Below are 53,805 nucleotides of genomic sequence, written 5' to 3'. Positions count from 1 at the left end.
CGGCGGGTTCTCGACGGGGATGCGCCAGCGCCTCGCGCTGGCGATGGCGCTCGTCGGCGACCCCGACCTGTTGATCCTCGACGAACCCACCTCCGGGCTGGACCCCAACGGCGCCCGCGAACTCCGTGACATCGTCGAGGAGGAGGCCGAAAGCGGCACGACCGTCTTCTTCTCGTCGCACATCCTCGGCCAGGTCGAGGCCGTCTGCGACCGTGTCGGAATCATCCGCGAGGGCGAGCTCGTCGCCGTCGACAGCATCGAGGGCCTCCGTGACGCCGTCGGCAGCGGGTCGACGCTCGTCGTCGAGGTCGACGAGGTGCCCGACGACGCCGCCCACCGCCTGAAGAGCCTCGACGGCATCGAGAACGTCTCCGTCAACGGGCGGTCCCTCCGGGTCGGGTGTAGCGACGACGCCAAGACCACCGTCATCGACGAACTCGAAGGGATGGGCGCGACCGTCGAGGACTTCTCGACGGAGGAGGCGCCGCTGGAGGACCTCTTCGCCGCCTACACGGAGGGTGAAGCATGAGCATCGCCGCCGTCGCAAAGAAGGACTTCCGGGACGCCATCCGTTCGCGGCTGATGATAGCTGTCGCGGTGATGTTCGTCGCCTTCACGGGCGGCGGCGTCGCGCTCGGCAACGCCGTCGGCCTCGAGAGCGGGACCGTCGTCGCGCTCATCCTGACGGTCATGCTCGGCGGGACGGCCATCTTCGTCCCGCTCGTCTCGCTCGGTATCGCCTATCGCGCTATCGCCGGCGAACGGGCCAGCGGGAGCCTGAAACTGCTGCTCTCGCTGCCGAACTCCCGGCTCGACGTCGTCATCGGGAAGTTCATCGGCCGCTCGGCGGTCGTCAGCGTCGCCGTCGTCATCGGGTTCATCTCGATGCTCGTCGCGGCCGCCGCGAGTTTCGACGGGGACATCCAGCCCGAAACCATCCTGATGTTCATGCTCGCGGCGCTACTCCTGGCCATCGTCTTCGTCAGCATCGCGGTCAGCATCTCGGCGTTCGCCGAGTCGACCTTCGCGGCCGCAATCGGCGGGTTCGGCTTCTTCGTCCTGTTCCAGTTCGCCTGGCAGGGCGTCATCTTCCTCCTCCGGTACGTCGCCAACGGCTTCGAGACGCCCGACTTCGGTCTCGGGACCGAGCCACCGGAGTGGGTCGAGGTGCTGACCATCGTGAACCCGATGAACGGCTGGCGGCAGTCCACCAGGTGGCTCCTCCGCCGCGTCTCCGACCAGCAGGAGACCGCCCAGACCAGCGTCGACGCCTTCTACCTCGAACCCTGGTTCGGGTTCGTCGTGCTGGCGCTGTGGATTGTGCTGCCGCTCGTCGTCGGCTACCTCCGCTTCGAGTCGTCGGACCTCTGAGACCCCCTCGGGTCCCGTCCGTCCGCCGTCCGTCGCCCGTCGAACCACCGTCTGACACCAGTTTCACACCACTCCTGTCCTGCGGTTTTACTTCCGGTATGCATGGCGGGGTTTTATGATAGCTCCACCCCCATCGTCGGATGCACACGCTCCTTCCCCTTTGGACCCGACGACTCCGAGCGGCCGCGCCGTCGGAAGGCATACGGCGGCCCCGCGAGTAGTCCGGGCATGCTCGAACTCGCGGACGTACTCGCGGCGCGCGAGCGGGTCGCCGAGACCGCACGCGTGACGCCGCTGGAGTACTCGAACACGTACTCGACGTGGTCGGGCGCGAACGTCCACCTGAAACTGGAGAACTTCCAGCGGACGGGGTCGTTCAAGATACGCGGCGCGACGAACAAGATAGCGCAGTTGACCGACGACGAGAAGGAGAGCGGCGTCGTGACTGCCAGCGCGGGCAACCACGCCCAGGGGGTCGCGCTGGCGGCCTCGCGGGCCGGCGTCGACGCCACCATCGTCATGCCGGAGTACGCGCCCATCTCGAAGATCAACGCGACCCGCTCGTACGGTGGCGACGTCGTCCTCCACGGCGTCGACTACGACGCCGCGGCCGAACGCGCCCACGAAATCGAGCGCGAGACGGGTGCGACCTACGTCCACGCCTTCGACGACCCGGCGGTGATGGCCGGCCAGGGCACCATCGGTCTCGAGATCGTCGAGCAGTGTCCCGACGTCGACACCGTGGTCGTCCCCATCGGTGGTGGCGGCCTCATCTCCGGCATCGCCACGGCGGTGAAGGCGAAGACCGACGCCCGCGTCGTCGGCGTCCAGGCCGAGGGCGCCTCCAGCGTCGCCGAGTCGCTCCGGAAGGGGACCGTCGTCGAGCGGGAGTCCGTCGACACCATCGCCGACGGCATCGCCACGCGCAGCGTCGGCGAGTTGACCTTCGAGGTCATCAGGGAGCGCGTCGACGAGGTGGTCACCGTCACCGACGCCGAGATAGCCAACGCCGTGACGGCGCTCCTGGAACGCTCGAAGACGCTCGTCGAGGGGGCCGGTGCCGTCCCGCTCGCGGCCGTCCTGCAGGACCGCTTCGAGTACGAGGAGGGCGAGACCATCGTGCCCGCACTGTGCGGCGGCAACATCGACCTCAACGTCCTCACGAACGTCGTCCGCCGCGGTCTCGTCGAACGGGGCCGGTTCCTCCGGGTTCGGACCGTCCTAAAGGACCGCCCCGGCGCCCTCCAGGACCTCGTCGACCTGCTGGCGGAGAACCGGACCAACATCTACGCCATCGAGCACGACCGCGCCTCCAAGGACATCGCCGTCAACGCCGCCGAGGTCGAACTCGACCTGGAGACCCGCGGCGACGAACACGTCGCCGAACTGCTGGACGCCCTCGAATCGGCGGGCTACGAGGTCGACGTCCTGGTCTGACCGCGGTCAGGTGGAGAGCGCGACCGCCCCCGTTCCGTGCCTGGATGCCGCTCGCGGAGGGGTGGCTGTCGGTCACACGCCGGGTCGGGGCTTTTAGAGTCAGTCTCCCGGTAATCGTCCCATGGAACTCGTGGAAGCCACCGGCGGCGACATCGACGCGCTCGTCGACCGCTGGCAGGCCCTCGCGCGGTCGATGGAATCGCACGACCCGCTGAACGAACTCGCCGACGGGGACGTCGACGACGTCTCCGAGGAGGGGTTCCGCGCCCACCTCGAGACGACCAGGTCACGGACTACCTCGTCGTCCACGAGGGCGAGACGGTCGGCTTCGTCACGCTCCGGGAGGGGCACCACCCATCCCGGCGGCACTCCCACTACCTCCGCATCGTGAACATCGCCATCGACGAGGCACACCGGAACCGTGGCCACGGTACGGCGGTCGTCGAGCGGGTGAAAGCGCTCGCCCGCGACCGTGGCTGTGACCACCTCAAGGTCTCCTGCGAGTGGAACAACGATGCCGCCCGGCGGTTCTATCGCAATACGGGGTTCCGACCGAAGCAGGTCGACCACGCACAGCCGCTGGAGTGAGCCGGAGGTAACGCTGTCACGCACCGCCCGCCGTCGGCTCCGTTCCCGCCGAGCGGAACCGCAGCAGGAACCCGGAAGCGGGGTGCTGGACCGTCCGGGGAGCGGTCCCGGCGGCCTCAGAGCCAGTCGACGAACGTTCCCTCGACGAGCGTCCCCTCCTGGTTGTCGATGTACTCCGCCTGCATCCCCCAGATGGCCTCGCCCAGCGGCTCGCCACGGCCGACCCGTTCGGCCACGAGGTCGTGTTTCCACGACGCCGGCGTGACGCGGCGGTCGACCCGCTCGCGGAGCGGCTGGATGTAGCGGTTGGCCTCCTCGGCGTCGAGGCCTCGGAGTTCGAGACCGTCGCGGGCCAGCTCGAACAGTTCGGCGTACAGCTCCTCGGTGTCGGTCGTCTCGGTGCCGTCGGCGGTGAACCACCGCATCTCGGCGTCGAGGCCGTCCCGGACGGCCGCGTAGAAGTTCTCCCGGGCGTCGGCCCACGGCAGGTCGTAGATGGGGTGCTCCCGGCGGGGCAGGCTCTCCAAGAGGCCGCCGAAGACCGCCAAGAGCGCGACGGTGTCCCGGACCGTCGGCTGGGCGGGCAGCGGCCGGAACTCGATGCGGGCGTTGGCGCTCTCCCGCGTCGCGCCGTCGAAGACCGGGCGGACCCACCGCCAGAAACTGCCGTGCTTGTGCCGGAAGTGCGCGAAGCGGTCGTCGAAGCGGCCCCGGTCGTCGACCAGTGCCGGGACCACCGTCTCGTCGTCGGCGACGCGCTGGATCGCCTCGTCGACGTCGTCGATGTCCTCCGGGAATGTCACCTTCTCGGAGTCCGCCGGGTTGAGCACCGACTCGAAGACGGGGACCCGGTTCTCCATGTAGCCGTCGGCGAGCACCGTCTCGGCGTCGGCCTCGTAGAGGTCCGGCGGGAAAAAGGGCGAGTTGACCGATATCGCGAGGAGGGGCCCGGCGACTCGGAGGGCGTACCGGAAGTTCTCCGGCAGGTCGTGGGCGTGGGCCGTCTGGTAGTGCGGCTGGATGGAGGTGATGAGCGCCTCCGGCATCACGGTGTCGGCGTCCAGCGAGACGTGCGGCGCCTCCAGTTGCAGTTCCGCCGCGTAGTCCGTGTTCGCCATCGCGTGATACCGGACCGAGTTCGTCATGTTCGTGGCGATGCGGACGCCGTCGGTCTCGACGCTGTCGGTGAGGTACTCCGAGGCCGTCTCGCCGATGGGCGGCACCGTCCACATGCCATCGCTGACGAGCGTCATCCCTTCGCGGGCGACCTCCCGCTGTGCGGCGTCGAGTTTGGCCTGCACCTCCGCCTCCTGGGCGCGGATGCCGTACCGCGACAGCGGCTGTGGCGTCGTCGAGAGTTCGGCGTTGTGGAGCCCCAGTTCCTTCTCGAAGCCGATGTACTCCAGCAGCCGCCGGGGGACTCTCATCAGCGCGTCGGTCTCGGCGTCGACCGCGTAGAACTCGTACTCGAGACCGACGATTGCCTGCGGGTTGTCGAAGGTCCCGTCGTCGATTTCCTCGCGCAGGACCTCGAGTTCGTCTGCCACCCGCGACGCGAACTCCTCGTCGTCGACCGCCAGTGCCTCGGTGACCTGCGCCGCGAGTTCTGAGGCGGACATACCTGCCCCTGGAACGGCGAGCCGTTTCAAACGTGCGGCTCGGAGGAAAACAACCCCTCCGTTTCGGATGGAGATACCGACGGGTACGACCTACCGGAGGTCCCGGACCCGACGGACGAGTCGCGTCGACAGCGACGGCTCCTCGCCGAGGAACCGCGCCTTCGACCGGCTCCGGAGGTACAGCGCGCTCACGAGGACGTTCAGGACCGGTACCATCGACAGCGTCGCCCAGAAGGGCGGACCCTGCCCCCAGTCGCTGTGGCTCCGCAGGTACGTCGCGTCCCGGTAGGTGGCGTAGGGGAGGACGAGGAGGTTCACGAGGAAGTACGGTATCGTCAGCGCCGACAGGAGGCCGCCGACGGGGGTCCCGGCGGCGCCGAGCGCGACGAGGCCGAGGACGGCGGCGTTGAACACCAGTCCCCCCGCGACGCCCAGCGACCAGTCGCCGGCCCCTCGCGGTCGCTCCCGCGGGACGAACGCCCGCCAGCGTCCGTCGGCGCGTTCCAGCGGGAGCCGTCGGCCGTAGAGGTCGGCGAAGCCGTCGGCCGGAACGTTCGCCGCGGCGAGCAGGCGACCCAGCCGCGATTCGGGGTCGACACCACCGTCGTCGGGCCACTCGAAGTAGTCGGTCACCGCCCGCCCGTCGGCCGTCTCCAGCGTCAGCGCCAGCACCGAGTCCGTCGTGGCGTCGAGCGGGGACGACGCCGGCACCTCGCCGGCCGGCACCGTCTCGGCGTCGACGACGAGGCCACTCCTCGGACCCTCGGGCGGCGGGTCGTCGGCCGACAGTTCCCCCTCGAGATCGAGGAACGCGTCGGCCGCTCGCTCGGCGTCGGCGCCGCTGTCGGCGGAACGCTCGACGGTCCGTTCGGCCTCGCGCTCGTCGTCGGCCACGACGGAGCCTTCGGGCGCCGGCCGATTAAAGCTCCGGCGGCCTGCTGGCGACGGTCGACTCACCCCAGCCCGAACATCCGGAGGAGCACGTAGAGACAGCCGGTGCTGATGGCCAGCCCGAAGACGATCAGAAGCGGCACCCGGTAGGTCAGCGTCGAGGCGAGTTCCTCCTCGGACATATCGGAGACGATGAAGCGGTCGCTGCCCCCGTCGCGGCGGACGACGAGGCGGTCCTCGTTGTCCCCCGACTCGTCGTCGCGCTGTTCGGCGCCGCCGAGGACGTACACCTCCTCGCCCGGCGGGATGACCGCCTCGACGTACCGCCGCTTGTCGTCGGCCGGGCCCGCCGAGGACACCTCCTCGAGGAACTCCCGAACGTCGGGCGGCGGCGAGTGGTCCTCCTCGACGGTGACGGTCGTCGAGTGCTCGTCGGAGATCTCGAACGTCGTCGACCGCTCGGGCTCGACCCGGATGCGGCCGGTCCCGTCGTCGAGGAAGAAGGGAGCGATCCAGGTGTCGGAGTCGACGGTCCGCCAGTCGGAGCCGTCCGACCCGCTCTCGTGGTGCTCCCGGATACGGTAGTGGGCGTAGACGCACTCGCCGTCGGTGAACGGCCGGTGAAAGACCGTCTCGTCGGGGTCGGCGGTACCGGTCAGCTCCGTTCGGCCGGCCGCGACCGACCGGACCTTCTCGGTGGCCGTGTCCTGGATGAGCCGGCTGGCCCGGTACTCGTCGAACCCCTGGTATATCAGGAAGAGCGCGAGCGCGAAGAACAGGAGCAGGAAGGCCAACTCGCCGAGCCCGACCTGCAGCGGCAGGCCGACGGCTGCCGACACTGACGCGAGCGGTCCCCCGGACCCCGCGGGTACGGTCACGAGTCCGAACCCGGCGCCGAATCCGGGCCCGACCCGGTGGCCGAGTCGGACGTGCCGGGCGAACCGGAACCGGAAGCCGAACCCGACGAACTCGGGGAGCCCGACCCGGAAGCCGAACCCGAGTCCGACCCGGAGAACGCCGCCCCGACGTCGACGTCGGCTGTCTCCTCCTCGCTGGCGGTGAACAGTTCCTCCTCCTCGAAGCCGAACTGCGTCGCCATGACGACGTAGGGGAACTGCTCGATGCGGGTGTTGTACTGCGTGACGGCCTCGTTGTAGAACTCCCGGCGGTCGGCGACCTGGTTCTCGATGTCGCTGATGCGCTCCTGGAACTGCATCAGGTTCTCCTGGGAGCGGAGTTCGGGGTAGTCCTCGACGCGGGCGCGGAACGACGCCATCGCGTTCCGGACGGCCTTGTCGGCGCTGGCCTCCTCGGACGGCGTCGAGGCGCGTTCGGCCTTCTCGCGGGCCTCCGTCAACTGCGTGAGAACCTCCTCCTCGTAGTCCATCATCTCCTGTGCCGCGTCGATGAGTTTCGTCAGTTCGTCCTGGCGCTGCTTCAACAGCACGTCGATGTTCTGGCGGGCCTGGTCGACCCGTTCGCGCAGCCGCACGAGCTGGTTGTAGAGGCTGACGACGTACCCCACCACGAGTGCCAGCAGAACGAGCACCACGAACCCACCGATGATTTCCAGTACCATCGGGAGCCACTGCAGCGAGCGACGACATAAATCACCCGCACCGTTCAGCCGACCGACCGGAAGAAACCGGGCGTCGAGCGCCGCCTCAGTCGTCCTGTGCGCGCTCGAAGGGCCGCGGCGGCAGGCGCAGTTCCTCGAGGTCCGGCATGTGCTTGACGTTGTAGACGACCGATAGCTCGTCGGTCAGCGGCTTGCCGACGCAGGAGAGCCGGATGCCGCGCTCGACCATCTCGTCGGGGAGGATGTGGTCGACGGGCGTCGACAGTTCGCCCTCGGTGACGACGACGGCGCAGTTCGCGCAGGCGCCGCCGCGGCAGGCGTAGGGCCACGCGAAGCCGCGGTTCTCGGCCGCTTCGAGGAGCGTCTCCGCCGGTTCGACGAGAAAGCGGCCGTAGTCCGTCGAGTCCAGCCCCGCGTCGGCCGCCCGCTCGAAGAGGTCCTCGTCGTCCAGCGACCAGCCGTAGTCGTCGAACACCTCGTAGTTCAGGTACTCGACCTCGGTCCGCTCGGGTTCGTCGGGCCCCGGGTCGGCGGCCGGGTCCTCGACGTCGGCGTCCTCGAGCGGTTCGGCCCGCCCCGAGAGGACCGCCTCGTAGGCCGCCTTGACCCGCTGGAACTCCTCGACCGAACCGCCCTGGTCGGGGTGCGCTTCCTTGGCGCGTCGCCTGTACGCCCGTTTTATCTCGTCGTCGTCGGCGTCGGGGTCGACACGCAGTACGTCGAACGGGGAACCCACGCCTACAGGTAGCCGAATCGAACACAAAAGCCTTCGTTCAGCGGCGAGCGCCGCGGGCCGTCAGGCCGGCCGGAGCCCGTAGACGCGGCCCGGTTCCTCGACGACCGTCTCCTCGTCGTCGGCCCAGTAGCCCGAGAGGTCGGCCCGTTCCGCGTAGAAGATGCGGCCGTCGTGGGGGACCGCCTCGCTGGTGGCGTGGCCGATGCCCTCGACCGTCCACCGGACCGCGCCAGTGTCCTTCTCCAGACAGTAGAGTCGCGCGTCGTAGGAGCCGACGAGCACGCACTCGGGGGTGACGTTCAGCGACCCGATGACGTGGCCGTGGACGTTCCGCGACCACAGTCGCTCGCCGGAGTCGGCGTCCAGCGCGTGGACGTTGCGGTCGTCGCTGCCGACGTAGACGACGCCGGCGTCGGGGTCGATGCCCGGGTTCGACATCGTTATCGCGCCGGTCTCGAAGGACCACTCCAGGCTGCCGTCCTCGAGGTCGAGGCGGCGGAAGTGACCGTCCCACGACCCGACGAAGGCGCCGCCCTCGTAGGTCGGGATGGTGCCCTTGATTTCGGCGCCCGTCTCGAAGGACCACGCGAACTCCAGCGAGGGGAACTCCCAGCAGTAACAGACGCCGTCGTTGGAGCCGATTATCATCCGCTCGGTCGCGGGGTCGATTGCGGGCGAGGGGTGGGGCATCCCCCACGGGCGGTCGTCGTACCACAGCGGCCGGCCCGTCCCCGCGTCCAGTGCCCACATCGTCCCCGAGGGGTCCATCCCCGGGTAGTTGTACTCGGCGACGAAGTACAGCACCCCGTCCCAGTAGGCGGGGCTGGAGCCGATGGCGATGGCGCCGCCGAGTTGCCACCGGGTGGTCTTCCAGACGTACTCGCCCGTCTCGACGTCCAGCGCGTACATCGCGCCGTCGTAGCCGCCGACGTAGGCCGTCCCGTCGACGACCGTCGGCGTCCCGTGGAAGCCGAGGCTGTCGCCGGCACCCGTCCGAACCGTCCAGCGGTTCTCGCCGTCGGGCGCGAACGCGTGGACGCGGCCCGTGTCGTCCGGGACAATCAGCGTCTCGCCGTCCGGCGTCGGCCGCGGGCTGGACTTCGCCGCCGTGTGTCCGAGTTCGTTTATCGGCGCCGACCACTCCACCTCGACGGCGTCGGGCACCGACGCCTCGGGGAAGTAGCCGAGCCGTCGCGTCCCCCGGCGGAACATCGTCAGTTCGTCGCCGACCGGGTACGTCTCGTCGTAGGGGCGAATCTCGGGGTCGAAGGCGGCCTGGTTCCGGTCGTAGCCGTCGTCGACGAGGCTCGTACAGCCCGCGAGACCGACCAGGCCGGCGGCGCCGAGACTCGAAAGCAGGCGGCGCCGGCCGAAGCGGGGGCCGGCCGGTCGGTCCTCTCGACGTCCGGGCGGTGACATCGCCGTCGGCTTCGGCCCCCGCCGACATATGCCTCGCGGTCGACGTACGGCCCCGAAACTGACCGAAACGGCCCCGCTCGGTGGGTTGATACGAGCCGGCGCGAAACGCACCCGGCGTGGCAGGGGAGACGCCGACCCGGACCGACGCCGTACTCGAGAGCCGCCGCGCCCGCTGGAGCCTGCTCGTGGGCGCGAGCGTCATCTCGATGGCGCTCGCCGCCTACGAGATCGTGCCGGCGAGCGTCACGCCGCTGATTACGTCATCGCTGGGCGTCGGCGACGCCGGGGCCGGCCTCGTCGTCGGCGTGATGTTCGGGACGGTCGTGGTCGCCAGCCTCCCGGTCGGGGTCGTCCTCGACCGGACGAACTCCAGACACGCCGTCGCGGCCGCCATCGGCCTGCTGTTCCTCGCGGGGGCGTGGGGCTGGCAGGCCGCGACCGCCGGCGCCTACCGGTCGCTGATCGCCTCCCGCGTCGTCGGCGGCGTCGCCTACGTCGTCGTCTGGAACGCCGGCATCGACATCGTCGGCCGGTCGTTCGGTCCGGAGAGACGCGGGACCGCGGTGGCGACGTTCACCGCCAGCGGTCCCATCGGCTTCGCGGTCGGACAGGCGGGCGGCCCGCTCGTCGCCGACGCCTTCGGCTGGCCCGCTATCTTCCCGGCGTTCACCGGCGCCGCCCTCGTCGGGCTGGTGCTCTTCTGGCCCGCCAGTCGCGGCAACGGCCGCGCCAGCGGCACCTCGGCGCCGAGCGCGGCGGAGTTGGCCAGCGTCGTCACCGACCGCCGGGTCTGGACCGTCGGCCTGCTGGGCTTCATCGGCTACTCGCTGTACCTGTTCGTCAACAGCTGGACGCCGTCGTACCTCACCGACCAGCTGGAGCTGTCCCTGGCGCTCAGCGGGGCCCTCGTGGCCGCCTTCCCCGCCGTCGGCGTGCTCTCGCGGGTCAGCGGCGGCCTCCTCTCCGATACGCTGTTCGACGGTCGGCGCAAGCCGGTCGTCCTCGTGTCCTTCCTCGTGGCGGCCCCAGTCGTCGGCACCTTCACCGCGCTCCGGACGGTTCCGCTGGTCGTCGCCGCACTGCTCGTCGCCGGCTTTGCGGTCCAGCTCTGTCTCGGCATCGTGTTCGCCTACGTCCGCGAACTTGTCGATCCCGCGGTCGCCGCCACCGCCGTCGCCTTCCTGACGAGCGTCGGCAGCGCGGGCGCCTTCCTCGCGCCCATCGCGGCCGGCGGCCTCATCTCCGCCGTCGGCTACCGGGCGACCTTCGCACTCGCGGGCGGCCTCGGCGCGGTCGGCGTCCTGCTGGCGTGGTACGCGCCCGAGCCGGACGGCGTGTAGGCCCGTTCAGTAGGCCTCGATGCCGGCCTCGATTCGGTCCAGTCCCTCCTCGAGGCGGTCCATCGAGTTGGCGAAGGAGAGCCGGAGCCGACCCTCGCCGGCCGTCCCGAAGCCGCTGCCGGGCGCCAGCACCACCCCGTGCTCGGTCAGGAGGTACTTCGCGAACGGCAGCGAATCCGCCTCGACGTCGGGGTCGAGGAAGGCGTAGAAGGCGCCCTCGGGGCGCGGCGCCGACAGGCCGTCGATGTCGGCGATGCGGTCGGCGACGTAGTCGCGGCGCCGCTCGAAGGCGTCGTACATCTCCTCGAAGGGTTCCTGCGGCCCCGTGAGCGCCTCGATGGCGGCGTGCTGTGCGACGCTGGAGGCACACGCCGTCGTCGACTCGCGGACCTTCACGGCCTCGTCGATCACCGACCGGTCGCCGGCCAGCCAGCCGAGGCGCCAGCCCGTCATCGCGTAGGTCTTCGAGCACGACCCGACCGTGAGGACGTGCCCGGGGTGGCCGGTCAGCGCCGCGATGCCCCGCGGGTCGCGGTCGTAGGTCAGCCCCGCGTACACCTCGTCGGCGACGACGTAGGCGTCGTGCTCGTCGGCCGCCTCGACGACCGCCCGTATCGCGTCGGGGTCGAACACCCGCCCCGTCGGGTTCGAGGGCGTCGTCAGCACGACCGCGGCCGTCTCGGGCCCCATCCGGTCGGTGAGGCGGTCGGCGTCGAGGGCGTACCCCGACTCGGCCGGCATCGGCACCTCGACCGGGCGGCCGTCCGCCAGGAACGCCTGCGTCTCGTAGTTGGGCCAGGCCGGCCCCGGGTACAGCAGTTCCTCGCCCGGGCCCACCACCGACAGCGTCGCCAGGTGCAGCGCCTCCATCCCGCCGACGGTGACGGCTATCTCGTCGATACCGTGCTCGACCCCGTAGTCGTCGGCCATCGCGTCGCGGATGGCCCGCCGCGTCTCCGGCAGCCCCGCGTTCGGCGTGTAGTGGGTCGCCCCGTCGCGGGCCGCCTCGGCGGCCGCCGCGACGACGTGTTCGGGCGTGTCGAAGTCCGGTTCACCCACCTCCAGTCGGACCAGGTCGCGGTCGGTCGCCTCCGCGAGGTCGAACATCACGCGTATCTTCGACCGTTCGGCTCGCCGGACGCGGTCGGTCGGCTCGTGCATGCGTTCCCTACGACGGGGAGGGTAAAGGCTCCCCTGCCGGGGGCGCACGCGAGAGCCGGCGCGGGAGGGGGTATTTGATCCTCCGGACCCTCGGCGGCGGTATGGACGTCAGCCGACGCCGACTGCTCGCTCTGGCGGCCGCCGCGACCGCGAGCGGGGTTGCCGGGTGTGGGGGCCAGGAGACGCCCGACGCGACCCCGGCCGGGACGGGGACGGACGCGAGCCGGGACGGGGCAGGAGGAGAGGGGACGCCGACCGCGGACGCCGACGGCCTGCCCGCGGCCGTCGCCCTCGAGACGCTCGTCGACGGCCTGCGGGCGCCGCTGGACGTCGCCTTCGCGCCGGACGCCGACCGCCGCTACGTCGCCGAACAGCAGGGCGTCGTTCACGTTCACGGCCCGGACGGCCTCCGCGAGGCGCCGTTGCTCGACTTGCGCGAGACGGTGACCGCCGGCGGCGAGAAGGGGCTGCTCGGCATCGCGCTGCACCCCGGTTTCGCCGAAAACCGCCGGCTGTTCGTCCGCTACAGCGCGCCGCGCCGCGACGGAACGCCCCCGGACTACAGCCACACGTTCGTCCTCGCGGAGTTCCGCGTCGGCGACGACGGCCGGCGAGTCGACCCCGACACCGAGCGGACCGTCCTCGAGATTCCACAGCCACAGGGCAACCACAACGCCGGCGACCTCGCGTTCGGTCCCGACGGCCACCTCTACGTCGCGGTGGGCGACGGCGGGGCCGGCGGCGACCAGGGGAGGGGCCACGTCGAGGACTGGTACGGCGCCGTCGGCGGCGGCAACGGCCAGGACGTCACCGAGAACCTGCTGGGGAGCATCCTCCGCATCGATGTCGACGGCGAGGAACCCTACGCCGTCCCCGAGGACAACCCGCTCGTCGGCCGCGAGGGTCTGGACGAGCAGTACGCCTGGGGGCTGCGGAACCCCTACCGGATGGCCTTCGACGACGGTCGCCTGTTCGTCGGCGACGTGGGACAGAACCGCTTCGAGGAGGTCGACATCGTCGAGAAGGGCGGCAACTACGGCTGGAACGTCAGGGAGGCGAGCCACTGCTACGGCGCCGAGACCTGCCCCGAGCGGACGCCCGACGACGTTCGCGGCGGCGAACCGCTCGTCGACCCCGTCGTCGAGTACCCCCACTCGGGGGCGGCGGTCAGCGGCGTCTCGGTCATCGGCGGACAGGTCTACCGGGGGGCGGCGCTCCCGGCACTCGCCGGCCGGTACGTCTTCGGTGACCTCCGGGCCGACGGGCGGCTCTTCGTCGCCACGCCGCCCGACGACGGCGACCGGTGGCCGACCGCGGTCCTGCCGGTGGCCGACGGCGACGCGGGCGATCTCGGTCGACTCCTCTCGGTCGGCCGGGACCCAGAGGGAGAGGTGTACGTCCTCACAGTGGGCGAGAGCGACGGCGGCCTCCACCGGGTCGTGCCCGCGGGGTGAACCGAGGGCAGTTCAGCGGACGACCGTGACCGGGACGGGGATCCGGTCGACGACCCGCTCGGCGACGCTGCCGACGAAGAACCGCTCGATGAGGTCCTGGCTGTGGCTCCCGAGGACGACGTGGTCGATGCCGTGTTCGTCGACGTAGGCGAGTATCTCCTTGGACGGCCGGCCCTTCACGATAGCGGTCGACAGGGTCGTCCCGTGTTCGGCGGCGAGGGCTTCGGCGTCGGCGAGAATCTCCTCACCCTCGGTCTCCCGCTGTTCGTAGATCTCCGAGAGCTTCACGCCGACGTACTTCTCGGGCTGATAGGTGACGGTCGTGTCGACGACGAAAAGCGCCGTGACCTCCGCCTCGGGGAACCGTTCGCAGGCGAAGGTCAGCGCCTCCTGCGAGAGCGTCGATCCGTCGTACGGGACCAGTACAGCGGTCATGACGCCATTTTTGGCGATGGGAACATTTAAACCCACCTCGCGCTACGGAGGAGGTTTAAATAGGATGATCAGGATGGTTCTTCGTATGTCAGAGTTTGGCATACTATCGCTCGTACCGCCGCTCCTGGCGATACTGCTCGCAATCGTCACCCGGAAGGCCGTCCTGTCGCTGTTCCTCGGCATCTGGGCCGGCGGCGTCATTGCCACCGGCAGCGTCGGGCTGGGACAGACCTTCGGCTGGATCGCCTCGGCCATCGGGGAGAGCACCTTCCACGCCCAGATCATCATCTTCACGCTGCTGTTGGGGTCGGCGGTGGCGATGATATGGCGGCTCGGCGGCTCCCACGCCGTCCGGAACTGGGCAACCGAACGAATCGACACCAAGCGGAAGGCCGGCGTCGCCGCGTGGCTGCTCGGCATCGTGCTGTTCTTCGACGACTACGCCAACACCGCCGTCGTCGGCAGCACGATGAAGGACATCTCGGACAACCTCGGCGTCTCCCGGGAGAAGCTGTCGTACCTCGTCGACTCGACGGCCGCGCCGGTGGCGACGCTGGCCATCTCCTCGTGGGTCGCCTTCCAGCTGTCGATGATCGAGTCGGGGTACGAGGCGACGGACCTCGCTGCCAGCGAGATACCGAACTCCTTCGAGGTGTTCCTGCAGTCCATCCCGTACAACATGTACTCGATTCTGGCCATCGTGATGGTCGGCATCGTCGTCCTCAGCCGACGCGATTACGGCGAGATGCTCACCGCCGAGCACCGTGCCGCCGAGACGGGAAAGGTGACCCGCGACGACGCCCGACCGATGCAGGACGTCGAGGCCGAACTCGGCGAACCGAACGTCGACGACCCGCGACTGACCTCGTTCGTCCTGCCCATCGTCGTACTCATCGGCGTCACCATCGGGTCGGCGCTGTACACCGGCTACTCGCCCGGCGCCTCGCTGTACGACATGGTCACGGGGGCCGACTACGCCCTGGCGCTCATCTTCGGCTCCTTTGCGATGGTGGCGACGACCTACACCATCGGTTACTACTACGACCTGCTGTCGCTGTCGGAGAGCGTCGACACCACCATCGACGGCTTCGGCATCATGCTGACCGCGGTCACCATCCTCGTGCTGGCGTGGGGCATTGGGAACGTCGTCGCCCCGGTCGAAGACGGCGGCCTCGGGACGGGTAACTACGTCAGCAGCGTCGTCGAGGCGTTCCTCACGCCCGAAATCCTGCCCGTGGTCGTCCTCTTTACCGCCGCGTTCATCGCCTTCTCGACCGGGAGTTCCTGGGGCACGATGGGCATCGTCACGCCCATCGCCGTCCCCGTCGCCTGGAACCTCACCGGGAGCCACACCATGGTCGCGGTGATGGTCGGGATGGTGTTCTCGGGCGCCATCTTCGGCGACCACTCCTCGCCCATCTCCGATACGACCGTGCTGTCCTCGACGTTCACCGGCGCCGACCTCGTCGACCACGTCCGCACCCAATTCTACTACGCGTTCACGGTCGTGATGGTGACCGCGGGGCTGATGCTGGTGTGGGGCTTCACCCGCATCACGCCGTTCGTGCTGCTCCCGGTTGGCGTCCTGGCGCTCGTCGCCCTCGTCTACGTTCTCTCCGATTTCGACGCCAGACGCCGCGGCATCGACCCCAAGGCCACGAGCGAACCCCGGGAAGTGGCACCGGGCGACGACTGAATCGCCCGCCTACGCTATCCCCAGCGTGCGCGTGCTCCCGTCGTCGAACTGGAGGGTGACGACGACGACGGCGTCCTCGTCGCTCGGGTCGACGAACTCCTCGACGCCGAGGTTGCCGCTCCCGCCGAACTCCCGCAGTACGACCCCGACTTCGCCCTGGAACGTCACCCGCGGTTCGGACCCGTCGAAGGTCGTCCCGCGGTCGACGAACGGTCGCCCGGCGAGGTCCCCGCGGGTCTGGACCGAGAAGTCCGTGACGGTCACCGCCTCGGTCGCCCGCAGGTCGAACGTTATCTCCCGGCCGCGGTCGCGGCCCGGGACGTTCCCGCTGTCGACCGACTCCTCGACGCCGGCGACGGCGTCGGCGCTGGTTCCCGGCGGCGGTCCCGGGCCTGGACCCGGGGGCGGACCGGTGCCGGGGTCGAGGTCGACAACGCGGACGTCGAAGTCGACGGTCCGCTGTTCGGCGCCGTCGCCGAAGCGGGCGGTGACGGTCACGGACTGACTCTCCGCGACGTCGTCGGGCGCGCGATAGACGAAGACGGCCCGGCCGTCCGGCCCGCTCGTCGGCCGCACCCGGTCGACCTCGCCCGGGCCGTCGGCGACCGACGCGGCCACGGGGACGCCGCTGACCGGGTTGTCGAACCGGTCGCGCGCCTCGACGGCGAGCCGCTGGCGGCCGGACTCGGGGACCGCCGTCGCGTTGCCCTCGACGTCGGTGAGGTAGGTCGCCGGTTCGCGGTCGGAGCCGTCCAGCGCCACCTCGCCGAGGTGGAGGTCGTAACTGCCGGGCGAGAGCGTCAGCGTCAACTCGCCGCAGGGGGCGGGTGGCTCGTCGGCACAGTCGATGCCGGTGACGTTGCCGCCGTTGGCCGCGAGTTCGGCCTCGAGAAGCCGCGTCCAGGTGTCGTTGCGGAGCCCCGTCGGGACGGTCAGGGTCACCGGCCCCGTGTCGTTGCGTACCGTCACGACCCGGACCGGCGCGCTCTCGGGTTCGGCGTTCACGCCGACGGTGCCGGCCCGCGACGCCGAGTACTCGCCGTCGATGGCGACCAGCGAGATGCGCCGGCCGTCGACCAGGTCCGTCCCCGTCAGCGGGACGCTCGCGTCGTCCTGGCGGTTGTAGACGACCCACGGCTCGTACACCGTCGTCGGGGCGTCGCCGTACTCGTTGTAGGCGGGGCTGTAGACGACGGTCCGCGTGGGAATCCGCCGGGTCGTGCCGTCCCAGTAGTCGCCCGTCTCGCCCGGCGCCCGCGCGTTCGCTATCGTCGCGTTCCGGGGGTCGGTCGTCCGGAGGCGGCCGCTGACCGGCGGTGGGTTGACGAACACGAGTCGCGGCGGATACCGGAGGCCGACCGCCACCGGCGTCGTCTCGCCGGTCCCGATTGCGGCGACCCGGTCGACCGTCGTCTCGAGTTCGACGAGGTCCGTCTGGAGGTCCTGGTTGTGCTGGAACTCCTGTTGGGCGTTCAGCGCCGGGATGGCCGTCGTCTGGAGGACCGAAAGCAGCAGCATCGCCACCGCGAGCATCAGCACCGCGCCGACGACGGGGGAGACGCCCCGGGCGTCGGCGCGGAGCGAGCGACCGGCGTCGCCCGCCGGCGAGTCGGTCGACCGAGTGCCGTCGTTTCCTGGCATCTCAAAACACCGTGAAGACGACGAGCGTCAGGATGACGAGCCCGATGCCATACTTGAGGCCGCTGTAGAGGCTGTTCTCGGCCAGCTTCCCCGCCAGCACGCCGCTGCCGAACCCCTGGACGAGCGCGGAGTGAAAGAGGAGGACCCGGAGCCGGTCGACGGGCACGTCCCCGAGGCTGATCGGGCCGGCGTCGGTGGCGCCCTCGGTCCGGACCGCCTCGATGGGCTCGAGGAAGTTCGCCGCCAGCAGGAGCACGACCAGCAGGTAGACGAGGAAGCCGACGACGACGATGACGAGGTACGACTGCAGCGTCTGTCGGCGCTCCCGGCGGAGGCGAGCGCGTTCGGCGGTGTCCGTCGCCGCGACCCCCAAAACGACGTGCAGGTCGCTCGTCGCGCGGCTCCCCTCGGCGACGAGGTTGACCGTCCGCGTCAGGGTCGGGGAGACGAGCCGGTCGCCGAACGCCTCGAAAGCGGCCGGGAGGTCTGCGTTCCACTCGATGTCGTTGCGGAGCTTCCGGAGCTCCTCGCCGAGCCGGCCCGACGTCGATTCGGTGACGATGTCCAGCCCGCGGGTCAGCGAGAGGCCGCGCCGGTTGCTCGCGGCCAGCAGCTGCAACAGGTCCGGGAACCGCCGCCGGAACGCCAGTTCCTGCCGGCGCCGCCGCTCGTAGACCACCGCGACGGGGGTCGTGGCGACGAGCAGCGGCGCGGCCGCCAGCACGGTCGTGACCGCGACGGGACGCGACAGCAGCGCCGGCAGCGTCGGGGAGACGACCCCCATCAGGACGCCGACGACCGGAACGGCGACGGCGACGGGGACCGAGAACACGAGCGCGCGCCAGGGGTCCTCGCGGATCCGCGTGACCTGCGCCCGGAGCCGGTTTCGGAGGCCCGTCAGCTGCTTGCTCCGCTGGTGGGACTGCCACCAGTCGGGAGCCGCCTCGGCCGTCGGCGGTGCGGGCGCCGCGTCGACGCTGGAGAACGACACGGGCCGCTCCTTGTACGGCTCGCTGACGACGTCGACGAACACGCCGAAGGCGACGAGTGCGAGCGGGACGATCAGGTAGACGAGCGCCGCCATGACGGTGAACGTCTCGACGCCGAGGAAGCTGATGACCAGGAGGACGACCAGCACGAACAGCGGGGCGGCGACGAGCCCGACGACGAAGATCTCGCTCAGAAGCTCCAGCCGCTCGATGAACGCCTCCTGCTGCTCGACGGCGGTGTCGAGCTGGGTGTCGATCTCCTCCCGGAGGAACGCCGAGAGGTCACCGCCGGTCTCCAGTATCGTCATGATGTCGTCGGTGAGTCGCCGGAGTTCCGCGCTCGGCGTGACCGACCGGAGGTTCTCCAGGCCGGTGTAGACGTTGTTGCCGAACATCTCCACGTCGCGGACCACCCGGTCGAACTCCTGGCCGACGGCGCCGTAGGTCTCCTTGGAGTCGGCCAGCCGGACGAGTATCCGGTCGAAGCTGACGCCCGCCCGCGACAGGGCGTACATGAACGTGACCGCATAGGGGAGATTGTAGTTGATGTTGCGGCGGCGTTGTGCGATTCGTCGCCGGAGCAGGAGGACGCGCCGCCAGGCCCAGTAGGCGCCGGCCCCCAGCAGGCCGGCGGCCGCCGACAGCACCGCCACGACCGCCGCAAGCGTCGTGACCGGGACGCCAGCACCGCGCAGCACCGCCGGCAGGACGCCGTACTGCGCCGCCCCCAGCAGGATACCGGCGGCGACGAGACCGACGAGGACGCCGGCGACCGCAATGTAGCACATCCTCGCGACCATCGAGGCGAGGTACTGGTCGTAGGTCCGTCGCATCCACGCCTGCGTGAGCCGGCGCTGGAACTCCGTGTAGGCCCCCTCGCGCTGCTTGAACCACGTCCGGACGGGCCCGTAGTGGTCCCTGAGGTCCGCCCGCTCGAGGGTCCGGAGGGCGGAACTCCGCTGGCCGGGGCGCTGGAACATCTCCTCGGGGTTCCGCTCGGCCTCCGGGGTCCCGCCGTAGGCTTCCCCGAAGGCCTCCTCGTCGAGCGTCACGTCGCGCCCGATGTCGCCGCCGGGATCGGTTCCGGGAGTCGGCGCCTCGTCGCCCGCGTCGCCGGTGGCCGCCTCCCCGGTCCCGGCGTCGGCCGGCGTCGACCGCTCGCCACCGCCGTCGTGCTCGTCCGCCATGGGTTACTCGCCCACCGGATACGAGAGTTCCGCCGGGTCGAGGCTGTCCTCCCGGATCCGTCGCACGACCGTCTCCGGGCGCCGGTGGAAGGTCCGGATGACGCGCCCGACGTCGTCGTGGTGGTTGATGTTCTCGCGGCGGAGGTAGCGCAGCACCTCCCGGCGGAGCGACAGTTCCCGCCGGAGGCGGTCGTCGTCCCAGCCGCGCTCGTACTTGATCTCGTCGAGCAGCAGCGACTCCCCCCGCTGTTCGAAGGCGTCGGTCGCCGGGTCGCGGGCGAAAACGTCCCGCGTCCGGACACCGTCGCCGTCCCGCCGGGGCGTGAGTTCGACCAGTTTGTGGTTCCGGCGAACCCGACCCTCCTCGGTGCGGACCTGCCGCTGGATCGAGATGACGTCGAGGCTGCCGATCATCTGTCCGGGGATGTTGAGCGGCTCGTTCTCGAGGCGGCGCATCGCGCTGTCGGCGGAGTCGGCGTGGAACGTCGTGTACGCCGTGTGGCCCGTCGAGATGGCCTGGAAGAACGTGAAGGCGACCTGGGGGTTGGCCCGTATCTCGCCGACCAGCAGGTACTCGGGGCGCTGTCGGAGCGCCGACTCCAGCAGGTCGAACATCGTAATCTCGCCCTGTCCCTCCGCCGTCGAGGACTCCCGCGTCACGTTCCGCACCCAGTTCTGGTGGGGGAGCCGCACCTCCGGGGTGTCCTCGATGGAGACGATCTTGTTGCCCGGCGGGATGAAGTACGAGATGGCGTTCAGACTCGTCGTCTTCCCGGAGCCGGTGCCGCCGGCGAACATCACCGACATTCCGTTCTCGACGAGCAGCCAGAGATAGGCCATCTGGTCGAGGCTGAACGTACCGAACTCGACGAGGTCGGTCGGCGTGAAGGGGTCCTCGGAGAACCGTCGGATGGTGAACGTCGACCCGCGGAGGCTGACGTCGGTCCCCAGCGTGAACTGCGCGCGCGAGCCGTCCGGGAGGCTCGCGTCGAGCAACGGGTCGGCGGCCGTCACGGACTTGCCGGCCCGCTGGGCGAGCCGCGTGACGAACGCGTCCAGTCGCTCCTCCGTGAACGTCAGGTTCGTCTCCAGATCCCGGTAGCCGCCGTGATAGACGTACAGCGGGACGCCCGCGCCGTCACAGGAGATGTCCTCGATCTCGGGGTCCTGCATCAGCGGATCGATCTTCCCGTACCGGACGAAGTCACGCCGGAGATAGTACACCACCCGCAGCAGCGTCGCCGACGGCACGGCCGCGGCGTGCTCGTCGAGGACGCGACCGATCTCCTCGTCGAACACGTCCCGGCGCTGTTCGTCGGCGCCGACGTCGCGGTGCATCAGGTCCTGCCGGAGCGTCCGCACCAGGTCCTCGCGGACGTACTCCTCGAACTCCGTCAGTCGGGGGTCGACGACGTGGTATCGGTACTCGTTCTCCGCCGGGTCGTAGATGATGGACGTGTACGAGTAGGGACGCCGCGACCAGTGCCACGAGACCGTCTCGTAGGTGTCGAGGTAGTCGAAGTCGAACCACCCCTCCCGGACCGTCTCGGGGTCGGGCGCCGACAGCCCCAGGTCGGCGGGATCGTAGGCCCTCTCGAAGTACGCCTCCACGTCGTCCAGAACGGTCCGCTGGACCTCCTGTCGCGGCGTCGTCGAGACGTCGCCCCGACCGCTCCGGAGGACGGCATCCATCGCTCGTTCCGCCACCGCCTCGTCGACCTCCTCGAGGACGAACCGCTCGCCCCCCTCGGCCCCCTCCTGGGTCGGGTCCTCCTCGCTCATGCTGTGGGGATGTCCCTACTGGAGAGGCCGCACGTAAAAAAGCCCGATTCCGGGGCCAGCGCCGGTGGGGACGGCGGCCCCATCGTCACGCCACCCGCTCGGCTTCGAGCGTGATTTCGGGGGCGTTCACGGCCCGGGAGACCGGACAGCCGACCTTCGCCGCGTGGGCCATCTCCCGAAACCGCTCGTCGTCGATGCCCTCGACCGTCGCCTCGGTTTCGAGGTCGATACGGGTGATGGTCGGTCCCTTCTCGTCGTCCATCTCGATGTGGCAGTCGGCCGTCGTGTGCACCCGGTCGGGTTCGTGGCCTGCCCCCTCCAGGCGGTTGGCCAGCGCCAGCGAGTAACAGCCCGCGTGGCCGGCCGCCAGCAGTTCCTCGGGGTTGCTCTTTTTCGGCTCGTCGGCCTCGAACCGGGACCGGAAGGTGTAGCGGCCCTGCCAGGCGCCGCTGCCGAGTTCCAGTTCGCCGTCGCCGTCGTGGACGCCGCCGCGCCAGGTCGCCTCGGAGCTCCTGACAGGCATAAATGTTCTATCAGAAACAACACGCCAGGGGTATTCAACCTTCGGGGCCGACCGCGCCACGGCAGGTCGTCTTTTCAGGCCGGTGGTCGAAGGGGCAATCATGGAGCCCGTCGTCGTCCTCACGGTGGGACTCGCCGTCGCCGCGGTCGTCGTCGCCGCACTCCACCAGTGGATCCTCGACTCGCCGCTCCTCGAACTCGGCGAGGTCGCGTGGTTCCCCGCGTCGGGCGAACTCTCGGCGGCGCGGGCACTCGCCAGGGGCGCGGTCGGGGCGGTCCTCCCGACGGCCGCCACGGTCGTCGCCGCGCTGCTCGTCCTGACGGCACCCTTCGCCGTGTGGGTGTGGGGCGTGGTCGGCCTGCTCGCGGCGACCGTCACCCTCTCGCCTCTCCTCGCGGTGTATCGCTACGAGGCCCGGCCGCCGACACCCGAGGAGGCGGCGGTCGTCGAGACCCTTCCCGCCCTGACGTGCGAGGTAGTGGTCGTCACCGACACGACGGACGGCCCGGTGAACGGCTACGCCATCGGCGGCCCGTTCCGGGACGTGATCGGCGTCAGCGAGTTCGCACTCGAGTACCTCCCGGCCCCGCAGGTGGCCGCGCTGCTCGCCCACGAGGCCTGCCACCACGGGGAGCGACACGTCCTGCTCCGGGGCGGCGTCAGCGTGGCCGTCCTGGGAGCGGGTGCGGCGGTCGTGACGGCGCTCTTCGACGCGCTCGTCCCGGCGGCGGCCGCGGCCCTCCTCGCGGCCGTCGCCGTCGAGCGCCTCGTCGCCTACCGGACCATGCGACGTCTCGAGTTCCGGGCCGACGCCGTCGCCGCACGCCGCACGTCGGTCGATGCGATCGTTTCGCTTCTGACCGCGCTGGACGACGCCGCCGGCACCGACCAGGCGCGGGTCCACCCGGTGTTGCGACTGTTCTCGACGCACCCCACCTACGCCGCCCGCATCGCACGGCTCCGGCGCCGGACGCCGGACGAGGGGGAGGGCGCGCCGACGCCGGGGTGAGAGTGGAGGCGCTGCTCGAGGGTTCGAACGTCGGAAGAAGTAGTCCCGGGAGGATTCGAACCTCCGTTGTGGGCCCCAGAAGCCCACGTGATTGGCCACTACACTACGGGACTGCCTGCGGAGGAACGAACGCCGCGATGCTATTTATGATTGTCGTGTTCGCCCGACCCCTCGACGCCGCTCGACGGCGCGGGCGGTTCGAAGTGTTCCCGACGGTGACAGTTCGCACAGAGCACGCGACACCGAGCCATCTCTGATTCGACGTCCGCTTTCGGACGCCCGTCGGCGACCATGCGCGCGATACTGGCGTTCTTGTCCTCAGTGACGTGGTGGAAGTCGAGTACCGCGGGGTCGTCCTCGTCACATCGCTCACAACCGCCACTCGACTGCTTCCGCTCGTGAACCCAGCGGCGGAGCGCCTCCGTCGGCGGAGTGTGGTGTTCTCGTCGATGGCAGTTCGCACAGAGGACGTCGCAGTTGGCCATCTCGTCGGCGAGGGAATCCCTTCCGTGACCGTACGTGACCATCGTCCCGACGTCCATCGTCTTCCCCGCGTCCTCGCGGTGGTGGAAGTCGAGCACCGCGGGGTCGGATCGCCCACAGTGCGCACAGCCCCGTTCCTCCTTTCTCTCGTTGACCCAGCGTCTGAGCCTCGCCCGGCGGCGAAGCGTCCGCTCGGTGTTGTGCTCCCGGTTGCGGTAGTGCCACCGCTGGTCGACCGACAGTTCCGCCCACGACCGGCCGTCCGGGAGCTCCACGTCGCCGGGCTTCGGCCCGACCCGCGTGCCGGTCGAGGGGTTCGTCTCCAGTCCCGCCGCCTCCTTGGCCGCGTTCCAGCCGCCCAGTTGCCGTATTATCGTCGCCGATGCCGGCTGCAACCCGAGTTCCTCGTACGCCGCTTTCGTCGGCGACTCGCCGAGTCGTTCGGCGGCCTCCCGGAGCGCGTCGAGACACTCGGCCTCCGACGTCGCCATACGGTCGCTTCCCGCGGCATCGTACAAAAGGCCGGCCACGGAGTGAAAGTGCCGCGTGGCGTCGGCCCCTCGACGCGGGACGAACCGACACCGACATACCGCCGCCGCGGGCATCCACGGGTATGTACGTCGGTCGATTCATCGTCGTCGCACCGGACCGGGCCGCCTACCGGGTCTCCTCGCGGTCGTTCCCGAACCGGCAGGTCGTCGACCGCGACGGGACGCTCACCGTCGCGCCGACCGCCGACGCCCCGGCGACGGACAACCCCTACATCTCGTACAACTGCCTGCGGACGACCGCCGACGGCGAGGCGGCCGTCGTGGGCAACGGCACCCAGGTCGACCCCATCGTCGAGAAACTGGAGGCGGGCTATCCGGCCAGGGACGCGCTGGCGGAGACGCTGCTCGCGCTGGACTACGAGAAGGACGACTACGACACGCCCCGCATCGCGGGCGTCGTCGGCGCCGAGAGCTACGTCGGCATCGTCCGCCGGGACGCCCTCCTCGTCCACGCCGTCGAGGAACCGACGCTCGTGGCCACCTACGAGAAGGACCGACCGGAAGCGGTCGACCTCGAGACCACCGACCCCGCCGAGATGGCTCGGGAACTCTACGAGTTCGACCTCGAACACCCGGTGTGTGCGGCCGCCGTCGCCGAGACTGACGACGGCTTCACGACCGACTTCTACAACGGGCCCCAAGCGTAAGGGGGTGCGGCGCCTACCGTACGCCGATGTCCGACATCGACATCGACCTGGAGGAGGCGCTGGGCGGCGGCGACGCGAGGATGAAGACGAAGCTCCCGGGGCTGGAGGTGACGACCCAGCTGGCCGAGGCCGACCCCGAAGAACTGGAGCGGCTCCACCGCGCACAGCTGACGTTCGCCCTCGAACACGCCGAGGACGCCAAGGAAGCCTCCCGGATGTGAGCCCGCCGTCGGCAATGGCGGCCACGCCAGCATGACGAGCGCGGGGGACCGCCAGCCCTTAGCCGAGGCCGTCCCAAGACCCGACGCATGCTAGTGGGCGTCATCTCCGACATCCACGCCAACCGGGTCGCCCTCGAGGCGGTGCTCTCGGACATGCCGGACATCGACGCCGTGGTCTGTGCCGGCGACGTGGTCGGCTACAACCCCTGGCCGGCCGACTGCGTGGACGAACTCCGCGACCGCGAGGTGCCGACGATTATGGGCAACCACGACCGCGCGGTCGTGACGGGGACCGGGTTCGCCGGTAACGGCATGGCCGACGCCGGCGTCGAACACGCCCGCGAGGAACTCGACGAGGCACGAATCGAGTGGCTCGCCGACCTGCCCGACGAGCGGCGCTGCTTCGACGGCCGGATGAAGGTCGTCCACGGCCACCCCGACGACCCGAACCGCTACACGTACCCGGCGCTGTTCGCCGAGCGCCTGCTGGAGGGCGAGGACGTCCTCGTGATGGGCCACACCCACGTCCAGGCCCACGAGCGGTTCGACGACGGCGTCGTGATGAACCCGGGATCAGTGGGCCAGCCCCGCGACGACGACCCGCGGGCGGCCTACGCCGTCGTCGACCTCGACGCCCTGACGGTCGAGGAACGGCGCGTCGAGTACGATGTCGAGCGCGTGGTCGAGGCCGTCGAGGCGGCCGGCCTGCCGCGGGACACCGGCCAGCGGCTGAAAAAGGGCCGATAGCTAGTCCGCGGCCCCGAGCGGGCCCCGCGGCGACAGCGACGCCGAGAAGTGCCGCAACTCGGGCGTCGCCGGTTCGCTCGTGAGTTCCATGCCCGGAACCGCCTCCCGCCGGTCGTAGACGGCGGCGACGGTGTCGGCGACGTGCTCGAGGTGTTCCAGCCCGTAGGTCCGCCGCGGCAGCGCGAGCCGGACGAGTTCCGGCCGGTCCGTCCCCGGGAAGGCGAAGCTCCCGAGTTCGACGCCGCGGACCGCCCCCTCGAGGTAGCACTCACAGACCAGCGCCTGCCCGGGGAAGGCCTCGTCGTCGATTTGCGGCAGGAACCGCCCGGCGTCGACGTAGACGGCGTGGCCGCCGAACGGCTGGTAGACGGGGACGCCAGCCGCGACGAGCCGGCGACCGAGTTCGGCGACCCCCTCCAGGCGGTCGGTGACGTAGCGGCGCTGGACCGCCTCCCGGAGGCCGACCGCCATCGCTTCCAGGTCCCGGCCCGCCAGCCCGCCGTAGGTCGGGAACCCCTCGTAGAGGATGGCCCGCTCCTTGCACCGTTCGAAGAGGCCCTCGTCCCGGCAGGCGACGAAGCCGCCGACGTTCGTCAGGGCGTCCTTCTTGCCGCTCATCGTCACCGCGTCGGCGTACGAGAGCTGTTCGCGGGCGATATCGGCAATTTCGGCGTCGGCGAACTCGTCTTCGCGGGCGCCGACGAAGGCGGCGTTCTCGGCGAACCGGCAGGCGTCGATAACGAAGGTGGCGTCTATCTCGTCGGCGAACGCCGCGACGCGGCGGGTGTTCTCGACGCTGACCGGCTGGCCCGCCATCGAGTTGTTCGTGATGGTCAGCAGAATCACCGGAACGTTCTCGGCGCCGGCCTCGTCGACGACCGACCGGAGCCGGTCGAGGTTCATGTTGCCCTTGAACGGGTGGTCGGCGTCGGGGTCCAGGCCGACCGAGAGCGGGCAGTCGGCCGGCTCGGCGCCCTGGTTTGCGACGTGGGCCCGCGTCGTGTCGAAGTGGGTGTTGTTGGGGACCACATCGCCATCGTCGAGCAGCGCGCCGAAGAGGACGTTCTCGGCGCCGCGGCCCTGGTGGGTCGGTACTACTCGCTCGAAGCCCATCACCGCCTCGACGGCGTCGCGGAACCGCTCGAAGGACCGGCTGCCGGCGTAGGACTCGTCGCCGCGGTGCAGCGCCGCCCACTGGTCGTGGCTCATCGCGCCGGTGCCGCTGTCGGTCAGGAGGTCGACGTAGACGTCCTCGGCGTCGAGGCCAAAGACGTTGTAGCCGGCGGCCTCCAGTGCCGCCCGCCGCTCGTCGGCGTCGGGCAGCCGGACCGGCTCGACGACCTTCGCCTTGTAGTTGCGCACGTCCGGGCAACCGCCGTCCGCCGGCAAAAAACTCGGTGCGGGCGTCGGTACACGAACGGACGACTCTGTCGGTCGGTAGCCGGGACTGGAGGCGGCAGGCCGTTTCAGCGGAAGACCGACTGCGCCCGGAGACGCGACGTGCGAATCAATCGCTCGCCTCGGTCTCCTGGCTGTATGCCCAGTAGAGGAACAGTCCGACGAACGACAGTCCAGCGACGCCGGCGAGGAGGTCCGATACGAATCGTGGAAGCGAGAGAACCGTCGCCGCTCCCGCGATGCCGTACGCGAGCAACGCGGCGACACCAACCATCGTGAACGTGAGTTCCGACCGGGAGAGTCGGTCGGCGTAGTACCCGTATCCGCCGAGACCGGCCACCACCACGCCGAAGACGACGGCCACGAACTGGAGTTGGGGGCTTCCGAGCCAACTCATGGCGGGCCATCGTTACGGATAACTGGAAAGTGTTCCGTTCACTTCGACCGACCCGGAGTTCCGTCAGAACATCCGCGAGCGACCGCAGGGAGCGAGCGGTGAACCGGCCGGGAACGTGCGAACGGCGAGCGCGAGGTGCGAGCCGTGAGCGGTGAGCAGCCGGGACGGTAGTTTTTCCCCACGTTTTTGCGACTTGTGCGGGACCGAAGGTCCCGCTCACCGCGCGAACGGCGACGTAGTCGCCGTGAGCAGAGTAGTGGTTCCGCGCCCACGGCGCGGAACCCGAAGGAGTAAAAAGTGGGTTTCAGACCGCGTCCTGCATGATATCCAGGGCCTCCTCGCGGTCCTCCCAGTCGACGAAGACGGCGACGGAGGTGGCGCTGGTGATGAGGTCGTAGATGGTGATGTGGGCCTCGGAGATGGGCGCGATGATGTCCTGGAGGACGCCGGACTGGTTGGGCAGTTGGCCGCCCGTCACGCGGATGACGGCGACGTTGTCGTCGACGGTGACGCTGGAGAGGGGTTCGGCGTCGATGACGGCCTGGTGGAGGACGTTCTCGGCGTGTTCGGCGACCTCCTCGTCGATGTAGAACGTGACGGAGTCCATGCCGCTGGAGACGGCGTCGACGTTGATGTCGGAGTCGGACAGCGCCACGGAGAGTTCCGAGAGGATGCCGGGCGTGTTCCGGATGGCACGGCCGGCGACGGTGATGCAGGCCAGCGGCGTCTCCCGGAGGTCGATGAGGTTCTCGAACTGGCCCTCGATGGTGGTGCCGCCCTCCAGCAGATCGCCGTGCTGGTAGTGGGCGACGCGGACGACCATGTCGCCGGTCTTGTACGACAGCGCCGACGGCGCGACGACTTCGGCGCCGCGGAAGGAGAGGTTGCGGAGTTCGTCGACGGTGATCTCGCCGACGTTGCGCGCGCCCTCGACGACGCGTGGATCGCCCGTCATCACGCCCTCGACGTCGGTGATGATGACGACCTCGTCGGCCTCCATGTAGTTGCCCATCATGAGGGCGGTGGTGTCGGATCCGCCGCGGCCGAGCGTGGTCACGTTGCCGGCGTGGTCCTGGGCGACGAAGCCGCTGATGACGGGAACGTAGCCGCTGGCCGCCATGTCGGCGGCGAGTTGCTTGGCGCGGCGGCGCGTCTCCTCGACGTCGACCTCGCCGTGCTCGTCGGTGATGACGGGCCACTCGTCCATGCCGGGTTCGACGAACTTCGCGTCGACGCCGCGAGCGCCCAGCGCGGCCTTCAGCATCCGGACCGAGGTGCGTTCGCCCATCGAGACGATCTCGGCCTCGTCGGCCTCGTCGGCCTCGAAGGTGATGGCGTCGAGCAGGAAGTCCGTCGTCGAACCCATGGCAGAGGCGACGACGGCGACCTCGTGGCCCGCCTCGACGGCCTCGGTGATGGAGTCGGCCGCCCGGTTGACGCGGTCGCCGTTGCCGAGGCTCGTTCCCCCGAACTTGGCGACTACGCGCATGCTCTCACCCGCTGTACGGTGTACTCTCTCATACCCGCGGGTAGCCAGTCGCGGGAGATAATCCTGTTCATCTCTGGAAGGTTTGCCAACGGCCTGCCTTCCGGCGATTATTGCAGCACGAGGTCGCGGGCGGTCCGGGAACGTCCCCGACACGTCCGGGGAAACCCGGTGCCGCGACGGGGAAGTTTAATCCGGCTGAGTGCGATATGGGATGACATGGAGATACGGGACGCCGTCGAGGCGGACGCCGAGCGGCTCGCGGCGCTGACCGGCGCGCCCGCCGACGTCATGCGGAACCTGGTCCACGACCGGACGGTCCGGGTGGCGGACGACGGCGGAGTCGAGGGGTTCGTCAGCTACGACGCCACCGACCGGACCGTCCATGTGACCCAACTCGAGGGCGACCCAAAGCTGTGCGAGCGACTGCTCGAGGAGCCGACCCGCTTCGCCAGCCAGGAGGGTATGGACGTCGAGTTGCTGGTCCCGGAGGGCGACGAGGCGACCCGGGAGGCCATCGAGGCCAGCGACTTCGACGAGTACGGCCCCGGGCCCCGCTTCGACGGCACGCAGACGACGCGCTACCGGTGGGAGCCGCCGGAGTGATCAGAGCCGGCGGTCGATGACCGCCTTCGCCTCCGTGGCGGCCTGCTTCCAGCCGTAGCCCTCCTCGTAGACGTGCCTCTTCGAGTCGACCAGTTCCTCCGGCGTCGACTCCTCGAAGCCGCCGCGGGCCCACGTCCCCGACGCCTCCAGCCACTCGACGGTGTTCTCGTGGGCCTCCTCCCAGGAGAGCCCCACCATCTCGTAGAACGCCAGCATTGCGAACACCGAGTGGTCGTGGGCACCGGGGACGCTGCCCTTCTCGTAGATGGTCTTCAGCGGCTCGAAGGTCGGCTGGGCGACCCGCTCTTTGAACTCCTCGGGGTCGAGCAGGCGGAGGTGGCCGTCCTCCTCGACGACCCGCTGGTCGCTTCGGAGCCGCGACAGCACCGCGGCGTGCAGGCCGCTCCAGCGGCCGGGGGCGTCCTCCCGGAGGGCCTCCTCGTCGTCGAAGGTCCGCACCGAGAGCGCCGACAGCAGGTCCGTGTAGGCCTTCTCGACGTCGACCCGGTCGACGCCCTCGAACTCACAGCCCGGATCGTGGAGGTTGCTCGTCGTCCGACAGCCCGGACAGCGGTACCTGAGGCGCACGGCTGTTCGTTCGGTGAGCGGCCGCGAGTATAGGCGTGTCGACTGCGAGCCCGGGCGGTTGGTTCCGTCCGCACAGCGTACGACAAAAATCATGTTCGAGCGTCGCCTCGGGACCGGTATGGCCACACTCCGGAGTCCGAGTCGAGAGCCCGCGTCGGTGCTCGAAGCCCTCCTGTTGGGCCTCGTCGCCGGCCTCGTACTCGTCGACGTGGCGCTGCTCGCCGGTGCGCCGACCGTGCTGCCCGCGGAATCGGTCCGACTCCTGCTCGCCGTCGGCGCCTTCGGCGTGCCGGTGCTCGGGGCGGTACTCGGCGTCGTCGATGCGCGACGCTACGCGGTCGGCGCCGTCGTCTCGATGCCGCTGGTCGTCCTGTACGCCTACACGAGCCTGCTGCTCCCGTGGACGCAGCTCTCGTACTACGCGGGTCAGGTCGGACTCGAACTGTTCCTCGGCGTGCCGGTCGTCGGCGAACCGATGGCACTCGCGCTGTTCGGCGGCTTCACGCTCTCGGAGGCGACGCCGCGGGCCGCCTTCCGGTATCACTACGCCGTCGTCGGACTCGGCGTCGTCGGGACGCTCGCCGTCGCTGTCTCCCTGTTCCGTCGTCGTTCCGCTCGAACGGCGCAGTCCCCCGGCGGGTAGTTCGCCCACGGTCCACCGCGGGACGGGCCTCGGGGTCGGTGCGTTTATCGGCGCCGCCGCGATACCGGTGGGTATGGAGCGGCTCCACGCCCGGTACCCATTCCTCGAGGCCTCCAGGGAGGCCGTCGAGGCTGCCGACGTCGACCTCGCGTCGCTCGTCGCCGAGGGCGGCCCGGCCGTCGAGCGCGGCCGCGAGCGGGTCCAGCGGGCGCTGCTGGAGGGGACCACCGACGCCGCGGAGCCGCGGGCCTACAGCGACCGCGCGGAACTGCTCTCGTACCCGATTGCGCGCGTCCTCGTGTCCCTGCTGGACGTGCCCGGCGCCGTCGAAAAGTACGCCGCGGCCGAGGCGGCAACCGCCCGCGAGCGGTTCGTCGACGACTTCGAGAGCGACATCGAACTGAAGAGCGCCGGTGACGAGCGGCTCACCCTCGATGGCCTGCTCTCGGACTTCGGGCTGTCGGGCGGGGTGACGCCGGTCGGCGACGGCCGGTTCGACGTCGTCGTCACCGCCTACCTGCGGCTCGCGGGGTCGCTGGACGGCGACGAGTGGCGGCTCGTCACCCGGCCGCTGGCCGACGGGACGGTCCCCGTCGACCGCCCGGAGCTGTACACGATGCTCCGGGAGGCGGTCCGGCGTCGCGTCGCCGAGGGGCTACCGCTGTCGGTCCCCGACGCCGTCGCCGACCCTCTCTCGGCGGAACTGACCGCGATCCGCCGCAGCGTCGCCGACATCGACCCGCCGACGTCGTTCGAGACGGCAGCGCCCGGCCTCTTTCCGCCCTGTATGCGGGCGCTCCTGTCGCGGGCCCGCGACGGCGAGACGCTGCCCTCCCACTCCCGGTTCGCGCTCGTGTCATTCCTCGTGGCCGCCGGTCTTGATGCCGAGGAGGTCACCGAACTGTGCGACGTCTCCGGGGCGGCCGCCGACGCCGTCGAATCGCAGGTCGGGCGACTCCGCGACGAGGACGGCGCCGTCGCCGCGCCGCCATCGTGTGCCGTGATGGTCGAGTACGGCGACTGCGTGAACAAGGACGACCTCTGTGAGACGATCCCGCACCCGCTGTCGTACTACGAGCGGAACCTGGAACGGACCCCCGACGACCGGATCGCGGACTGGCGCGCTCAGTGACGGCGCGACAGGCCGAGGCCGATGAGCGACATGAAGACGATGAAGAAGCCGACGGCACCGACGAGCGCGAGGCCGCCGTCGGCGGAGAGCCCGCTGTCGTTGTAGGTGAGACCGATCCCGATGATGATCGCGGCGAGCGTCCCGACGCCGACGAACGCGACCGCGGCTTCGACGGCGGCATCCCGGTCCATGCTCGCCCCTGCGATTGTAGCCGGGAAAAGGGCTTCGAAGCCGCGCTCCGCGTCGCCGACGGGTCGGGCGGCGTCCGTCGGGGGCGCCGCACCGGGGTTCCGTCGATGTCGGTCCCGCTACGCCGCACCCGAGACCCCCACCAAGGAACGGTCACGATCGGAACACGGGAGCGCCTTATTTCACCACCGTATACGAAGCCGGTTTATATCACTGCGGCATACGTTCGACCACACGGGGAGACAGCGACATTTCACGGATGATCGAACTGGAACGGAAGCTCTTTCGCCGGGCGGTCGAGGCCGCTGGCCACTCGATATACTTCACCGACGCGAACGGCGTCATCGAGTACGTCAACCCGGCCTTCGAGGAGACGACGGGCTACACCGCCGAGGAGGCGATCGGCAAGACGCCGCGTATCCTGAAATCCGGCGAACACGACCGGGCGTTCTACGAGGAACTCTGGGAGACGATACTGAGCGGCGAGGTCTGGCGGAACGAACTCGTAAACGAGCGGAAGTCCGGCGAACAGTACGTCGTCGACCAGACCATCGCGCCGGTGACCGACGAGACGGGGGAGGTGTCGCACTTCGTCGCCATCAACGTCGACGTGACCGACCGCCGCACCTACGAACGGCATCTCGAACGACAAAACGAGCGGCTCGACGACTTCGGCTCGATCCTCAGCCACGACGTCAAGAACCTGCTGACGGTCGCCGAAGGCAACGTCGACCTCGCCAGGGAGACCGGCGACCTCTCGTATCTGGACCGCGTCGACGACGCCCACTCGCGGATGCGCGAACTGGCCGAGGAACTGCTCGCGCTCGCCCGGGCGGGCGAAACCGTCGAGGAACGCGAGCGGGTCGCCCTCGACGCCGTGATAGCGGACGCGTGGTCGACGACCGCGACGCCGGAGGCGACCCTGCAGATCGAGACCGGCGGCGTGGCGGTTCGTGCCGACGAGGACCGACTGCTGCAGGTCTTCGAGAACCTGTTCCGAAATGCCGTCGAACACGGCGACTCCAACGTGACGATCCGCGTCGGCGTCGAGGACGGCCGCCTGTACGTTGCCGACGACGGACCGGGGATCGCCCCGGAAGAGCGGGGCAAGGTGTTCGAGAAGGGGTACACCACGAGCGAGGAGGGAACCGGATACGGCCTCACGCTCGTCGAGAACGTCGTCGAAGCCCACGGATGGGACGTCGACGTGACCGAAAGCGAGACCGGCGGCGCCCGCTTCGAGATCGCGGGCCCGACCTTCGAGGAGTAGCGCTGCCGACAGCTACCGGGGGGTGAGTCCAGAGGTGAAACGGAGGTTGGAGACGTTAGAACGGTCCGCAGCGTCCGAAAAGTAGTGAAACGTCGAGCGACTCATTAGCGTTCAGCCCCTACGTTTCGACTGGAATGACGCACCCCGAACACACGGCCGCGTCATCGGACTCGTCCCGTCGGCGCCCGCTGGCGCCCGACACCCGACTGCTCGAGGACCGGTCGGCCCGGGCCTGGACCGAGGCGATGGCCGTCCGTCCGCTCGGCCGCGGCCGCTACGCCGTCGACAGCGCCTCCGGCGCGACGTACGTGGTCTCGCTGCCGCGGAGCGACTGCACCTGCCCGGACCACGAGATTCGCGGCGAGCGCTGCAAGCACCTCCGCCGGGTCGCCATCGAGGTGACCGAGGGCCGCGTCCCGCCGCCCGGAAAGCGCCGGGGCGACTGTGCGATCTGTGGCCGCGAGTCGTTCGTCCCCGAGGAGGGCCCCGCCGTCTGTGGGGACTGCTGGCTGGAGCGCGGCGACTTCGCCACCGACCGCGAGACGGGCGACACCGTCGTCGTTTACCGGCTGACCGGCGAGCGGGCCGACGAGCGGTTCATCGAGGCCGCCGACTGTACGGTCGCCGACTACCCCGCCAACGACGGCTACCCGGCCGACGACCCGGTCGTCGAGGTCGTCTACCCCTTCGACGGCGACGCCGACCTCGACGAGCGGCGGCGCTACGCGTTCCCCTACTCTCGGCTCGCGGTCCGCGACCAGGCGCTCGTCGAGTGAACCCGTCACCCGAACGGCAATTCCTGCGAGTTTTTAACCCCGGCGGGCGAGGGGTCACCAACGAATGGTCGTTGGAGACATCGCAACCGGGACGGAGGTACTGGTCATCGGCGCCGGGCCGGGCGGCTACGTCGCCGCGATCCGCGGCGGACAGCTCGGGCTGGACGTGACGCTGGTCGAGAAGGACGCCTACGGCGGCACCTGTCTGAACGACGGGTGCATCCCGTCGAAGGCGCTTATCCACGGGACGGGGCTGGCCCACGAGGCGGGCAACGCCGAGGAGATGGGCGTCCACGCCGACCCCGCCGTCGACATGCAGGGACTCGTCGACTGGAAGGACGGCGTCGTCGACCAGTTGACCGGCGGCGTCGAGAAGCTCTGCAAGGCCAACGGCGTCAATCTCGTGCCCGGCCGCGCGGAGTTCGCCGACGAGAACACCGCCCGCGTCGCCCACGGCGGCGAGGGCCAGGGCAGCGAGTCCATCGAGTTCGAACACGCCGTTGTCGCAACGGGCAGCCGCCCCATCGAGGTTCCCGGCCTGGAGTTCGACGGCGAGCGGATTCTGGACTCCGCCGACGCCCTCGCCCTGGAGTCGGTCCCCGACTCGATGCTCGTGGTCGGCGGCGGCTACATCGGCATGGAGCTGTCGACGGTGTACGCGAAACTCGGCACCGACGTCACGGTCGTCGAGATGCTCGACGACATCCTCCCCGCCTACGAGGACGACGTAACGCGGGTCGTCCGCGAGCGGGCGAAGTCGCTCGGCATCGACTTCCACTTCGGCGAGACCGCCACCGGCTGGGAGGAGGCCACCGGCGAGGCGGTCGTCACGACCGAGACCGAGGACGGCGACACCCGCGAACACGTCGCCGAGAAGGTGCTCGTCGCGGTCGGCCGGGAGGCCGTCACCGACTCGCTCGGCCTGGAGAACGTCGGTCTCGAACCGAACGACGACGGCACGCTCGACACCGACCACCAGGCCCGCACCGACGTCGAGAACGTCTTCGCCGTCGGCGACGTTGCCGGCGAGCCCATGCTCGCACACAAGGCGTACAAGGAGGGTCACGTCGCCGTCGAGGTCATCGACGGCCAGCCGGCCGCGCTGGACTACCAGGCCGTCCCCGCGGCGGTGTTCACCGACCCCGAAATCGGGACCGTCGGCATGACCGAAGCGGACGCCGAGGAGGCCGGCTTCGACCCCGTCGTCGGGCAGATGCCGTTCCAGGCCTCCGGGCGCGCGCTCACGCTCGGCGAGGACGACGGCTTCGTCCGCATCGTCGCCGACGCCGACACCGAGTTCGTCCTCGGCGCCCAGATAGTCGGCCCGGAGGCCGCCGAACTCGTCGCCGAGGTCGGACTGGCAATCGAGATGGGCGCCCAACTCGAGGACGTCGCCGCGACCATCCACACGCATCCGACGCTGTCGGAGGCCGTCGGGGAGGCGGCCGCCAACGCCCGCGGCGAGGCGGTCCACACGCTGAACCGCTGAACCCGCCGCCTACGGGTCGAGTATCTCGACGCCGTCGCCCGTGCCGACGTGGATCTCGTCGGCGAGGTCGACGAACAGGCCGTGTTCGACGACGCCCGGAATCCCCGCCAGTCGCGCGGCCAGCGACGCGGGGTCGTCGATGGCTCCGAACGCACAGTCGACCACCAGGTTGCCGTTGTCGGTGACGACGGGACCGTCCTTCCGCTCGGCGTCGCGGAGTCGTGGCTCGCCGCCCAGTTCCTCGATCCGCCGCTCGACGACGGGGACGGCGTCGGACAGTACCTCCAGCGGTACCGGCAAATCCAGTTCGTCCGACCGCTTCGAGGCGTCGACGACGACCAGGAAGCGGTCGGCGGCGGTGTCGACGAGTTTCTCGCGGGCGTGGGCCGCGCCGCCGCCCTTGAGGAGGTGTCCGTCGGCCACCTGGTCGGCGCCGTCGATGGCGACGTCCGGGACCGCCTCCTCCAGCGTCGTCAGCGGAATCCCTGCCTCGCGGGCGAGCCGTCTTGCGCCGTGGGAGGTCGGAACACCGTGGACGTCGAAACCGGCGTCGACGCGCCGCCCGAGTTCCCGGATGGCGGCGGCAGCCGTCGAGCCGGTGCCGAGGCCGACGACCGCCCCGTCCTCGACCGCGTCGGCCGCGCTCTCGCCCGCGCGGCGCTTCTGGTCCTCCGTGCCGCCGGACTGTTTCATGGGCGGACATGGCGCCGAGGTCGAAAAAGCCCTTGCGGTGGTGCCCGCGGCGCGACGAATAGGTTTTCACGGCGGCGCGCGACGACGCCCACATGTTCGGAACGAGCGGCATCCGGGGACCGGTCGGCGACGAGGTGACCGCGGAGTTGGCGCTGCGGGTCGGCCGCGCCGTCGGGGCCGAGACCGACCGCGTCGTCGTCGGTCGGGACCCCCGGACCAGCGGCGAACTCCTCGTCGACGCCCTGGCGGCCGGTCTCCGGGAACTGGGAACCGACGTCGTCGACCTCGGGGTGGCCGCGACCCCGACCGTCGCCCGCGCCGTCGGCTGGGAGGACGGCGACGCCGGCGTCTCGGTCACCGCCAGCCACAACCCCGCGACCGACAACGGCCTGAAACTGTGGCAGCCCTCCGGGCAGGCCTACGACGCCGAGGGCCGCGAGCGAATCACCGAGCGGGTCGAGGCCGACGACCCGGCGCTGCAGCCGTGGGACCGCCTCGGCGACCGGCGGCGGGCGGACGCAACCGACCGCCACGTCGCGGCGCTCGTCCGGTCGGCCGACCCCCTCGAGTTGTCGGTCGCCGTCGACGTCGGCAACGGCGCCGGCGGCGTGACCGCCGACGCACTCGTCGAGTTGGGCTGTCACGTCGAAACGCTGAACGCACAGCCCGACGGCCGCTTCCCGGGACGACCCTCCGAGCCGACCGCCGAGAACTGCACGGCGCTGTCGACGCTGGTCGCCGAGGGCGACTACGACCTCGGGGTCGCCCACGACGGCGACGCCGACCGGACTCGCGCCGTCGCCGGCGACGGGACCTTCCTGTCGGGGGACGCCCTGCTGGCGCTTTTCGCCGCCGATGCCGCCGAACCGGGCCAGCGAGTCGCCGTCCCCGTCGACACCAGCCTCGCCGTCGAGGACTACCTCGCCGAACGGGACGTCGGCGTCACCCGGACGCCGGTCGGCGACGTCTACGTCGCCGAGGCCGCGACCGACCCCGACGTGGCCTTCGGCGGCGAACCTTCGGGCGCGTGGATATGGCCGGAGGCGACGCTGTGTCCGGACGGGCCGCTCGCCGCCGTCAGGCTGGCGGAGATGGCCGCCGAGGAGCCGCTCGCCGAACGGCTCTCGCGGATTCCCACCTACCCCATCCGGCGCGCGAACGTCGAGGTCGACGGGAAGGCGGCGGTGATGGCCCGCGTCGAGGAGCGCGTCCTCGAGAGCTACGACGACGTCGAGACGCTGGACGGCGTCAGAGTCCAGACCGACGACGGCTGGTTCCTGATCCGCGCCAGCGGCACCCAGCCACTGGTTCGGGTCACCGCCGAGGCGCGCGACGCCGGCCGCGCCGAGACGCTGGCGGACGAGGCGCGGACCCTCGTCGAGGCGGCGAGATAGCGGACGCTGGAGGGTCGAGAACCGACGAGAATCCGGGGTCGGAAAACGGGTCGCGGATGCCAGTTCAGGTGCGCCGGGTCGACCGCGCCTCGCGGACGTCCGAGCCGTCCCGAATCTTGTCCTCACACTGCGGGCAGACGCGCGGGTCCTCCACGCCGTTCGGCGTGAAGACCCGCGCGTACGCTGCCGTTACGAACGCGCCACAGTTCTGGCATTCCGGCATAGGGAGACGCAAGGTTTCGACCTACATAATAATAGTGTGAGAGGCGGTGTCGAGGGGCGCGGAGGAGCCTCGAATCGGTCGTTTTCGGGAGTTTGGTGGTCCCGTCGTCGCCGCGGGTCGAAAGCGCCGCCACGGATGGGGGCCCGACATCGCCGCGAGCGGCCCGGCGGCGGGTCCGGGCACCGCAACTGGCAAGGTCGTACCCCGCCTTCGGGTGAGCATGCCGACCACGAGCGCCGACGGGACGACGCTCCGCTACGACGTCGCGGGCGACGACGACCGGCCGACGGTCGTCTTCGTTCCCGACGTCGGCTTCGGGCCGTGGCTGTGGGGCTGGCAGGCACCGGCGCTAACGGGCGCCTACCGGACCGTCGTCTACGCCCAGCGCGGGACGGGCCGCTCCGGGACCGAAGGTCCCTACACGGTCGAGCGCCTGGCCGCCGACCTCGATGCGATTCTGGCCGCGGTCGGCGCCGACCGCGCACACGTCGTCGGCGCCGGACTCGGCGGGATGATCGCGCTCCGCTACGCCCGCGAGTACGGCCGCGCCCGGTCGCTGACGCTGTTCGGCGCGGCGGCGACGGGCGACGACGTCGACGCCGGGGCGCTGGCCGCGCTGCACCCCGACGACCCGACGCGACTCCGGGAATCGCTGTCGCTGGCGTTCTCCGAGCGGTTCCTGGTCGAGTCCGGCGTCGTCGACGACGTCGTCGCCTGGCGCCGCGAGGAGGACGCCACGGGCGACGCCCTCGTCGGTCACCGCGAGGCCGCACGCTCCTTCCAGACTGGGCCGCTCTACGAGGTCACGCTGCCGGCGCTGGTCTGTCACGGCGTCGACGACCCCGTCGTGCCGGTCGGGACCGGCGAGACGCTCGCCCGTGACCTCCCGCGCGGCCGCTTCGAGGCCGTCGAGGGGAAACGCTGCTGTTTCGTCGAGCACTCCGCCGCCGTGACGGACGCCGTCGAGGGGTTCCTCGAGGCGCTGACCGACGACGAGTGAGTCGGTCGCCGAAAGCGTTCCCGTCGCCGCGGCGCTTTTGTGCGTCGACGCGGTACTGGGAGGCGTGACCGCCCGCATCGCGCTGGTGAACGCCTCCTACGACGGCACGAACACGCTGCGGAACTTCCGCCGGGAACTGGACGCCGACGTGACCGCCTACTCGGCGCTGGAGCGCTCGTTCCCCGACGTCGAGACCTACGACGGCGTGGTCGTCACCGGGTCCCGGGCCTCCGTCTACTGGGACGAACCGTGGATAGACGAGGCCCAGCGGTGGGCCGGCGACGCCGTCGAGAGCGACACGCCCGCGCTGGGTATCTGCTGGGGCCACCAGTTGCTCGCCGACGCCGTCGGCGGCACCGTCGAGTCGATGGACGAGTACGAACTCGGCTACCGGACGGTCAGCCACGACGGCGCCGACATCTTCGAGGGCGTCCCCGAGACGTTCACCGTCTTCACGACCCACTCCGACGCCGTCACGGAGTTACCCGATGGTGCCGACCGCATCGCCGAGAACGACTACGGCATCCAGGGGTTCCGCCGCGGGAACGTCTACGGCCTCCAGTCCCACCCCGAGTACGACCCCGAGACGGCCGAGGCCGTCGCCCGCGGGAAGGACCTCCCCGAGGAGCGCATCGAGTCGGTCTGTGCCGGCATCACGGACGAGGCCTACGCCGAGGCGCGGGCCACGAAACGGGTCTTCGACAACTTCTGTCGGCTGGCGGAGCGGTCGGCTCCCGTCGCCGACGACTGACCGCCGGCGGCCCCGGTCGCGCCCCGATGTCCGGCCGAGTGACCGTCCGGCGCCCGCGTGCGAGCGCTTTTGACGATACCGACCCAACACGGGGTATGCTCGATTACCTAGAGCTAGAGGCGGACCTCAAGGAGGAAGAGCGGATGGTGCGGGACACCGCCCGCCAGTTCGTCGAGGAGAAGGTCAGGCCGACGGTCGGCGACCACTGGATCGAGGGAACGTTTCCGACGGATCTCATCGCGGAGATGGGCGAACTCGGCTTCTACGCACCGAATCTCGACGGTTACGGGCTGCCGAACCTCTCCGAGCGGGCCTACGGCCTGTTGATGCAGGAACTGGAGGCCGGCGACTCCGGCTTCCGGTCGATGGCCTCCGTCCAGGGCTCCCTGGTCATGTACCCCATCCACGCGTTCGGCAGCGACGCCCAGAAAGAGCGGTGGCTGCCCGCCCTCGGGTCGGGCGAGCGGGTCGGCTGCTTCGGCCTGACCGAACCGGACCACGGCTCGAACCCCGCCGGCATGGAGACGTCGGCCGAACGGGACGGCGACGGCTACGTCCTCAACGGCACGAAGACCTGGATCACGAACTCGCCCATCGCCGACGTCGCGCTGGTGTGGGCGAAGGACCGCTCGGACGACGACACCGTCCGTGGCTTCCTCGTCGACACCGACACCGCGGGCGTGACGACGAACGAAATCACGGAGAAACTCTCGCTGCGGGCCTCCATCACCGGCGAGGTCCACCTCGACGACGCCCGCGTCGAGGAGTCGGCGGTGCTGCCCGGCGTCGAGGGGATGAAGGGCCCGCTGTCCTGTCTCACGCAGGCCCGGTTCGGCATCGCGTGGGGCGCCGTCGGCGCGGCGCGGGACTGCTTCGAGACGGCCCGCCAGTACGCGACCGACCGCGAGCAGTTCGGCGGCCCAATCGCTCGCTTCCAGCTCCAGCAGGAGAAGCTCGCCGAGATGGCGACCCAGATCACGCTGGCGCAGTTGCTCGCCTCCCGGCTGACCGACCTCAAGGAACGCGGCGACCTGCGGCCCCAGCACGTCTCGATGGCCAAGCGGAACAACGTCCGGATGGCCCGCGACCAGTCGCGGGTCGCCCGCGAAATCCTCGGCGGCAACGGCATCACCGCCGACTACTCGCCGATGCGGCACATGACGAACATGGAGACGGTCTACACCTACGAGGGGACCCACGACATCCACACGCTCATCCTCGGCGAGGACCTCACCGGCGTGCAGGCGTACACCTGAGACGCGGGGCGGCGACCGGCTTCGAACCCGGACCACCCGGTCCGGTCACTCCAGCGCCTCGAACGTCTTCTCGGCCCACCGGACCGCGTACGCCGGACCGTGCTCGTGGTAGGCGTCGGCGTCCAGCGCCGCGAACTGCGCCGGGATGTCGACGTCGTGTTTCACGGCGCTGCAAGCGAGTTCGGCGGCCTCGGCGAACTCAATTCGACCCGCAGCGACGGCCTCGGACAGCCCCGAGAGCCGCGGTTCCAGCCGTTCGCCGGCGTCGACCCACTGGTCGTGGAGGCGGTCGTACTCGCCGTCCCAGTCCGCGAACGTCTCGCGGGTGTGCAGGCCGACGTAGGCGTCGAACAGCGCGGCCGCCAGCTGGTAGGTGTCGGCCGGTTCGAGCGGCACCGCCTCCTCGAGGGCGCGGTACTCCTCCGCGAAGAAGCCGAGGAACGTCTCGGGGAGACCGAGCCCGATTTCGACGAGCGCCTCCGCGACGAGGAAGTCGACGAACCCCTCGGGCGCTCCCTCGAGTCGCGGCTTGACGAACACCGTCGGCGGTTCCGTCTGTCGGGTCCAGACGACGCCGCCGTCGCCCGGCGCGCCGACGGTGAACTCCTCGCCGGCGAGTCGGTCGAGCGTCGCCGGGGCGTCGGCGGGAACCCACGAGGCGTCGTACGACAGCAGGTCCAGCGAGTCGACGACCGCGAGCAGGTTCTCCGCGACCGATGGCGGGAGCGTCTCGAAGTCGCCGTCGCTGTCGAGGACGAGCGCCCCGGGGGCGTGGTCCTCGCGGATTCCGGCGACGTCGTCCGGCAGCGCCCGCGGTTCGAACATCTACAGGGCGACGGCGGCGAGCAGTAGCACGCCGACGACGAGCGACGCCCCGACCGCGCCGAGCACGACTTTGGTGGCCTGACTCATGCCCGGACGTTCCCGGGGCGGGCGCTTAAACGCTTCAGTTCGCCGTCGGAGGCGTCGTCGGGGGTCGCCGGCGGAGGAGTTACCCGTCCCGGGGCACCAGCCCCGACATGGACCGCCGCCGCGTCTCGACGGGGACCGAGTGGGAACCGCGCGTGGGCTACTCGCGGGCGGTGCGGGTCGGCGACCGAATCCTGGTCTCGGGAACGACCGCGACCGACGCCGAGGGGAATCCCGTCGCACCCGGCGACCCCGAAGTCCAGACCCGCCGGGCGCTGGAGACCGTCGTCGAGGCCATCGAGGAAGCCGGTGGACGGCGGGAAGACGTCGTCCGCACCCGGATGTACGTCACCGACGCCGACGACTGGGAAATCGTCGGCGACGTTCACGGGGAGTTCTTCGGGGACGTCCGGCCCGCCGCGAGCATGGTCGAGGTGTCGGGGCTCATCGGCCCGGAGTACGTCGTCGAAATCGAGGCCGAGGCGGTCGTACCCGAGGAAGGGTGACGGTCGAGGGTATCCAGCCGGGGACACAGTAACCCCCGGCTCGTATCCGCCGAGCGGCCGTGTAAAAATCGGGTGGTCAGTCGTCGGCCAGCACCGGCGTCTCCTCGTCCGCGACGAGGCGGTCGAGGGCGTCGACCATCGCGCGCACGGAGGCAGTGGTGATGTCCGAGTCGGAGGCGGCGACGGTGACGGTGCGGTCCCCGCGGGACATCTCGACCTCGACGGTGACGACGGCGTCGGTACCGCCGGTGATGGCGTCGACGTGGTAGGAGTCCAGTTGCGCGTCGGCGGCGGCGCCCAGCGCCGACCGGACGGCGGCGATGGCGGCGTCGACGGGACCGGAGCCGGTGCCGGAGGCGACGCGTTCCTCGCCGTCGACGTCCAGCCGGACCGACGCCGTCGGGGTGCCGCTGCCGGAGGCTGCCGTGAGGTCGACGAGTTCGACCCGGCGCTCCCGCTCGCGGCCCTGGACCTCCTCGGCGATGGTCAGGAGGTCGGCGTCGGTGACGCGTTTGCCCCGCTCGCCGAGCGCCTTGACCCGGGCGACGACCTCGCCCAGTTCCTCGTCGTCGACCTCGATGTCGTGTTCGGCGAGGGCGGCTTCGACGCCGGCGCGTCCGGCGTGCTTTCCGAGGACGAGGCGGCGCTTCCGGCCGACCTTCTCGGGAGGGTACGGCTCGTACATCGCGTCGTCCTTCAGCGTGCCGTCGGTGTGGATTCCGGACTCGTGGGTGAAGGCGTTCTCGCCGACGACGGCCTTGTTCGGCGCCAGCGGGACGCCGGTGGTCGTCGAGACGAGCTGGCCGAGGTCGTAGAGCCGCTCGGTGTCGACCGTCTCGACGCCGTAGCCGTGGTCGAGGGCGATTGCGACCTCCTCGATGGCGACGTTGCCGGCCCGCTCGCCGATGCCGTTGATGGTGCCGTGGACGAGGTCGGCCCCGGCGGCGACGCCGACCAGGGCGTTGGTCACCGCCAGCCCGAGGTCGTCGTGGGTGTGCGTCGAGGTCGGCCCGAGTTCGGAGAGCCGCGAGTACATCTCGAGGATGCGATCGGGCGTGGCGTGGCCGACGGTGTCGGGCGCACAGATGCGGTCGGCGCCGGCGTCGATTGCCGCGCCCATCAGCTCCTCGAGGAAGTCGAGGTCCGCACGCGAGCCGTCCTCGCCGAGTACCTCGACCCACAGGCCGTGCTCTTTGGCGTACTCGACGAGTTCGACGGTGTCCTCGATCACCTGCTCGTGGGTGGTGCCGACCTTCTGCTCGACGTGGCGGTCGCTGGCCGGCACGACGAGATTGACGCCGTCGACGTCGCACTCCAGCGCGAGGTCGATGTCCCCCCGGACGCCGCGGGCGAAGCTGGTCACGCGGGCGTCCAGCCCGAGGTCGGTCACCCGGGAGATGGTCTCCCGTTCGCCCGGGCCGGTGCAGGCGCTGCCGGCCTCGATTACGTCGACGTTCGCCGAGTCGAGTTCGCGGGCGATTTCGGCCTTCTCCTCGGGCGACAGCGAGATACCGGGCGCCTGCTCGCCGTCCCGAAGCGTCGTGTCCAGAAACTGTACGTCTCGGTCGTCAAGGGGAGCCGTCGCTGGGTGGTCCCCGAACAAGCTCGTCACGGGAGAATCCTCAGTGGTAGGCGAGCGGTCGGATTTCTCGACCAGCCGCCTCGCGGCGACTTACTCTATCCTCTGCCGTGTTGGGGTTCGGCATGGTTGTACTCCCCACGAGGACGGCGTCCCGTATTAACCTGCGGGTTGGTGCAGGAATCGACCCGAGCGTCGAGGCGGCGGCTACAGCCCTTCGATTCGGACGGCGTCGCCCGTCTCGACGCCGTCGGCCGCCCCGGCGGGCATCTCGACGACGGTGTCGGCCCGCGCCCGCCCCGTCCCGGTCCAGGCCGACAGCCGCGAGACCCGCCGGACCTCGCCGTCGAGGAGCCAGACGGCGTCGATGTCGAACGGTACACAGACCATGTGCAGGCTCCGCTTCCCCGGCCGGCCGAACGGGAACACCAGCGCGTAGTCGTCCGGAATCGACCGCCGGAACATCAGTCCGAGACCCTTCGAGAGGAGGCCGTCGGCTACTTCGACCTCGTCGGCCAGGACTCGCTCGCCGCCGCCGGCCTCGTGAACGACGCGCACGGCCACGAGTGGGGCGTCCCGGGACAAAAACCCGGGGGCGACCCAGGATTCAACCCCGGGGACGCCCCAACTCGGGTATGGAGAAGGCGCCGCAGGGTACCTCGGTCGGCGTCGACGACCCCTACGAGGTCGTCGAGCGGTGCGACCACCTGACCGACGACGGCCGGTGCCGGTACGCCGCCGAGCACGGCCACCACGACCCGGAGTTCGCCCGCGAGCGACGGGTCGACGATCTGCGATGTCCTGCCGCGGACCCCTCCGGCGAGTGGGAGTGGGCCGACTGCCCGCACTTCCGGGCCCGTCAGCGCGCCCGCGAGTGCGTCCGCTGCGGTCTCGAGGAGCGGCGGGTGGCCCACGACGACGAGCGCCCGCTGCTCGAGGAACACCACCTCGAGTACCGCGACGACGACCGCAAGGACGTGGCCCACGAGATAACGGTCTACCTCTGTCGGTGGTGCCACGCGAAGATCCACGACTCGTGGGCGCGGATCGACGACGACGCCTCGCCGGACCCCGAGGCCATCGCCGAGGCGGAGGGCCGCCGCTCGCGCGAACTGGAGGAGGCTGGTTTCGAGTCGGCCGCCGAGCGGTACGGCGAGGAGTGAGCCGAACGGCTTTGTCCGGAGCGACCGTACCACCGGCATGCCCCACCTCGGCCACGTCCACCTGAAGGTCCGCGACATCGACGACAGCGTCGCATTCTACACCGAGGTCCTCGGCCTCGACGTGACGGAACGGCACGGCCGCTACGCGTTCCTCTCGTTCGGCGACCACCACCACGACGTCGCGCTCCAGGAGGTTGCCCCGGACGCACAGGGACCGACCGACGGCGTCGGCCTCTACCACGCCGCCTTCGAGGTGGCCGACCCCGAGGCGCTTTCGGCGCTCCACGAGCGCCTCTCCGGGCGCGGCGTCGCCGTCTCGCCCGTCGACCACGGCATCAGCAAGGCGCTGTACTTCGACGACCCGTCGGGCAACGGGCTGGAGACCTACGTCGACACCCGCGACGACGCCGACGAGGAGTGGCGCGGCAGGAACCGACCGTTCGAGCCAGCTGACGCGATACAGTGACGGACACCACCGCCGAATTTATATCATCGGGCGAACGTTAGTAGTTACCAACACGCATGTACTTCTATCCCTCCGAAGGGTGGCTGGACGAGTACACCCGGCTGCTCGACGAGAGCGACGCCCTGGACGATCTCTCGTCCGGCGTCGGCTTCGACTTCGACGGGTCCATTCACCTCGTCATCGCGGACCTGCCGCTGGAGACCACGACGGTCGGCGACCTCCCGGAGGGGACTCTGGACGGGCTCCCCGAGCAGGTGCGGGCCGGCCTGGCGGAGGTCTCCCTCGCCGAGTTGCCCTCGATGGTCGACGAACGCGCCCGGTCGGGGCTCCCGGAGCGGGCTCGGAACCTCCTCGACCAGATCGAGACGAACGTCATCGACGGCGCGTTGCACGTCCTCCTGGAGATAGACGGCGGCGACTGCGCCGACGCGGAGGTGCTGGAGGTACCCGCGACCCGCGACGCCGACTTCACCATCCGCGGCAGTTACGTGACGTGGCGGGAGATCGTCGACGGCCGCCCGTCGGCGTCGGCGCTCCTGACCGGCGATCTCCGCGTGGAGGGCAGCCAGCTCGGCTGGCTCCAGTACGCCACGATGTTCCAGTTGCTCGGCGACGTCGCCAGCCAGGTCGAGACGACCCACCTCTTCGAGGGGAACTCGCCCTCCGCAGGGGACGTCCTCGTCGACGAGGCGGTTCGGCACCCGGCCGCGGTCCACCGGTTCGCACACCGGCAGGCGATCCGGACGCTGAGTTTCCTCTAGCCGACCTCGAACTCCTCGGGGGGCTGGCCGGCCTCGTCGAGCACCTCGTCGGCGACGAGTATCGGACAGTCCACGCGAAGCGCGATGGCGATGGCGTCGCTGGGGCGAGCGTCGAGGACGACGTCCTTCCGTTCGCCGCCGGCGTAGCGTTCGGCGTCGATCTTGGCGAGGAACGTGTTCTCCGAGAGACCGTCGATGCGGACGCGGTCGATGGCACCCCCGAACTCGGTCAGCATCTCGACGAAGAGGTCGTGGGTCAGCGGCCGCTCGAAGGGCCGGTCCTCGAGGGCGTGGGAGATCGACTTCGCCTGGTCGGCGCTGATGAAGATCGGTAGCGCCTCCCCACGGGCCTGCAGCACCACGACCGGGGCGCCCTCCTCGCCCCCGTCGTCGACGCTGATCCCGAGGCCGTGCACGCTCGCCTCGTTTGTCATCGACTAGAGTTGGCGTGTGCGGCACCAAAGCTTTTCGCGTCACCCCCTCCAGCACCCGGTATGGGCGACCCCTACGTCGTCGCCATCAAGCCCTCCGCTCGACGCGCCTGTCGCGCCGCGGGCGAGTGGGTCGCCGAGCACGGTCGCTACCGGTCCTTCGACTCCAAGCCTCTGGCCCGCGAGTGGGCCAGGACCGCCAGCCCGCAGGGTCGGACCCTCTGGGTGCAGGACGCCCATCCCCGCGATGTCGGTCCCGCCGACGGCTACCTGCTCGCACGCCGGAGTCACTTCCGCGGGAACGAAGCGGAACTGCCGGGCGAGCAGGCGCCGCTACTCGGCGAGTGACGCGATCGCCCCCGGCAGCACTCCGGGACGGTCCCCCGAGAACGGGGTGGTCTGCTCCGCGGCGGCGGCGGTCGAAAACGGGGTCGGGGGGATGTCGCGCCGGGTGCGTCGAAAGGGTTTCGTGCCCGACGCTAAATTCCGTTTTGTTTTGCCATAATATCAATTTTTCCATCAACTCATCTATAGCTCCGGAACGGACGGCTTTTGCCGCAGCACACCGAAGTGGGCGTATGGACGCCGATGGCAGCCGAACCGACGCCGGCGGGTTCCGGAAGGGCCGGAAGGCCGCGGCACTCGTCGTGCTCCCCTTCGTCGCGCTGGGCGTCGGCAACCTCCTCCTGATACTGCAGTGGGGGCTGGACCCGCTGTGGGGGTTCCTGCTCCTGCCGCCGATCCTCTTCGTCTCGGTCATCGGCTGGATCGCCATCCGGGGCGGCTTCGCCGAGAACCGGACCGGCGAGGGCGACTACGAGGGCGGCGTGTGACGGAGGAACCGCACGCGTTCGGTCGCCGGTCGGAATAGCGAGGCGGTTACCGTCGCCTCGCGGCCACGAGCGCGGCCGCGAGGAGCGCCACCAGCGCGAGGGCGGGACCGAACCCGGGCTGGTCCTGCGGCGGCGTCGCCGTGGCGGTCGGGGTCGCCGTCGCCGTCGGGGTCGCCGTCGCCGTCGCGTCGCTTGCGACGCTTATCGCCTTCGTCGTGGCGGTCGTCGCGCCGTCGTCGTCGGTCACCTGGAGCCGAATCTGGTGGGTTCCGCTCCGGTCGAAGGTGTACGAGAGGACCCTGTCGGTCGTCACCAACTCGCCGTCGACGTACCACTCGTAGCGCGAGATGGTGCCGTCGTCGGTCACGTTCGCCTCGACGACGACCTCCTCGCCGACCGTCGCGTCGACGGACGGAATCGACGCTCTCGGGGGCGCGTTGACCGAGACCGTCCGCGTCGTCGTCGTCGTGATGCCGTCGTCGTCGGTGACGTACAGCCGCACCTCGTGATCGCCGGGGTCGGTGAAGGTGTACGACAGCGTCTCGGAACCGGAGACGTTCTCGCCGTCGATCTGCCAGGTGTACTCGACGATGTCACCGTCGCGGTCGGTGGAGCCGCTGGCGTCGAAGACGACCGCCTGGTTCAGGTTCGGCGTCGCCGGCGAGCGGGTGAACGCCGCCCTCGGCGGGGCGTTGACCGCCACGCTGGTCGTCGCCCGGTCGGTGTCGGTCGTGACGTTGGCCTCGTAGTCGCCGGCGTCGCCGGCGTCGGTCTCCCACTCAAGCGTCACCGATTCGGACTCGTCACCGTCGAGCCCCAGGGAGGTCGTGTCCACCAGCCTGCCGTCGAGTCGCAACTCCACGTCCTGGGTGTCGGCCGAGTCGTCGGTGTTCTCGACGGTGGCGTTGACGGTGAGCGTCTCCCCCTCCAGGACCGGCTCGTTCGTCGAGTCGATGTCGACGTCGAACTCCGCGACGTCGTTGACCGTCACCTCCCTGGTGGAGAAGTCGTCCTCGCTGGAGACGTTGATCGTGTAGTCGCCGGCGTCACCCGATTCGGTGTCCCAGCTCAGGTTCCGGGTGACCCTCGCGCCGGCGTCCAGCGCGATCGTCGTCGAGTCCCGCTGGATGCCGTCCTCCGTCTCGAGGAGTATCTGCTGGTTGTCCGTCTCGGTGCCGGTGTTCTCGATTATCACCTCGACCTCGAGGGTGTCGTTCTCCGTCACCGGGGCGTTCGTCGCGTTGATCGCCACGTCGAAGTTACTGCCGGAGCCGGACTGTGCGGCTGCCCCGCCCGCAGCGACGAGGCCGGCGACCGCGACCGCCATCAGGGCGAGCAGACCGAGCGATACGACCGTCGGGAACCGTCTTTCGTTTTCGTCTTGTGTCATGATATCTGTATCTACCCGAGTACCGTGTCCGCGGTCGGCGCGTGGCGGCGGGGTCGGGCGGCGGAGAGCGGCGACGGCCGGCGCGAGACACGGCGCGTTTCGCTTCTTCCGCCGGAACGTGTTCTTGATTCGTTAAATGCTTTCCCTTAGCGAGATTGCTCCCGAATAAACCTTCCGGCCGCCGGCGCCCGCGACGGCGGCCGAAGTCCGGGATCTACGGTGCCGACGTCCGGTTTCGAGCCGGTGCCGGCGAGTACGACTGGTCGCGGGCGACCACGGTGTCGGGTTCGATGCGGACCAGGAGTGCCGTCTCCGTCGGGTTGGTGACGTACTCAGAGAAGCGCCCGTCCCAGTCGGCCCGGTCGGCGCCGAGGTACCGCGCCAGCAGTCGTTCGGCGCGGTCGCGGTCGAACGGTTCGACGGTACCGTGCCCGCGGACGCCGACGTGCTGGACGAGGCCCCGTTCGGCGTCGAAGTCGACCACGCCCAGCGAGCAGGCCGGTTCGCGCTCGACCCGCGCCGGGAACGTGTCGGTCGCGGCGTCGCCGAGTATCCAGGCCGCGCCCTCCTCCCAGAGGTACCACACCGGCGACTCCCGCGGCCCGTCGGGGTGGTGCGTCGCCAGGTGGCCGAACAGCGGCCGCGCCAGGAACGCCTCCAGGTCGGCACCGAGGGTGTTCTCGACTACCTCCATGGTCGAACCGCGTGTCACCCGACGAAGAAGGTGGCGATAATTGCCGCCCACCGCCGTCGGGCGTCGGCCGCCCCCGGACTGATAAACCAGGGCGTATCTGCGGCAGAACGCTCTTTCGCGTTCTCCGACATCCGGCGGGTATGGGACACCGCCGACGAACCGTTCTCTCGATGCTCGCAGGTGGCGCCGCGGCGCTGGCGCCGGCCGCCGCGGCCGGCGGCGGGTCGGGGTCGATTCGACAGTCGCGCGAGCGGACCGTCGTCGGGTCGCCGGTGACGTTCCGGGGTCCCGAGGGCGTCGCGTGGGAACTGACGGCGTCGCCGCCCGACAGCGACGCCGAACTCCACGACCCGACGGCCCGGACGACGTCGCTCCGGCCCGACGCCCCCGGCCGGTACGTCGTCTCGGCGGTCCTCGAGGACGGCCGGCGAACCGCGGCCTTCCGGGCGGACGAGCGGAGCGCGCTAATCGACCGGTACGCGCCGAAGTTCCACTTCCACCCGGAGACGGAGTACCGACCGACCCGCATCGAGGCGATGCTGGAGCACGCCGAACTCCGCCGGACCGACGACCCGGCCCGGAATCCGCCGATTCCGGGCGGCGACTACCCGCGGGACCGCCTCGAGGACGACCCCCACGACGGCGAGACGGTGGCCGACCCGCCGACGGTGTTCGACCTCGCGGGACGGGACGACTCCCACTACCTCCACCTCCCCGAGGAGCGCGACGCCTACTCCACCTACCAGAAGTCGTACCCGCCGACCATCTACGCCAGCGTCACCGAGACGACGTTTCGGGGCGAGACCTACACGGCGGTCGTCTACTGGCCGTTTCTCGTCTTCGACCCCAAGCACGGGCTGGCTTCGTTCTTCGAACACCAGGCCGACCTCGAGAGCGTCGTCGTCCTCGTCGGCGAGGACGGCCCCGAGTGGTTCGCGGCCGCACAGCACGGCTACGGGGAGTTCCGCCGCTGGGCGGCCGCGCCGACGGACGGAACCCACCCCGAGGTGTACGTCGAGCGGGGCGCCCACGCCAGCCTGCTGCGGAACTCGAGTCGCTACGACGGCGACGGCTTCCTCCTGCAGGGCTACTACGTCGGCGACGCCTCGCCGTTCTCGGCGGGGGCCGAGACCGACCCCGTCCTGTCGCTTCTACACACCGACGAGACGGGCAGCGCGGAGGTGTGGGCGCCCGACGGCGACGGCGACACCGCCTACCAGCTCGTCCCGCTGGTCGGCAACGAGGTGTGGGCAAGCTACGAGGGCGGCTTTGCCGCCGATCCGGGCGGAATCACGGGTCCCCACCAGCGCGACCAGTACGTCGACCCCGGCGGCTGGATAGCCGACCGGCCCTTCCCCGATTACGAACACGTCGACGCGACCGGGGAGGTCTATGCCGCTACGGTCGAGGCCGGTGCGCTGACCGCCACCGTCGGCGTGAAGAACTGGGGTCCGAAGCCGCACCCCTACTGGGCGACGATCGAGGCGAAACCCCCCGGTGCCGACTGGAGCGACGCCCGACTGCTCGCCGACGAGCGGTTCCGCGTCGGCACCGACCGCGAGGCGTTCGCCGAGGTCGCCGCCGGCGGCCGCCGGGTCGGCAACACCGAGGAGACCCGACGCGAACTCACCGTCGCGCTCCCGGCGGGCTACGACGACGAGTGGGACCTCCGCCTGCAGGTGTGGAGCTACCGTGCCGGCGTCCGGACGGAGCAGGACTTCCACGACGAGGTGTCGATAGAGCCGGTCGCCGCCCCCTCGGTTCCCGGGACGGGCGGGTGAGGCGAACGCCGCCAGTCCGGGGGCCGGCGTGGCCGCCGCTGGCGGGTCTGACGTCGCATCGGAGGTGGAGCGCCGAGGGTGAGATTTGAACTCACGAGTCCTGACGGACAGTTGCTCTCGAAGCAACCGCCTTGGCCGGGCTAGGCTACCTCGGCTCGGTTCACCCTCGGAGGCTATCGAGTTTATGCGTTTCGATACGGCGGGGGCGGGTCAGTCGTCGGCGGGTGCGACGCCGCCGGTCGCACCGTAGCCGGCGTCGGCGGTCACGCTCGCCGGTTCGTCGGCGACGTAGCGGATCACCAGGAAGCCGAAGACGTACTTGGCGACGATGTCGAGACCGCTGTAGGCCCACGACGTGACGCCGACCGGCAGCAGCGCCAGCCCCTCGACGCCCAGCGCCCACACGACGGGGTAGGCCAGCCACATGACCACGGTCAGGTACTTCAGCGTCCCGAAGACGTCGTCCGTGCCGGTCTCGGCGGCGTCGGCCGGCCACTCGACGAGCAGGACGTACAGGACGACGACGAAGAACGTACAGGACATCCCGAACCAGAACCACCGCAGCGCCAGACTCGAGGTCGTCAGCGCGGCCGCCAGGCCGGTGACGCACATCGCTATGTCGAAGACGATGGCGGTGAACAGTTTCGTGAGGTTCGACCCCGCCAGCAACCCGAGCGCCAGCAGGATGGCCGGCGTCGACAGCGCCCAGGTGAGGTACCGGCCCCACAGCGAGACGACGCCCTCGGCGCCGCCGACGGTCACGTAGGCGCCGTCGACGGCGGGGTGGCCGGGCGGCATCTCGAGGATGCCGGTGGTGAGCCCCGACGCCAGACCGGTGTAACTCGCAAGCGAGACGACCGGGACCACGAGCGTCGCGGCGACGATGAGTTTCGCCCGCGGGTCCTCCAGACCCCGCGCCATCCAGACGAAAAGCAGTATCGACAGCCCCGCCAGCGCGATGTTCGCGTACAACGAACTCGCCAGCAGCGTGTCTCCGAGGACGTACTCGAATATCTCTCGCTGGCTGGCCGCCTCCTGAAGCGGTACGAACGCGGTCGCCGGTAGTGTGGACATACGCTAGGGCTTGGTGCGGGAGTCCATTAAGTAAGGACCCCAATAAATGGGGTACGACCCCCGGCTCGCGGGACCGCGCGGCCGTTCGACGGCCGACCCCGGACCCCTGACGGTACCTGCTCGCCGACGTCCGTATCAGCCCTCGCTGCGGGCGACCGTGACCGGCACCGACGACCGCCGGACGACCGTCTCGGCGACGCTGCCCAGCAGGACCCGCGAGATGCCCTCGCGGCCGTGGCTGCCGACGACGACGTGGTCGAAGCCGTTCTCGTCGGCGTACTCGACGATGGTCCGGGCGGGCCGTCCGACCGTCGAGTCGGTCTCGATGTCGTACCCGTCGGCGGTCGCTCCCTCCGTGGCCTCCTCGAGGACGGCTTCGGCCTCCTCCTGGGCCGTCGAGAGCCAGTCGTCGGCGCTGCCCGGACCCCAGGTCGTCGCGCCGTCGACCGGGTCGATGACGTACAGCGCGGTTATCGCCTCGTCGCCGAACTGCTCGAGGGCGTACTCGAGGGCGACGTCGGCCGGGCCGGAACCGTCTATCGGGACGAGTATCTTCATGCCTGCCCGTTCCGCGCCCGGACGGATAAACCCGGGAGACGGTTCCCGGCCAGCAGGTAGTTCCTCGGACGGAACGGGACCCACCGTGACGGTCGGCGGAACCGCGCCCCCACGACATCCGCCGAGTGCCGGTTAATGAACCGGATGTGACATCCTCCTCGCCGTGAACGGCGAGGCGTCCCGTCCCGCAGGGTGGGATATTTGCTGGTCTACGATACGGCCTGTTCTCTCGTGGTGAACGTCCCGCTCTCGCGGTCGAACAGGCGTACCGATGGCTGTGCCACACAGCCGTTACTCCTATCCTCGCCGTGAGGACTCGGAGTTATCTTCTGCCGCATATTCTCCGCCCCGTTACAATCCGCGTTCGCTACCAACTCACACGACGAGCAAACGTACAGGCCGCGTTCGACACGGTTCGACTTCGTGTCGTCACCACATCGTGAGCAGGTCTTACTGGTGTCCCACTCGCTCTCTTTCAGCACCTCGACGCCACGTATCTCGCCTTTGTATTCGAGGTACTGGTAGATGCGGTCGAACGCCCACGAGTGCAGTTTCTTGTTGCCGGTCTTTCCCCAGTCGGACTCTCGTACGTCTTCGGGCCAACTCACCGCGAGCGTTCCTACGTTCCGCTCGACACACTCGGTGATGATGGTATCCGTAAGCGCGTGGTAGAAATGCGTCTCGCGGTCGGCGAGTTTCCGACGTGCCCACATCGACTTCTTCGAGGGGCCGTTCTTACCCTCAGTGTCGTACTCTGCTCGGGTGAAGTAGTGCTTGTCTTCTGTGAGCGTGTTTCCGGGGTAGAGGATGTATTCGTCAGGGAACGCAACCGTGGCGATGTTCGTGATGCCGAGGTCGATACC

Annotated in this window: 56 protein-coding genes, 2 tRNA genes and 1 pseudogene (2 of these 59 running past the window's edge); 28 read left to right on the top strand and 31 right to left on the bottom strand. The window is 70.1% G+C overall.

Features of this window, described 5'->3' with window-relative positions:
- The 4 genes and pseudogenes from NLF94_RS19855 to NLF94_RS19840 all read left to right on the top strand — a co-directional run.
- Positions 1 to 529 carry the 3' portion of an ABC transporter ATP-binding protein gene (locus NLF94_RS19855; RefSeq protein ID WP_254839375.1) on the top strand. The gene continues 380 nt to the left of window position 1, outside the view, so the window shows 529 of its 909 coding nt (coding positions 381-909); its start codon lies beyond the left edge, outside the window; the stop codon is at positions 527 to 529.
- Positions 526 to 1,371, top strand: coding sequence for an ABC transporter permease subunit (locus NLF94_RS19850; RefSeq protein ID WP_254839374.1), 846 nt, complete (start codon positions 526 to 528; stop codon positions 1,369 to 1,371). The genes NLF94_RS19855 and NLF94_RS19850 overlap by 4 nt, the downstream gene beginning before the upstream one ends.
- Before the next feature lie 228 nt (positions 1,372 to 1,599).
- Entirely contained in the window at positions 1,600 to 2,808 is a 1,209-nt protein-coding gene (gene ilvA / locus NLF94_RS19845) for a threonine ammonia-lyase (RefSeq protein ID WP_254839373.1), read from the top strand.
- A 121-nt stretch (positions 2,809 to 2,929) separates the two neighbouring features.
- A pseudogene (locus NLF94_RS19840) lies at positions 2,930 to 3,396 on the top strand (GNAT family N-acetyltransferase).
- Positions 3,397 to 3,512: 116 nt separating this feature from the next.
- Here NLF94_RS19840 and NLF94_RS19835 read toward each other — a convergent pair.
- From NLF94_RS19835 to NLF94_RS19810, 6 genes are all read right to left on the bottom strand, one after another.
- Complete coding sequence (locus NLF94_RS19835) at positions 3,513 to 5,015, bottom strand: glutamate-cysteine ligase family protein (protein WP_254839372.1); 1,503 nt, start codon at positions 5,013 to 5,015, stop codon at positions 3,513 to 3,515.
- Positions 5,016 to 5,105: 90 nt separating this feature from the next.
- Positions 5,106 to 5,909: a hypothetical protein gene (locus NLF94_RS19830; protein ID WP_254839371.1), complete on the bottom strand. Its 804-nt coding sequence runs from the start codon at positions 5,907 to 5,909 to the stop codon at positions 5,106 to 5,108.
- A gap of 59 nt (positions 5,910 to 5,968) precedes the next feature.
- Positions 5,969 to 6,745, bottom strand: a complete 777-nt coding sequence (locus tag NLF94_RS19825; RefSeq protein WP_254839370.1) for an E3 ubiquitin ligase family protein — start codon at positions 6,743 to 6,745, stop codon at positions 5,969 to 5,971.
- Positions 6,746 to 6,780: 35 nt separating this feature from the next.
- The gene (locus NLF94_RS19820) at positions 6,781 to 7,485 is read right to left on the bottom strand and encodes a LemA family protein (protein WP_254839369.1); all 705 of its coding nucleotides are present in this window, start codon (positions 7,483 to 7,485) and stop codon (positions 6,781 to 6,783) included.
- An 85-nt stretch (positions 7,486 to 7,570) separates the two neighbouring features.
- On the bottom strand, positions 7,571 to 8,221 hold the full coding sequence (gene fer, locus NLF94_RS19815) for a ferredoxin Fer (RefSeq protein ID WP_254839368.1): 651 nt from the start codon (positions 8,219 to 8,221) through the stop codon (positions 7,571 to 7,573).
- Positions 8,222 to 8,281: 60 nt separating this feature from the next.
- The gene (locus NLF94_RS19810) at positions 8,282 to 9,640 is read right to left on the bottom strand and encodes an outer membrane protein assembly factor BamB family protein (protein WP_254839367.1); all 1,359 of its coding nucleotides are present in this window, start codon (positions 9,638 to 9,640) and stop codon (positions 8,282 to 8,284) included.
- A gap of 116 nt (positions 9,641 to 9,756) precedes the next feature.
- Here NLF94_RS19810 and NLF94_RS19805 point away from each other — a divergent pair, with 116 nt between their 5' ends.
- Positions 9,757 to 10,980, top strand: a complete 1,224-nt coding sequence (locus tag NLF94_RS19805; protein WP_254839366.1) for an MFS transporter — start codon at positions 9,757 to 9,759, stop codon at positions 10,978 to 10,980.
- A gap of 6 nt (positions 10,981 to 10,986) precedes the next feature.
- On the opposite strand, the gene NLF94_RS19800 is transcribed toward NLF94_RS19805, so the two are convergent.
- A complete protein-coding gene (locus tag NLF94_RS19800; protein WP_254839365.1) occupies positions 10,987 to 12,141 on the bottom strand; it encodes a pyridoxal phosphate-dependent aminotransferase in 1,155 nt (384 codons plus the stop codon).
- A 101-nt stretch (positions 12,142 to 12,242) separates the two neighbouring features.
- On the opposite strand from NLF94_RS19800, the gene NLF94_RS19795 reads away from it, so the two are divergent.
- Positions 12,243 to 13,595, top strand: coding sequence for a PQQ-dependent sugar dehydrogenase (locus NLF94_RS19795; RefSeq protein ID WP_254839364.1), 1,353 nt, complete (start codon positions 12,243 to 12,245; stop codon positions 13,593 to 13,595).
- Between the two features lie 12 nt (positions 13,596 to 13,607).
- On the opposite strand, the gene NLF94_RS19790 is transcribed toward NLF94_RS19795, so the two are convergent.
- Positions 13,608 to 14,030, bottom strand: a complete 423-nt coding sequence (locus tag NLF94_RS19790; protein WP_254839363.1) for a universal stress protein — start codon at positions 14,028 to 14,030, stop codon at positions 13,608 to 13,610.
- Positions 14,031 to 14,115: 85 nt separating this feature from the next.
- Between NLF94_RS19790 and NLF94_RS19785 the strand changes: the two genes are divergently transcribed.
- The gene (locus tag NLF94_RS19785; RefSeq protein ID WP_254839362.1) at positions 14,116 to 15,726 is read left to right on the top strand and encodes a Na+/H+ antiporter NhaC family protein; all 1,611 of its coding nucleotides are present in this window, start codon (positions 14,116 to 14,118) and stop codon (positions 15,724 to 15,726) included.
- Positions 15,727 to 15,735: 9 nt separating this feature from the next.
- Here NLF94_RS19785 and NLF94_RS19780 read toward each other — a convergent pair whose 3' ends face one another.
- From NLF94_RS19780 to NLF94_RS19765, 4 genes are all read right to left on the bottom strand, one after another.
- Positions 15,736 to 17,367, bottom strand: coding sequence for a type IV pilin domain-containing protein (locus tag NLF94_RS19780; RefSeq protein WP_254839361.1), 1,632 nt, complete (start codon positions 17,365 to 17,367; stop codon positions 15,736 to 15,738).
- Position 17,368: 1 nt separating this feature from the next.
- Positions 17,369 to 19,543, bottom strand: coding sequence for a type II secretion system F family protein (locus NLF94_RS19775; RefSeq protein ID WP_254839360.1), 2,175 nt, complete (start codon positions 19,541 to 19,543; stop codon positions 17,369 to 17,371).
- 3 nt (positions 19,544 to 19,546) lie between these two features.
- Complete coding sequence (locus tag NLF94_RS19770; protein WP_254839359.1) at positions 19,547 to 21,325, bottom strand: type II/IV secretion system ATPase subunit; 1,779 nt, start codon at positions 21,323 to 21,325, stop codon at positions 19,547 to 19,549.
- 85 nt (positions 21,326 to 21,410) lie between these two features.
- On the bottom strand, positions 21,411 to 21,848 hold the full coding sequence (locus NLF94_RS19765) for an OsmC family peroxiredoxin (RefSeq protein ID WP_254839358.1): 438 nt from the start codon (positions 21,846 to 21,848) through the stop codon (positions 21,411 to 21,413).
- Positions 21,849 to 21,948: 100 nt separating this feature from the next.
- On the opposite strand from NLF94_RS19765, the gene NLF94_RS19760 reads away from it, so the two are divergent.
- A complete protein-coding gene (locus NLF94_RS19760; protein ID WP_254839357.1) occupies positions 21,949 to 22,857 on the top strand; it encodes a M48 family metalloprotease in 909 nt (302 codons plus the stop codon).
- A 40-nt stretch (positions 22,858 to 22,897) separates the two neighbouring features.
- Here NLF94_RS19760 and NLF94_RS19755 read toward each other — a convergent pair.
- Both NLF94_RS19755 and NLF94_RS19750 read right to left on the bottom strand, forming a co-directional pair.
- Positions 22,898 to 22,970: transfer RNA gene (locus tag NLF94_RS19755), tRNA-Gln, on the bottom strand.
- 27 nt (positions 22,971 to 22,997) lie between these two features.
- Positions 22,998 to 23,831 (bottom strand): homing endonuclease associated repeat-containing protein, encoded by an 834-nt coding sequence (locus NLF94_RS19750; RefSeq protein ID WP_254839356.1) that lies wholly within the window; start codon positions 23,829 to 23,831, stop codon positions 22,998 to 23,000.
- 122 nt (positions 23,832 to 23,953) lie between these two features.
- On the opposite strand from NLF94_RS19750, the gene NLF94_RS19745 reads away from it, so the two are divergent.
- The 3 genes from NLF94_RS19745 (at position 23,954) to NLF94_RS19735 (ending at position 25,506) form a co-directional block, all read left to right on the top strand.
- Positions 23,954 to 24,538, top strand: coding sequence for an IMP cyclohydrolase (locus tag NLF94_RS19745; protein WP_254839355.1), 585 nt, complete (start codon positions 23,954 to 23,956; stop codon positions 24,536 to 24,538).
- Positions 24,539 to 24,564: 26 nt separating this feature from the next.
- Positions 24,565 to 24,759: a hypothetical protein gene (locus NLF94_RS19740; protein ID WP_254839354.1), complete on the top strand. Its 195-nt coding sequence runs from the start codon at positions 24,565 to 24,567 to the stop codon at positions 24,757 to 24,759.
- 87 nt (positions 24,760 to 24,846) lie between these two features.
- The gene (locus tag NLF94_RS19735) at positions 24,847 to 25,506 is read left to right on the top strand and encodes a metallophosphoesterase family protein (RefSeq protein ID WP_254839353.1); all 660 of its coding nucleotides are present in this window, start codon (positions 24,847 to 24,849) and stop codon (positions 25,504 to 25,506) included.
- Here the strand turns inward: NLF94_RS19735 and NLF94_RS19730 are convergent, their stop codons facing one another.
- From NLF94_RS19730 to NLF94_RS19720, 3 genes are all read right to left on the bottom strand, one after another.
- Complete coding sequence (locus NLF94_RS19730; RefSeq protein WP_254839352.1) at positions 25,507 to 26,868, bottom strand: tryptophanase; 1,362 nt, start codon at positions 26,866 to 26,868, stop codon at positions 25,507 to 25,509. It abuts the gene before it with no gap.
- A 145-nt stretch (positions 26,869 to 27,013) separates the two neighbouring features.
- Complete coding sequence (locus NLF94_RS19725; RefSeq protein ID WP_254839351.1) at positions 27,014 to 27,301, bottom strand: hypothetical protein; 288 nt, start codon at positions 27,299 to 27,301, stop codon at positions 27,014 to 27,016.
- A gap of 304 nt (positions 27,302 to 27,605) precedes the next feature.
- Entirely contained in the window at positions 27,606 to 28,790 is a 1,185-nt protein-coding gene (locus NLF94_RS19720; protein WP_254839350.1) for an aspartate kinase, read from the bottom strand.
- A 216-nt stretch (positions 28,791 to 29,006) separates the two neighbouring features.
- Between NLF94_RS19720 and NLF94_RS19715 the strand changes: the two genes are divergently transcribed.
- On the top strand, positions 29,007 to 29,393 hold the full coding sequence (locus NLF94_RS19715; protein ID WP_254839349.1) for a hypothetical protein: 387 nt from the start codon (positions 29,007 to 29,009) through the stop codon (positions 29,391 to 29,393).
- On the opposite strand, the gene NLF94_RS19710 is transcribed toward NLF94_RS19715, so the two are convergent.
- On the bottom strand, positions 29,394 to 29,981 hold the full coding sequence (locus NLF94_RS19710; protein WP_254839348.1) for a DUF7474 family protein: 588 nt from the start codon (positions 29,979 to 29,981) through the stop codon (positions 29,394 to 29,396). It abuts the gene before it with no gap.
- A 118-nt stretch (positions 29,982 to 30,099) separates the two neighbouring features.
- Between NLF94_RS19710 and NLF94_RS19705 the strand changes: the two genes are divergently transcribed.
- Both NLF94_RS19705 and priL read left to right on the top strand, forming a co-directional pair.
- A complete protein-coding gene (locus NLF94_RS19705) occupies positions 30,100 to 30,624 on the top strand; it encodes a cytochrome b N-terminal domain-containing protein (protein ID WP_254839347.1) in 525 nt (174 codons plus the stop codon).
- Positions 30,625 to 30,697: 73 nt separating this feature from the next.
- Positions 30,698 to 31,756: a DNA primase regulatory subunit PriL gene (gene priL / locus NLF94_RS19700; RefSeq protein WP_254839346.1), complete on the top strand. Its 1,059-nt coding sequence runs from the start codon at positions 30,698 to 30,700 to the stop codon at positions 31,754 to 31,756.
- Here priL and NLF94_RS19695 read toward each other — a convergent pair.
- Positions 31,750 to 31,947 carry a DUF7472 family protein gene (locus NLF94_RS19695; protein ID WP_254839345.1) on the bottom strand — a complete coding sequence of 66 codons (198 nt, stop codon included), beginning with the start codon at positions 31,945 to 31,947 and terminating at the stop codon, positions 31,750 to 31,752. The two genes, priL and NLF94_RS19695, sit on opposite strands and share 7 nt — an antisense overlap.
- 257 nt (positions 31,948 to 32,204) lie before the next feature.
- Here NLF94_RS19695 and NLF94_RS19690 point away from each other — a divergent pair, with 257 nt between their 5' ends.
- The 3 genes from NLF94_RS19690 (at position 32,205) to lpdA (ending at position 35,480) form a co-directional block, all read left to right on the top strand.
- Entirely contained in the window at positions 32,205 to 33,215 is a 1,011-nt protein-coding gene (locus NLF94_RS19690; RefSeq protein WP_254839344.1) for a two-component system sensor histidine kinase NtrB, read from the top strand.
- 134 nt (positions 33,216 to 33,349) lie between these two features.
- Positions 33,350 to 33,991 (top strand): SWIM zinc finger family protein, encoded by a 642-nt coding sequence (locus tag NLF94_RS19685; RefSeq protein ID WP_254839343.1) that lies wholly within the window; start codon positions 33,350 to 33,352, stop codon positions 33,989 to 33,991.
- 64 nt (positions 33,992 to 34,055) lie between these two features.
- A complete protein-coding gene (lpdA, locus tag NLF94_RS19680) occupies positions 34,056 to 35,480 on the top strand; it encodes a dihydrolipoyl dehydrogenase (protein WP_254839342.1) in 1,425 nt (474 codons plus the stop codon).
- 9 nt (positions 35,481 to 35,489) lie between these two features.
- On the opposite strand, the gene rpiA is transcribed toward lpdA, so the two are convergent.
- On the bottom strand, positions 35,490 to 36,173 hold the full coding sequence (gene rpiA / locus NLF94_RS19675) for a ribose-5-phosphate isomerase RpiA (RefSeq protein ID WP_254839341.1): 684 nt from the start codon (positions 36,171 to 36,173) through the stop codon (positions 35,490 to 35,492).
- Positions 36,174 to 36,265: 92 nt separating this feature from the next.
- Here rpiA and glmM point away from each other — a divergent pair, with 92 nt between their 5' ends.
- Complete coding sequence (glmM, locus tag NLF94_RS19670; RefSeq protein ID WP_254839340.1) at positions 36,266 to 37,567, top strand: phosphoglucosamine mutase; 1,302 nt, start codon at positions 36,266 to 36,268, stop codon at positions 37,565 to 37,567.
- A 64-nt stretch (positions 37,568 to 37,631) separates the two neighbouring features.
- On the opposite strand, the gene NLF94_RS19665 is transcribed toward glmM, so the two are convergent.
- A complete protein-coding gene (locus NLF94_RS19665) occupies positions 37,632 to 37,790 on the bottom strand; it encodes a DUF7563 family protein (RefSeq protein WP_254839339.1) in 159 nt (52 codons plus the stop codon).
- 220 nt (positions 37,791 to 38,010) lie between these two features.
- Between NLF94_RS19665 and NLF94_RS19660 the strand changes: the two genes are divergently transcribed.
- The 3 genes from NLF94_RS19660 (at position 38,011) to NLF94_RS19650 (ending at position 40,797) form a co-directional block, all read left to right on the top strand.
- Positions 38,011 to 38,790 (top strand): alpha/beta fold hydrolase, encoded by a 780-nt coding sequence (locus tag NLF94_RS19660; protein ID WP_254839338.1) that lies wholly within the window; start codon positions 38,011 to 38,013, stop codon positions 38,788 to 38,790.
- A 64-nt stretch (positions 38,791 to 38,854) separates the two neighbouring features.
- Positions 38,855 to 39,541 (top strand): type 1 glutamine amidotransferase, encoded by a 687-nt coding sequence (locus NLF94_RS19655; RefSeq protein ID WP_254839337.1) that lies wholly within the window; start codon positions 38,855 to 38,857, stop codon positions 39,539 to 39,541.
- 95 nt (positions 39,542 to 39,636) lie between these two features.
- The gene (locus tag NLF94_RS19650; protein ID WP_254839336.1) at positions 39,637 to 40,797 is read left to right on the top strand and encodes an acyl-CoA dehydrogenase family protein; all 1,161 of its coding nucleotides are present in this window, start codon (positions 39,637 to 39,639) and stop codon (positions 40,795 to 40,797) included.
- A gap of 45 nt (positions 40,798 to 40,842) precedes the next feature.
- Here NLF94_RS19650 and NLF94_RS19645 read toward each other — a convergent pair whose 3' ends face one another.
- Entirely contained in the window at positions 40,843 to 41,622 is a 780-nt protein-coding gene (locus NLF94_RS19645) for a DUF7089 family protein (protein WP_254839335.1), read from the bottom strand.
- Between the two features lie 194 nt (positions 41,623 to 41,816).
- Between NLF94_RS19645 and NLF94_RS19640 the strand changes: the two genes are divergently transcribed.
- Entirely contained in the window at positions 41,817 to 42,212 is a 396-nt protein-coding gene (locus tag NLF94_RS19640) for a RidA family protein (RefSeq protein ID WP_254839334.1), read from the top strand.
- Positions 42,213 to 42,288: 76 nt separating this feature from the next.
- On the opposite strand, the gene NLF94_RS19635 is transcribed toward NLF94_RS19640, so the two are convergent.
- Both NLF94_RS19635 and NLF94_RS19630 read right to left on the bottom strand, forming a co-directional pair.
- Positions 42,289 to 43,824, bottom strand: coding sequence for a (R)-citramalate synthase (locus NLF94_RS19635; protein ID WP_254839333.1), 1,536 nt, complete (start codon positions 43,822 to 43,824; stop codon positions 42,289 to 42,291).
- Positions 43,825 to 43,998: 174 nt separating this feature from the next.
- Positions 43,999 to 44,349 carry a DUF192 domain-containing protein gene (locus NLF94_RS19630; protein ID WP_254839332.1) on the bottom strand — a complete coding sequence of 117 codons (351 nt, stop codon included), beginning with the start codon at positions 44,347 to 44,349 and terminating at the stop codon, positions 43,999 to 44,001.
- A gap of 77 nt (positions 44,350 to 44,426) precedes the next feature.
- Here NLF94_RS19630 and NLF94_RS19625 point away from each other — a divergent pair, with 77 nt between their 5' ends.
- Genes NLF94_RS19625 through NLF94_RS19615 form a run of 3 tightly spaced genes read left to right on the top strand, consistent with a single transcriptional unit; the run spans position 44,427 to position 46,181 of the window.
- Positions 44,427 to 44,954 carry a DUF7097 family protein gene (locus NLF94_RS19625; protein ID WP_254839331.1) on the top strand — a complete coding sequence of 176 codons (528 nt, stop codon included), beginning with the start codon at positions 44,427 to 44,429 and terminating at the stop codon, positions 44,952 to 44,954.
- 37 nt (positions 44,955 to 44,991) lie between these two features.
- Positions 44,992 to 45,420 carry a VOC family protein gene (locus NLF94_RS19620; RefSeq protein WP_254839330.1) on the top strand — a complete coding sequence of 143 codons (429 nt, stop codon included), beginning with the start codon at positions 44,992 to 44,994 and terminating at the stop codon, positions 45,418 to 45,420.
- Positions 45,421 to 45,476: 56 nt separating this feature from the next.
- The gene (locus NLF94_RS19615; protein WP_254839329.1) at positions 45,477 to 46,181 is read left to right on the top strand and encodes an SCP2 sterol-binding domain-containing protein; all 705 of its coding nucleotides are present in this window, start codon (positions 45,477 to 45,479) and stop codon (positions 46,179 to 46,181) included.
- Here the strand turns inward: NLF94_RS19615 and NLF94_RS19610 are convergent.
- On the bottom strand, positions 46,178 to 46,615 hold the full coding sequence (locus tag NLF94_RS19610) for a bifunctional nuclease family protein (RefSeq protein ID WP_254839328.1): 438 nt from the start codon (positions 46,613 to 46,615) through the stop codon (positions 46,178 to 46,180). The two genes, NLF94_RS19615 and NLF94_RS19610, sit on opposite strands and share 4 nt — an antisense overlap.
- Positions 46,616 to 46,675: 60 nt before the next feature.
- Here NLF94_RS19610 and NLF94_RS19605 point away from each other — a divergent pair, with 60 nt between their 5' ends.
- Together NLF94_RS19605 and NLF94_RS19600 are read left to right on the top strand one after the other, a co-directional pair.
- Positions 46,676 to 46,960 carry a DUF8081 domain-containing protein gene (locus tag NLF94_RS19605; RefSeq protein ID WP_254839327.1) on the top strand — a complete coding sequence of 95 codons (285 nt, stop codon included), beginning with the start codon at positions 46,676 to 46,678 and terminating at the stop codon, positions 46,958 to 46,960.
- A 230-nt stretch (positions 46,961 to 47,190) separates the two neighbouring features.
- Positions 47,191 to 47,445, top strand: a complete 255-nt coding sequence (locus NLF94_RS19600; RefSeq protein ID WP_254839326.1) for a DUF8142 family protein — start codon at positions 47,191 to 47,193, stop codon at positions 47,443 to 47,445.
- A 46-nt stretch (positions 47,446 to 47,491) separates the two neighbouring features.
- On the opposite strand, the gene NLF94_RS19595 is transcribed toward NLF94_RS19600, so the two are convergent.
- Both NLF94_RS19595 and NLF94_RS19590 read right to left on the bottom strand, forming a co-directional pair.
- Entirely contained in the window at positions 47,492 to 48,835 is a 1,344-nt protein-coding gene (locus NLF94_RS19595; protein WP_254839325.1) for a PKD domain-containing protein, read from the bottom strand.
- Between the two features lie 214 nt (positions 48,836 to 49,049).
- Positions 49,050 to 49,529, bottom strand: coding sequence for a pyridoxamine 5'-phosphate oxidase family protein (locus tag NLF94_RS19590; RefSeq protein WP_254839324.1), 480 nt, complete (start codon positions 49,527 to 49,529; stop codon positions 49,050 to 49,052).
- A gap of 140 nt (positions 49,530 to 49,669) precedes the next feature.
- On the opposite strand from NLF94_RS19590, the gene NLF94_RS19585 reads away from it, so the two are divergent.
- Positions 49,670 to 51,310 (top strand): hypothetical protein, encoded by a 1,641-nt coding sequence (locus NLF94_RS19585; RefSeq protein WP_254839323.1) that lies wholly within the window; start codon positions 49,670 to 49,672, stop codon positions 51,308 to 51,310.
- Between the two features lie 70 nt (positions 51,311 to 51,380).
- Here NLF94_RS19585 and NLF94_RS19580 read toward each other — a convergent pair.
- The 4 genes from NLF94_RS19580 to NLF94_RS19565 all read right to left on the bottom strand — a co-directional run.
- Positions 51,381 to 51,465: transfer RNA gene (locus NLF94_RS19580), tRNA-Ser, on the bottom strand.
- Between the two features lie 55 nt (positions 51,466 to 51,520).
- A complete protein-coding gene (locus NLF94_RS19575) occupies positions 51,521 to 52,384 on the bottom strand; it encodes a bacteriorhodopsin (RefSeq protein WP_254839322.1) in 864 nt (287 codons plus the stop codon).
- A gap of 135 nt (positions 52,385 to 52,519) precedes the next feature.
- Positions 52,520 to 52,942: a universal stress protein gene (locus NLF94_RS19570; protein WP_254839321.1), complete on the bottom strand. Its 423-nt coding sequence runs from the start codon at positions 52,940 to 52,942 to the stop codon at positions 52,520 to 52,522.
- Between the two features lie 209 nt (positions 52,943 to 53,151).
- On the bottom strand, positions 53,152 to 53,805 hold the 3' portion of the coding sequence (locus NLF94_RS19565) for an RNA-guided endonuclease InsQ/TnpB family protein (protein WP_254839320.1). Its footprint extends 597 nt past the window's final position; the window shows 654 of its 1,251 coding nt (coding positions 598-1,251); its start codon lies off the right edge, out of view; it ends in the stop codon at positions 53,152 to 53,154.

This window comes from Natronomonas marina, assembly GCF_024298905.1.
GTDB classification, from domain to species: Archaea; Halobacteriota; Halobacteria; order Halobacteriales; family Haloarculaceae; genus Natronomonas; species Natronomonas marina.
Note: the sequence above shows the minus strand (reverse complement) of the source record. Positions and strands in the feature narration are given on the sequence as shown.

What these genes read in the sequence shown, in the direction of transcription:
- NLF94_RS19660 (WP_254839338.1), top strand. Translation starts at nt 38,011, where the DNA reads ATGCCGACCACGAGCGCCGACGGGACGACGCTCCGCTACGACGTCGCG.
- NLF94_RS19620 (WP_254839330.1), top strand. Translation starts at nt 44,992, where the DNA reads ATGCCCCACCTCGGCCACGTCCACCTGAAGGTCCGCGACATCGACGAC.
- NLF94_RS19605 (WP_254839327.1), top strand. Translation starts at nt 46,676, where the DNA reads ATGGGCGACCCCTACGTCGTCGCCATCAAGCCCTCCGCTCGACGCGCC.
- NLF94_RS19835 (WP_254839372.1), bottom strand. Translation starts at nt 5,015, where the DNA reads ATGTCCGCCTCAGAACTCGCGGCGCAGGTCACCGAGGCACTGGCGGTC.
- NLF94_RS19695 (WP_254839345.1), bottom strand. Translation starts at nt 31,947, where the DNA reads ATGGACCGGGATGCCGCCGTCGAAGCCGCGGTCGCGTTCGTCGGCGTC.
- glmM (WP_254839340.1), top strand. Translation starts at nt 36,266, where the DNA reads ATGTTCGGAACGAGCGGCATCCGGGGACCGGTCGGCGACGAGGTGACC.
- NLF94_RS19735 (WP_254839353.1), top strand. Translation starts at nt 24,847, where the DNA reads ATGCTAGTGGGCGTCATCTCCGACATCCACGCCAACCGGGTCGCCCTC.
- NLF94_RS19715 (WP_254839349.1), top strand. Translation starts at nt 29,007, where the DNA reads ATGGAGATACGGGACGCCGTCGAGGCGGACGCCGAGCGGCTCGCGGCG.
- NLF94_RS19820 (WP_254839369.1), bottom strand. Translation starts at nt 7,485, where the DNA reads ATGGTACTGGAAATCATCGGTGGGTTCGTGGTGCTCGTTCTGCTGGCA.
- NLF94_RS19725 (WP_254839351.1), bottom strand. Translation starts at nt 27,301, where the DNA reads ATGAGTTGGCTCGGAAGCCCCCAACTCCAGTTCGTGGCCGTCGTCTTC.
- NLF94_RS19600 (WP_254839326.1), top strand. Translation starts at nt 47,191, where the DNA reads ATGGACGCCGATGGCAGCCGAACCGACGCCGGCGGGTTCCGGAAGGGC.
- NLF94_RS19745 (WP_254839355.1), top strand. Translation starts at nt 23,954, where the DNA reads ATGTACGTCGGTCGATTCATCGTCGTCGCACCGGACCGGGCCGCCTAC.
- NLF94_RS19705 (WP_254839347.1), top strand. Translation starts at nt 30,100, where the DNA reads ATGGCCACACTCCGGAGTCCGAGTCGAGAGCCCGCGTCGGTGCTCGAA.
- NLF94_RS19850 (WP_254839374.1), top strand. Translation starts at nt 526, where the DNA reads ATGAGCATCGCCGCCGTCGCAAAGAAGGACTTCCGGGACGCCATCCGT.
- rpiA (WP_254839341.1), bottom strand. Translation starts at nt 36,173, where the DNA reads ATGAAACAGTCCGGCGGCACGGAGGACCAGAAGCGCCGCGCGGGCGAG.
- NLF94_RS19575 (WP_254839322.1), bottom strand. Translation starts at nt 52,384, where the DNA reads ATGTCCACACTACCGGCGACCGCGTTCGTACCGCTTCAGGAGGCGGCC.
- NLF94_RS19790 (WP_254839363.1), bottom strand. Translation starts at nt 14,030, where the DNA reads ATGACCGCTGTACTGGTCCCGTACGACGGATCGACGCTCTCGCAGGAG.
- ilvA (WP_254839373.1), top strand. Translation starts at nt 1,600, where the DNA reads ATGCTCGAACTCGCGGACGTACTCGCGGCGCGCGAGCGGGTCGCCGAG.
- NLF94_RS19645 (WP_254839335.1), bottom strand. Translation starts at nt 41,622, where the DNA reads ATGTTCGAACCGCGGGCGCTGCCGGACGACGTCGCCGGAATCCGCGAG.
- NLF94_RS19740 (WP_254839354.1), top strand. Translation starts at nt 24,565, where the DNA reads ATGTCCGACATCGACATCGACCTGGAGGAGGCGCTGGGCGGCGGCGAC.
- NLF94_RS19750 (WP_254839356.1), bottom strand. Translation starts at nt 23,831, where the DNA reads ATGGCGACGTCGGAGGCCGAGTGTCTCGACGCGCTCCGGGAGGCCGCC.
- lpdA (WP_254839342.1), top strand. Translation starts at nt 34,056, where the DNA reads ATGGTCGTTGGAGACATCGCAACCGGGACGGAGGTACTGGTCATCGGC.
- NLF94_RS19625 (WP_254839331.1), top strand. Translation starts at nt 44,427, where the DNA reads ATGGAGAAGGCGCCGCAGGGTACCTCGGTCGGCGTCGACGACCCCTAC.
- NLF94_RS19610 (WP_254839328.1), bottom strand. Translation starts at nt 46,615, where the DNA reads ATGACAAACGAGGCGAGCGTGCACGGCCTCGGGATCAGCGTCGACGAC.
- NLF94_RS19665 (WP_254839339.1), bottom strand. Translation starts at nt 37,790, where the DNA reads ATGCCGGAATGCCAGAACTGTGGCGCGTTCGTAACGGCAGCGTACGCG.
- NLF94_RS19595 (WP_254839325.1), bottom strand. Translation starts at nt 48,835, where the DNA reads ATGACACAAGACGAAAACGAAAGACGGTTCCCGACGGTCGTATCGCTC.
- NLF94_RS19795 (WP_254839364.1), top strand. Translation starts at nt 12,243, where the DNA reads ATGGACGTCAGCCGACGCCGACTGCTCGCTCTGGCGGCCGCCGCGACC.
- NLF94_RS19615 (WP_254839329.1), top strand. Translation starts at nt 45,477, where the DNA reads ATGTACTTCTATCCCTCCGAAGGGTGGCTGGACGAGTACACCCGGCTG.
- NLF94_RS19590 (WP_254839324.1), bottom strand. Translation starts at nt 49,529, where the DNA reads ATGGAGGTAGTCGAGAACACCCTCGGTGCCGACCTGGAGGCGTTCCTG.
- NLF94_RS19720 (WP_254839350.1), bottom strand. Translation starts at nt 28,790, where the DNA reads ATGCGCGTAGTCGCCAAGTTCGGGGGAACGAGCCTCGGCAACGGCGAC.
- NLF94_RS19765 (WP_254839358.1), bottom strand. Translation starts at nt 21,848, where the DNA reads ATGCCTGTCAGGAGCTCCGAGGCGACCTGGCGCGGCGGCGTCCACGAC.
- NLF94_RS19570 (WP_254839321.1), bottom strand. Translation starts at nt 52,942, where the DNA reads ATGAAGATACTCGTCCCGATAGACGGTTCCGGCCCGGCCGACGTCGCC.
- NLF94_RS19775 (WP_254839360.1), bottom strand. Translation starts at nt 19,543, where the DNA reads ATGGCGGACGAGCACGACGGCGGTGGCGAGCGGTCGACGCCGGCCGAC.
- NLF94_RS19685 (WP_254839343.1), top strand. Translation starts at nt 33,350, where the DNA reads ATGACGCACCCCGAACACACGGCCGCGTCATCGGACTCGTCCCGTCGG.
- NLF94_RS19640 (WP_254839334.1), top strand. Translation starts at nt 41,817, where the DNA reads ATGGACCGCCGCCGCGTCTCGACGGGGACCGAGTGGGAACCGCGCGTG.
- NLF94_RS19785 (WP_254839362.1), top strand. Translation starts at nt 14,116, where the DNA reads ATGTCAGAGTTTGGCATACTATCGCTCGTACCGCCGCTCCTGGCGATA.
- priL (WP_254839346.1), top strand. Translation starts at nt 30,698, where the DNA reads ATGGAGCGGCTCCACGCCCGGTACCCATTCCTCGAGGCCTCCAGGGAG.
- NLF94_RS19585 (WP_254839323.1), top strand. Translation starts at nt 49,670, where the DNA reads ATGGGACACCGCCGACGAACCGTTCTCTCGATGCTCGCAGGTGGCGCC.
- NLF94_RS19810 (WP_254839367.1), bottom strand. Translation starts at nt 9,640, where the DNA reads ATGTCACCGCCCGGACGTCGAGAGGACCGACCGGCCGGCCCCCGCTTC.
- NLF94_RS19780 (WP_254839361.1), bottom strand. Translation starts at nt 17,367, where the DNA reads ATGCCAGGAAACGACGGCACTCGGTCGACCGACTCGCCGGCGGGCGAC.
- NLF94_RS19690 (WP_254839344.1), top strand. Translation starts at nt 32,205, where the DNA reads ATGATCGAACTGGAACGGAAGCTCTTTCGCCGGGCGGTCGAGGCCGCT.
- NLF94_RS19650 (WP_254839336.1), top strand. Translation starts at nt 39,637, where the DNA reads ATGCTCGATTACCTAGAGCTAGAGGCGGACCTCAAGGAGGAAGAGCGG.
- NLF94_RS19770 (WP_254839359.1), bottom strand. Translation starts at nt 21,325, where the DNA reads ATGAGCGAGGAGGACCCGACCCAGGAGGGGGCCGAGGGGGGCGAGCGG.
- NLF94_RS19760 (WP_254839357.1), top strand. Translation starts at nt 21,949, where the DNA reads ATGGAGCCCGTCGTCGTCCTCACGGTGGGACTCGCCGTCGCCGCGGTC.
- NLF94_RS19800 (WP_254839365.1), bottom strand. Translation starts at nt 12,141, where the DNA reads ATGCACGAGCCGACCGACCGCGTCCGGCGAGCCGAACGGTCGAAGATA.